Origin of the sequence: Microvirga arabica (genome assembly GCF_016811235.1) — a bacterium.
Taxonomy (GTDB): domain Bacteria; phylum Pseudomonadota; class Alphaproteobacteria; order Rhizobiales; family Beijerinckiaceae; genus Microvirga; species Microvirga arabica.
Map to the genome: position 1 here is coordinate 1 of NZ_JAFBID010000022.1, position 56,796 is coordinate 56,796.

54 protein-coding genes are annotated in these 56,796 nt (G+C 61.8%); 36 read left to right on the plus strand and 18 right to left on the minus strand.

The window, feature by feature from the left end; genetic code table 11:
- Positions 1-232: 232 nt before the first annotated feature.
- The 6 genes from JQC81_RS13195 to JQC81_RS13220 form a co-directional block, all read right to left on the minus strand.
- Entirely contained in the window at positions 233-979 is a 747-nt protein-coding gene (locus tag JQC81_RS13195) for an NADH dehydrogenase ubiquinone Fe-S protein 4 (RefSeq protein ID WP_203272272.1), read from the minus strand.
- Between the two features lie 12 nt (positions 980-991).
- The gene (locus JQC81_RS13200) at positions 992-1,324 is read right to left on the minus strand and encodes a hypothetical protein (RefSeq protein WP_203272273.1); all 333 of its coding nucleotides are present in this window, start codon (positions 1,322-1,324) and stop codon (positions 992-994) included.
- A gap of 15 nt (positions 1,325-1,339) precedes the next feature.
- Positions 1,340-1,726 (minus strand): hypothetical protein, encoded by a 387-nt coding sequence (locus tag JQC81_RS13205; RefSeq protein ID WP_203272274.1) that lies wholly within the window; start codon positions 1,724-1,726, stop codon positions 1,340-1,342.
- Positions 1,723-2,115: a hypothetical protein gene (locus JQC81_RS13210; RefSeq protein WP_203272275.1), complete on the minus strand. Its 393-nt coding sequence runs from the start codon at positions 2,113-2,115 to the stop codon at positions 1,723-1,725. Before JQC81_RS13210 ends, JQC81_RS13205 begins: the two co-directional genes overlap by 4 nt.
- 74 nt (positions 2,116-2,189) lie before the next feature.
- A complete protein-coding gene (locus JQC81_RS13215; protein WP_203272276.1) occupies positions 2,190-2,714 on the minus strand; it encodes an Hsp20/alpha crystallin family protein in 525 nt (174 codons plus the stop codon).
- Positions 2,715-2,810: 96 nt separating this feature from the next.
- On the minus strand, positions 2,811-3,305 hold the full coding sequence (locus tag JQC81_RS13220) for an Hsp20 family protein (RefSeq protein WP_203272277.1): 495 nt from the start codon (positions 3,303-3,305) through the stop codon (positions 2,811-2,813).
- Between the two features lie 419 nt (positions 3,306-3,724).
- Between JQC81_RS13220 and ftsH the strand changes: the two genes are divergently transcribed.
- Positions 3,725-5,629 (plus strand): ATP-dependent zinc metalloprotease FtsH, encoded by a 1,905-nt coding sequence (gene ftsH / locus JQC81_RS13225; RefSeq protein ID WP_203272278.1) that lies wholly within the window; start codon positions 3,725-3,727, stop codon positions 5,627-5,629.
- Positions 5,630-6,615: 986 nt separating this feature from the next.
- Here ftsH and JQC81_RS13230 read toward each other — a convergent pair.
- From JQC81_RS13230 to JQC81_RS13245, 4 genes are read right to left on the minus strand one after another with little or no spacing between them, the layout of a single operon-like run.
- Positions 6,616-7,692, minus strand: coding sequence for an AbrB family protein (locus JQC81_RS13230; protein ID WP_203272279.1), 1,077 nt, complete (start codon positions 7,690-7,692; stop codon positions 6,616-6,618).
- Between the two features lie 44 nt (positions 7,693-7,736).
- Complete coding sequence (locus tag JQC81_RS13235; protein ID WP_203272280.1) at positions 7,737-9,158, minus strand: MmgE/PrpD family protein; 1,422 nt, start codon at positions 9,156-9,158, stop codon at positions 7,737-7,739.
- A gap of 37 nt (positions 9,159-9,195) precedes the next feature.
- Positions 9,196-10,098 (minus strand): methylisocitrate lyase, encoded by a 903-nt coding sequence (gene prpB / locus JQC81_RS13240; RefSeq protein WP_203272281.1) that lies wholly within the window; start codon positions 10,096-10,098, stop codon positions 9,196-9,198.
- Between the two features lie 2 nt (positions 10,099-10,100).
- Positions 10,101-10,847, minus strand: coding sequence for a GntR family transcriptional regulator (locus JQC81_RS13245; RefSeq protein ID WP_203272282.1), 747 nt, complete (start codon positions 10,845-10,847; stop codon positions 10,101-10,103).
- A gap of 249 nt (positions 10,848-11,096) precedes the next feature.
- On the opposite strand from JQC81_RS13245, the gene JQC81_RS13250 reads away from it, so the two are divergent.
- The 7 genes from JQC81_RS13250 (at position 11,097) to JQC81_RS13280 (ending at position 20,824) form a co-directional block, all read left to right on the plus strand.
- Positions 11,097-12,494 carry an MmgE/PrpD family protein gene (locus JQC81_RS13250; protein WP_203272283.1) on the plus strand — a complete coding sequence of 466 codons (1,398 nt, stop codon included), beginning with the start codon at positions 11,097-11,099 and terminating at the stop codon, positions 12,492-12,494.
- A 43-nt stretch (positions 12,495-12,537) separates the two neighbouring features.
- Positions 12,538-14,079, plus strand: a complete 1,542-nt coding sequence (gene tcuA / locus JQC81_RS13255) for an FAD-dependent tricarballylate dehydrogenase TcuA (protein WP_203272284.1) — start codon at positions 12,538-12,540, stop codon at positions 14,077-14,079.
- Positions 14,080-14,174: 95 nt separating this feature from the next.
- Positions 14,175-15,281, plus strand: a complete 1,107-nt coding sequence (locus JQC81_RS13260; RefSeq protein ID WP_203272285.1) for a Bug family tripartite tricarboxylate transporter substrate binding protein — start codon at positions 14,175-14,177, stop codon at positions 15,279-15,281.
- A 134-nt stretch (positions 15,282-15,415) separates the two neighbouring features.
- Complete coding sequence (locus JQC81_RS13265; protein WP_203272286.1) at positions 15,416-17,407, plus strand: tripartite tricarboxylate transporter permease; 1,992 nt, start codon at positions 15,416-15,418, stop codon at positions 17,405-17,407.
- Positions 17,408-17,432: 25 nt separating this feature from the next.
- On the plus strand, positions 17,433-18,518 hold the full coding sequence (locus JQC81_RS13270) for an ornithine cyclodeaminase family protein (RefSeq protein WP_203272287.1): 1,086 nt from the start codon (positions 17,433-17,435) through the stop codon (positions 18,516-18,518).
- A 12-nt stretch (positions 18,519-18,530) separates the two neighbouring features.
- Entirely contained in the window at positions 18,531-19,451 is a 921-nt protein-coding gene (locus JQC81_RS13275; protein ID WP_203272288.1) for an isocitrate lyase/PEP mutase family protein, read from the plus strand.
- Positions 19,451-20,824: an MmgE/PrpD family protein gene (locus JQC81_RS13280; protein WP_203272289.1), complete on the plus strand. Its 1,374-nt coding sequence runs from the start codon at positions 19,451-19,453 to the stop codon at positions 20,822-20,824. The genes JQC81_RS13275 and JQC81_RS13280 overlap by 1 nt, the downstream gene beginning before the upstream one ends.
- Before the next feature lie 555 nt (positions 20,825-21,379).
- On the opposite strand, the gene JQC81_RS13285 is transcribed toward JQC81_RS13280, so the two are convergent.
- Genes JQC81_RS13285 through JQC81_RS13295 form a run of 3 tightly spaced genes read right to left on the minus strand, consistent with a single transcriptional unit; the run spans position 21,380 to position 23,679 of the window.
- Positions 21,380-22,042: a hydrolase gene (locus tag JQC81_RS13285; protein WP_203272290.1), complete on the minus strand. Its 663-nt coding sequence runs from the start codon at positions 22,040-22,042 to the stop codon at positions 21,380-21,382.
- Positions 22,043-22,100: 58 nt separating this feature from the next.
- Positions 22,101-22,730: an NADPH-dependent F420 reductase gene (locus JQC81_RS13290; RefSeq protein WP_281400271.1), complete on the minus strand. Its 630-nt coding sequence runs from the start codon at positions 22,728-22,730 to the stop codon at positions 22,101-22,103.
- Positions 22,731-22,764: 34 nt separating this feature from the next.
- Positions 22,765-23,679 (minus strand): pirin family protein, encoded by a 915-nt coding sequence (locus tag JQC81_RS13295; RefSeq protein WP_203272292.1) that lies wholly within the window; start codon positions 23,677-23,679, stop codon positions 22,765-22,767.
- 106 nt (positions 23,680-23,785) lie between these two features.
- On the opposite strand from JQC81_RS13295, the gene JQC81_RS13300 reads away from it, so the two are divergent.
- Positions 23,786-24,763 carry a LysR family transcriptional regulator gene (locus tag JQC81_RS13300; protein ID WP_203272293.1) on the plus strand — a complete coding sequence of 326 codons (978 nt, stop codon included), beginning with the start codon at positions 23,786-23,788 and terminating at the stop codon, positions 24,761-24,763.
- Positions 24,764-24,807: 44 nt separating this feature from the next.
- Here the strand turns inward: JQC81_RS13300 and JQC81_RS13305 are convergent, their stop codons facing one another.
- Positions 24,808-25,242, minus strand: a complete 435-nt coding sequence (locus JQC81_RS13305) for a DoxX family protein (protein ID WP_203272294.1) — start codon at positions 25,240-25,242, stop codon at positions 24,808-24,810.
- Between the two features lie 265 nt (positions 25,243-25,507).
- A complete protein-coding gene (locus tag JQC81_RS13310) occupies positions 25,508-26,407 on the minus strand; it encodes a LysR family transcriptional regulator (protein WP_203272295.1) in 900 nt (299 codons plus the stop codon).
- A gap of 134 nt (positions 26,408-26,541) precedes the next feature.
- On the opposite strand from JQC81_RS13310, the gene JQC81_RS13315 reads away from it, so the two are divergent.
- Both JQC81_RS13315 and JQC81_RS13320 read left to right on the plus strand, forming a co-directional pair.
- Positions 26,542-27,270 (plus strand): SDR family oxidoreductase, encoded by a 729-nt coding sequence (locus tag JQC81_RS13315; protein ID WP_203272296.1) that lies wholly within the window; start codon positions 26,542-26,544, stop codon positions 27,268-27,270.
- 15 nt (positions 27,271-27,285) lie between these two features.
- Positions 27,286-27,654, plus strand: coding sequence for an Atu4866 domain-containing protein (locus tag JQC81_RS13320; RefSeq protein WP_203272297.1), 369 nt, complete (start codon positions 27,286-27,288; stop codon positions 27,652-27,654).
- A gap of 213 nt (positions 27,655-27,867) precedes the next feature.
- Here the strand turns inward: JQC81_RS13320 and JQC81_RS13325 are convergent, their stop codons facing one another.
- Positions 27,868-28,878, minus strand: a complete 1,011-nt coding sequence (locus JQC81_RS13325; RefSeq protein WP_203272298.1) for a LacI family DNA-binding transcriptional regulator — start codon at positions 28,876-28,878, stop codon at positions 27,868-27,870.
- 370 nt (positions 28,879-29,248) lie between these two features.
- On the opposite strand from JQC81_RS13325, the gene JQC81_RS13330 reads away from it, so the two are divergent.
- From JQC81_RS13330 to JQC81_RS13445, 24 genes are all read left to right on the plus strand, one after another.
- Complete coding sequence (locus tag JQC81_RS13330) at positions 29,249-30,529, plus strand: ABC transporter substrate-binding protein (RefSeq protein WP_203272299.1); 1,281 nt, start codon at positions 29,249-29,251, stop codon at positions 30,527-30,529.
- 59 nt (positions 30,530-30,588) lie between these two features.
- Positions 30,589-31,626, plus strand: a complete 1,038-nt coding sequence (locus JQC81_RS13335) for a carbohydrate ABC transporter permease (protein WP_203272300.1) — start codon at positions 30,589-30,591, stop codon at positions 31,624-31,626.
- A 7-nt stretch (positions 31,627-31,633) separates the two neighbouring features.
- A complete protein-coding gene (locus JQC81_RS13340) occupies positions 31,634-32,683 on the plus strand; it encodes a carbohydrate ABC transporter permease (RefSeq protein WP_203272301.1) in 1,050 nt (349 codons plus the stop codon).
- 13 nt (positions 32,684-32,696) lie between these two features.
- Positions 32,697-33,776 carry an ABC transporter ATP-binding protein gene (locus tag JQC81_RS13345; RefSeq protein ID WP_376772404.1) on the plus strand — a complete coding sequence of 360 codons (1,080 nt, stop codon included), beginning with the start codon at positions 32,697-32,699 and terminating at the stop codon, positions 33,774-33,776.
- Positions 33,777-33,797: 21 nt separating this feature from the next.
- The gene (locus JQC81_RS13350; RefSeq protein ID WP_203272303.1) at positions 33,798-36,176 is read left to right on the plus strand and encodes a glycoside hydrolase family 31 protein; all 2,379 of its coding nucleotides are present in this window, start codon (positions 33,798-33,800) and stop codon (positions 36,174-36,176) included.
- A 43-nt stretch (positions 36,177-36,219) separates the two neighbouring features.
- Positions 36,220-37,425: a mannonate dehydratase gene (gene uxuA / locus JQC81_RS13355; protein WP_203272304.1), complete on the plus strand. Its 1,206-nt coding sequence runs from the start codon at positions 36,220-36,222 to the stop codon at positions 37,423-37,425.
- Positions 37,426-37,769: 344 nt separating this feature from the next.
- Positions 37,770-38,744: an ABC transporter substrate-binding protein gene (locus tag JQC81_RS13360; protein ID WP_203272305.1), complete on the plus strand. Its 975-nt coding sequence runs from the start codon at positions 37,770-37,772 to the stop codon at positions 38,742-38,744.
- A gap of 8 nt (positions 38,745-38,752) precedes the next feature.
- Positions 38,753-39,514: an ABC transporter permease gene (locus tag JQC81_RS13365; RefSeq protein ID WP_246520398.1), complete on the plus strand. Its 762-nt coding sequence runs from the start codon at positions 38,753-38,755 to the stop codon at positions 39,512-39,514.
- A gap of 59 nt (positions 39,515-39,573) precedes the next feature.
- Positions 39,574-40,158 (plus strand): ABC transporter ATP-binding protein, encoded by a 585-nt coding sequence (locus tag JQC81_RS13370; RefSeq protein WP_203272306.1) that lies wholly within the window; start codon positions 39,574-39,576, stop codon positions 40,156-40,158.
- Positions 40,155-41,327 carry a lanthanide ABC transporter ABC transporter substrate-binding protein PedA1 gene (gene pedA1 / locus JQC81_RS13375; protein WP_203272307.1) on the plus strand — a complete coding sequence of 391 codons (1,173 nt, stop codon included), beginning with the start codon at positions 40,155-40,157 and terminating at the stop codon, positions 41,325-41,327. The genes JQC81_RS13370 and pedA1 overlap by 4 nt, the downstream gene beginning before the upstream one ends.
- Positions 41,315-42,274 carry a PQQ-dependent catabolism-associated beta-propeller protein gene (locus JQC81_RS13380; RefSeq protein WP_203272308.1) on the plus strand — a complete coding sequence of 320 codons (960 nt, stop codon included), beginning with the start codon at positions 41,315-41,317 and terminating at the stop codon, positions 42,272-42,274. Before pedA1 ends, JQC81_RS13380 begins: the two co-directional genes overlap by 13 nt.
- Positions 42,271-42,987 (plus strand): lanthanide ABC transporter ATP-binding protein PedB/LutE, encoded by a 717-nt coding sequence (gene pedB, locus JQC81_RS13385; protein ID WP_203272309.1) that lies wholly within the window; start codon positions 42,271-42,273, stop codon positions 42,985-42,987. Before JQC81_RS13380 ends, pedB begins: the two co-directional genes overlap by 4 nt.
- Positions 42,984-43,787, plus strand: a complete 804-nt coding sequence (gene pedC / locus JQC81_RS13390; protein WP_203272310.1) for a lanthanide ABC transporter permease protein PedC — start codon at positions 42,984-42,986, stop codon at positions 43,785-43,787. The genes pedB and pedC overlap by 4 nt, the downstream gene beginning before the upstream one ends.
- A gap of 73 nt (positions 43,788-43,860) precedes the next feature.
- A complete protein-coding gene (locus JQC81_RS13395) occupies positions 43,861-44,028 on the plus strand; it encodes a hypothetical protein (protein ID WP_203272311.1) in 168 nt (55 codons plus the stop codon).
- A gap of 109 nt (positions 44,029-44,137) precedes the next feature.
- Positions 44,138-45,946: a methanol/ethanol family PQQ-dependent dehydrogenase gene (locus JQC81_RS13400; protein WP_203272312.1), complete on the plus strand. Its 1,809-nt coding sequence runs from the start codon at positions 44,138-44,140 to the stop codon at positions 45,944-45,946.
- A 22-nt stretch (positions 45,947-45,968) separates the two neighbouring features.
- Positions 45,969-46,751 carry a substrate-binding domain-containing protein gene (locus tag JQC81_RS13405; protein WP_246520399.1) on the plus strand — a complete coding sequence of 261 codons (783 nt, stop codon included), beginning with the start codon at positions 45,969-45,971 and terminating at the stop codon, positions 46,749-46,751.
- Complete coding sequence (locus JQC81_RS13410) at positions 46,748-47,308, plus strand: c-type cytochrome (protein WP_160884966.1); 561 nt, start codon at positions 46,748-46,750, stop codon at positions 47,306-47,308. Before JQC81_RS13405 ends, JQC81_RS13410 begins: the two co-directional genes overlap by 4 nt.
- Before the next feature lie 7 nt (positions 47,309-47,315).
- Positions 47,316-48,320 (plus strand): cytochrome c oxidase subunit II, encoded by a 1,005-nt coding sequence (gene coxB / locus JQC81_RS13415; RefSeq protein ID WP_203272313.1) that lies wholly within the window; start codon positions 47,316-47,318, stop codon positions 48,318-48,320.
- 122 nt (positions 48,321-48,442) lie between these two features.
- On the plus strand, positions 48,443-50,329 hold the full coding sequence (gene ctaD, locus JQC81_RS13420; protein ID WP_246520409.1) for a cytochrome c oxidase subunit I: 1,887 nt from the start codon (positions 48,443-48,445) through the stop codon (positions 50,327-50,329).
- Positions 50,326-50,970 (plus strand): cytochrome c oxidase subunit 3, encoded by a 645-nt coding sequence (locus JQC81_RS13425; RefSeq protein ID WP_160884968.1) that lies wholly within the window; start codon positions 50,326-50,328, stop codon positions 50,968-50,970. Before ctaD ends, JQC81_RS13425 begins: the two co-directional genes overlap by 4 nt.
- Before the next feature lie 4 nt (positions 50,971-50,974).
- Complete coding sequence (locus JQC81_RS13430; RefSeq protein WP_203272314.1) at positions 50,975-51,325, plus strand: hypothetical protein; 351 nt, start codon at positions 50,975-50,977, stop codon at positions 51,323-51,325.
- Positions 51,322-52,233, plus strand: a complete 912-nt coding sequence (locus JQC81_RS13435; RefSeq protein ID WP_203272315.1) for a cytochrome c oxidase assembly protein — start codon at positions 51,322-51,324, stop codon at positions 52,231-52,233. Before JQC81_RS13430 ends, JQC81_RS13435 begins: the two co-directional genes overlap by 4 nt.
- Entirely contained in the window at positions 52,214-52,801 is a 588-nt protein-coding gene (locus JQC81_RS13440) for a c-type cytochrome (protein WP_246520400.1), read from the plus strand. The genes JQC81_RS13435 and JQC81_RS13440 overlap by 20 nt, the downstream gene beginning before the upstream one ends.
- 571 nt (positions 52,802-53,372) lie before the next feature.
- The gene (locus tag JQC81_RS13445; protein ID WP_203272316.1) at positions 53,373-53,630 is read left to right on the plus strand and encodes a DUF2934 domain-containing protein; all 258 of its coding nucleotides are present in this window, start codon (positions 53,373-53,375) and stop codon (positions 53,628-53,630) included.
- A gap of 12 nt (positions 53,631-53,642) precedes the next feature.
- Here JQC81_RS13445 and JQC81_RS13450 read toward each other — a convergent pair whose 3' ends face one another.
- Together JQC81_RS13450 and JQC81_RS13455 are read right to left on the minus strand one after the other, a co-directional pair.
- A complete protein-coding gene (locus JQC81_RS13450; protein ID WP_203272346.1) occupies positions 53,643-54,362 on the minus strand; it encodes a Crp/Fnr family transcriptional regulator in 720 nt (239 codons plus the stop codon).
- Positions 54,363-54,524: 162 nt separating this feature from the next.
- Positions 54,525-56,081, minus strand: a complete 1,557-nt coding sequence (locus tag JQC81_RS13455; RefSeq protein WP_203272317.1) for a sensor histidine kinase — start codon at positions 56,079-56,081, stop codon at positions 54,525-54,527.
- Positions 56,082-56,403: 322 nt separating this feature from the next.
- On the opposite strand from JQC81_RS13455, the gene JQC81_RS13460 reads away from it, so the two are divergent.
- Positions 56,404-56,787, plus strand: coding sequence for a response regulator (locus JQC81_RS13460; RefSeq protein WP_203272318.1), 384 nt, complete (start codon positions 56,404-56,406; stop codon positions 56,785-56,787).
- Positions 56,788-56,796 lie beyond the last annotated feature (9 nt).

Below are 56,796 nucleotides of genomic sequence, written 5' to 3' on the forward strand. Positions count from 1 at the left end.
AGAGACGAAGCTTGCTCGGGACCGGACAGCTCTGATCGGGCACCATGTGGAACGACCGCTCCTGGCACATTTGCGAAGTAGGCCGAATGTCTGCTCCAGCAAGGAACAGCGGACGTTCCCGGAGGGCAGAGGAACTTGTTGCCCGACCTAGAAAGTACAGCAGTGCATCATCGGCGAGGAAAGGAGGTCGGTTAATCCGGATCATGCCGATGTTTATGCCTTCGCCATCTCCTCATGCCGCCAAGGCATTCTCCTGGACTTCATAGCGAACCACAAACGCTGCCGGTGCCGCCGGATGAGGGCGCCAGTCATGGCCGAGACAGACCAAGGCAGTCCTGACTTCATCCAGGCGGGAGGGCGGTCCGTCAGCCATGCCCTCAGCGGCGGCGAGGTCGACGAGGTACTCGTCCCAGGCCCAGCGCCAGAGGATTTCGCGCTTGCAATCAAGTGAGAGCAAGGAATGGCGCACAACATGATCCGGTTCTGCGAACACCGCTGCCGGATGGACCAGCGCCTTCTCCAGATCAGGCATGCTCGACAGGTCGCAGCGCCCGTAGGCCGTCTGTAACGAGGTGAGCCAGATGATGGCCCCGACCTCTTGCTCGATGGAGGAGGGGCTGTCGTTCGTTTCACCACCGACGATGTCTTGCTGCCGAGAGGTTTCTCGCAACGGCTCGTTCTGAATGCGGTAGGACAGGCCCTGCCGCTCCGCATAACTCAGAGCCTCATCCAACGTATCGAACGTCAATTCGACTTGGGTCGCGAGCGTGTCGTCGCCACCGGTCCAGCCCATCAGCGGCTCAATCACAGGGGGTGAGCGGCGCTCAAATCGCAGCACCCATTGTTTTGTGTGTGCCCGGCCTGAAGTCGTGACCGCCCGCCCACGCCGGGCAATGCGCGCCTCGGCACCCGCGAGCCATGGCGGGCACACCGGCTGCGGCGGGTTGTTGTGTCCAATCCCTGCAAACTGTTCGTTCATTGCAGTCCTCTCCTATGACCCATTCCAAAGAAAGAGCGCGAGCCCTGCTGCTAGCGACAGCATCGCTTCATCCCAGGCCGTCAGATGATGAGGATTGTAAAAGGCTTCCCGGCGGATCAGCGCCAACCCAGCCGATGCCATGCCCGCCCCAACCAGCAGGACCGCAAAGGCACCTTGGAGGTGCTCGACAGGTGCGAGCGCCGCAAAGCACAGGCAGAGCGCGACTGCGGCCAGCCAGCGCGAGACCACCTCGCGATTGATCTCCTCCGGCGGACGGCGATCCTGATCCGCAGGCTTGAACCAGGATCCACCTGGCCACCAGTCATTCGGATCGAAGACAGCCATTGCAGCCTCCAGCTCTCAGGTGATCCGCGACAGGCTCGGGGTCAGCCAGCGAACCCCCGCCTTCCGCGTGCGGCGTGGCGGTTCGGGCCGCTCACAGGCCTGTTCGGCTGCCTCAGGATCGAGGGACCGAAGTGCATCGAGCACGGCATCGACGGGCACGGTGCAGCCACGCAATCCGGGGCAGTGCCGCAGCCCAGGCGCCGACACAACTGCCCAGGCGTCGGACGCCCAGGAGGCCAGGACAGCCCGTTTCGCCTCCCGGCTCAGATCAGGCGCCGTGACAACGTCGTGCGGATGCGCAAACACCTGGCTTGCCTTAGTAAGGACCTCCCAAGGCGAAGGACTCGGCGGGAGCAGCTCAGGACGCAAACCGGTTGGGTAATCAGCAGCCTGTGGGGTCATGACAGCACCTCCCGACCTTCCGAGTGGTGTGCAAGACGACGCTTGCCGCGCCTGGAGCGGATCAGCGCCACAGCGGAAGTGTACTCGGCAGCGGCGGCGCTATCGAAGGTGGCGAGCGCCTCCACCACGGCATCGATGCGCGACCGGATCCCTAACTCGGGCGCAAGCCGGGACGTGACCTGCTCGGCCACAAGCTCGTCGCGAGCCCAGGAGAGAAGGATCGTGCGCTTCTCCTGGTGCGTGAACCCTGGATGCTTCGCCACCTCGCGCGGGTGATCGAAAACGGTCACGGGATCGACCAGCGCCTCGACAAACGAAGGGGCGGATTGGCTCTCATCTCGGAGACGAGCCACTGGGCGCTCAAGGGTGTGCTGGGTTGCAATCTCCATACTGACCTCCCTCAGGTGAGCGAAGGTGTCTCCGGGCAGCCACGGAGGGCCTGCCCGGAGCCACGGCGTGATGATCAGTGCTTGCTGTCCTTGGCCTTGCCGCTGATGGCGATGCGCTTCATCTTGGCTTCCGCCTTGGATGACTTCGGCAAGGTGACGGTCAGGACGCCATTCTCGAACGAAGCCTCGGCCCGGTCATCTTCCACCTCGAACGGCAGCGGAATACGACGCTCGAAGCGGCCGTAGTAGCGCTCGCTGAAGTGACGCTCCTTGTCGTCAATCTCAGCCTTCTTCTCGCCGCGGATGATAAGGATATCGTCGCTGACGCTGACCTCAACATCCTTCTCGTCCATGCCCGGCAACTCCGCCGCAATCCGGATGTCCTTGTCCGTCTCGACCACTTCCACACTTGGCCACGCTGGTATCTGGTTGAAGACGGATGGCATGGTGCTGTCAAAGCGGCTGAACACGTCATCGAACAGCCGGTTCATCTCACGGTGAAGCGTGAGGAACGGACTGACCTCCTCACCGCGGTAAGCACCGGGCACCGAAGAGGACCGCTCATTGCGGCCCCAGGGAATGAGATCACGCATGTTCATCGATACCTCCTGTCTGCTCGGCTGGAGCGGAGGCACGCAACCATCTCTGGTGCTGAGGAATCCTCGGCACCACCGTGCCTCCGCACGTCCTTGGCGTTAGGCGGCTTTGCTGGTCTTGGCCTCGTGCTCGATCTGCTTGGCGTTGTCCTGCGCCAGAGCCTTGGGCTGGCTGCCGGTTGAGATCTCAATGCGGCGAGGCTTGAGCTCCTCAGGCACCTCGCGCACGAGCTCGATCATCAGCAGGCCGTTCTCCAGGCTTGCCCCCTTCACCTTCACATGATCGGCAAGGCTGAAGGTCTGCTTGAAGGCGCGGGTCGCGATGCCGCGATGCAGGATCTGCGTCCCCTCAGACTCGGAATGCTTGTTGCCGGTCACGAGCAAGGTGCTCTCGTGCTGGGTGAGCTCGATCTCGTCAGGGGAGAAGCCCGCCACCGCCATGGTGATCCGGTACTGGTCGTCGCCTGCCTTTTCGATGTTGTAGGGCGGCCAGTTGGTCATCGGCTCCACCCGGCCCATCTGGTCGAGCATGTCGAACAGGCGGTCGAAGCCGACCGTGGAGCGATACAGGGGGGAAATGTCGAAAGTTCTCATAGCCACATCCTCTTGAGAGCAACATGGATCCGAGAGCGCCGGACACCGCCGGCGCCCGTGTGCCAAGCTCATTTAAGCCTTGGCACCCTTCGAGTTAGGAACGAGATTTTGCCTCGTCAAGACCCTTCCGAGCGCTCTTGATCGCACTGTTCGAGGGCCCAATTGGCAGAGGGTTTCCAAGGCAGCGCAACAAGGCGCCACCAGGATTGAGCGACTGGCGCGCGGGGAGACGCGGGCCCCGTGAGCCTTGCAGATGATGCATCGCTGATGGCCGTCTTGAACCTTGGGGCCGTGCAGGCGGCAGTGACCGAGACGCGTGGCGCCACCGCCGCGGTTCTGATCGAACCAGGACTGCCACCTCACGTTGATCCAGTCTGAGGGCTTGAGCCCGGTGGGTGAGTTGCTGCGGAGAGACCCCGATGGACAAGAGCAAACAGTTCAACACCTGGTACTGGGTCGCGGCGTTCCTTGGCATACTGCTGATCCAATATTTCTTCAGCGCAGCCCAGCAGATCGCGCCCATTCCCTATAGCCAGTTCCAGGAGCTGCTCCGGAACGGAAAGGTCGCCGAGATCGGGATCTCCGAAAACTTCATCCAGGGCCGGCTGAAGGAGCCGCTGCCGAGTGGCCAAACCCGCTTTGCGACCACGCGCGTCGATCCGGCCTTCGCGCAGGAGCTGCAGCCGTACGGCGTCACCTACACGGGCCAGATCGAAAGCACGTTGCTCCGGGACATCCTCTCCTGGGTCCTGCCCATCCTCGTGTTCTTTGGGATCTGGGCATTCGTCATGCGCCGGATGGCTGGGGCAGGTGGCCTCGGCGGAGGCCTGATGCAGATCGGCAAGAGTAAGGCCAAGGTCTATGTCGAGGCGGATACGGGTGTGCGCTTCGAGGACGTGGCTGGTGTTGATGAAGCCAAGGACGAGCTGCGGGAGGTCGTCGAGTTCCTCAGAAACCCAGAACAGTACGGCCGCCTCGGCGGGCGCATGCCGAAAGGTGTGCTCTTGGTCGGCCCGCCCGGCACCGGCAAGACGCTGCTCGCCAAGGCGGTGGCCGGTGAGGCCAAGGTACCGTTCTTCTCCATCTCGGGCTCCGAGTTCGTCGAGATGTTCGTCGGCGTCGGCGCGGCGCGCGTGCGCGACCTCTTCCAGCAGGCTCGCGAGAAAGCACCGGCCATCATCTTCATCGACGAGCTTGATGCCCTTGGCCGTGCCCGCGGCATGGGCGGCTTGGCCGGAGGCCACGACGAGAAGGAGCAGACCCTGAACCAGCTCCTCGTCGAACTCGATGGCTTCGACTCCCGCACTGGCCTGGTGCTCCTCGCAGCCACCAACCGGCCCGAGATCCTGGATCCGGCCCTGCTGCGCGCCGGGCGCTTCGACCGGCAGGTGCTGGTGGACCGGCCCGACAAGAAGGGCCGCGTCCAGATCCTGCAGGTGCACATGCGCAAGGCGAAGCTGGGACCAGAGGTCGACCCTGAGAAGGTGGCAGCGCTCACCCCCGGCTTCACGGGTGCGGATCTGGCCAACCTCGTGAACGAGGCCGCCCTGCTTGCGACCCGGCGCGGAGCAGACGCTGTGACGATGGCGGACTTCAACAACGCCATCGAGCGCATCGTCGCGGAGCTGGAGAAACGCAACCGGCTCCTGAACCCGAAGGAGCGCGAAGTGGTGGCGTACCATGAGATGGGGCATGCGCTCGTTGCCTTGGCACTCCCCGGCGTCGATCCGGTGCACAAGGTGTCGATCATCCCGCGAGGGGTGGGGGCGCTGGGCTACACGATCCAGCGGCCGACCGAGGACCGTTTCCTGATGATCCGCGAGGAGCTTGAGAACAAGATGGCGGTGCTGCTGGGCGGGCGCGCCGCCGAGCTGATCGTCTTCAATCATCTCTCCACCGGCGCGTCGGATGATCTGGTGCGCGTGACCGACATCGCCCGCTCGATGGTGACCCGCTACGGCATGTCGGAAAAGCTCGGGAACGTGGCGCTGGAAAAGGACAGCCGTTCGTTCCTGAGCCCGAACCCGCTCGCCAACGGTGCCCAGGAGCGTGCGTACTCGGACGAGACGGCGTCCGCGATTGACGACGAGGTGCGAGCCATTGTGGACCGGGTGTTCGGGCGGACGGTCGCGCTCCTGCGGGAGAGGCGGGATGTCCTGGAGCGGACCTCCCGGCGCCTGCTGGAAAAGGAAACCCTCGACGAGGCCGAACTTCAGCAGCTTGCAGGCGCATCGCCGTCCCAGCGCCCAGCTTCAGTCGTCGAGATCGACCGGGACCAGCGGGTACGGGGTGGACGCATCGCTTCGGAATCCGACCACACATGACCGTGGCAGAGAGCGACAGGAAGGCACCAGCAGGCTGCGGGCGCACCCGCGGCGGGCTCGTACACCTCCATCAATTCGGACCGCTAGGAGGCCTGCGAGATCATGCCTGACATCATGCCTCTGTTTCAAAGACTTGTGTGGCCGCTTCGTCGTGCTGCCGCCACGTCTTCTCCCAGGTAGAACCACCGACCCTCAGCAATTGCTGTGCGAAGGTCCGTTCATGGCACATCCCGGAAGTACGTCGAATTTCCGCAAAGGCGCGGTTAGCGGACTAACCACATCACAAGCAGAGAGGTGGAACCGTGCTTCGATGTTGGGGCCAAATCCGAGACTTCGGAACTTTCTGCAGTAATCTCAGTGGCTTATCAGAAGCTTATGGCGGAGAGGGGGGATGATATGAGCCGCAAAACGAGCTGCTGGCCATGTAGGCAGTCCGCTAGATAAACCTGCAGCCTGAGATCAAAAAGGGCTTCGCTCGATCATCCAATTTGGACTGCCATGGAGCGTCCATGAAATGCAATGCCAACCATGGCTGAATGAACCAGCACACAAGAGCGTTCAGAGCTACTATTCAAACCAAAGGCTAGGGAAACGCTGTTGCATCTCGCGCTTGGCTTTGCGGGATTCGATAATGAGGGTGCGAAAAGCGCGTAGAGCGTTAGCAAGAATCATAGCTGGTTCTTTGATTAAGGTTTGATGACGTACCAAAGGTTATGGTTCGTAGCGCCTGCAAAAGGGGATCGGCCTCTGAGAAGAGCCGCCCAATGCAAGCTTGATAGGTGTATAAACTTATTTGGTGCGCCGCAGTATATAGGTCAGCACACGTGACCTATGCTCTTGGTGCATGGAGAGGGCACATAGCAAGCTTGACCCAAAGAGTTGCAGCGCCGAGCGCCAGCATCCCTAGGAGGACTAGAGCCTTGCCTCTCGTCCGAGATAGCTGAACCGCAAGGCGTCGCGGATAGAGTAAGCTCTCTTGAGCGCAGTTAGCGCCGCCCTCTGCCTACCCTGTCCGCGATCTTTTCCAGGGCGTCAAAAAGATGGATCCGGTTAAACGCGCTCCAAAACCGAGAAGTGAAGCCATTGACCAAAAACGCACGGACGACATGGAATGCCGTCACAAGCCCGACGGATAAATGAAGGGTTTGCGCCGTGATGGCCATCTCAGCGAGACCACCGGGAGAGGCTCCCAGCGCAGCACTGGCGAGGTCCAAGCCGGTAACGATCGAAAGTAGCACGGCGTAGCCGAACAGGCATGCGGCAAGAACAAGAACAAACAGGGCGCTAGTGGCGAAGAGGCGCGGCAGACGAACGACGATCTCGCGCCTGAAGCGTGCACCGATGGAAATCCCAATCAAAAATTGCCCGAACCAGTAGAGTGGAGGCGGGATTTTGCCAGTGAGCAGCCCCGTGGCGGCTGTGGCACCGGCGCCGACGAGAGCGCCTATCATCCATGGATTGTTGAGCCGCAAAAGCCGGGCCACCCCGACGCCCGCGATCCCCAGAGCCAGGGCGGTGAACGTGTGAAAGGCACTCAGCGACTGCTGGAGAGCAGTGTCGAGCGCGGTGCCGTGGATGTCGAGGCTTACGATCAAAGGCGGGAGAATGCACACGAGCAGCGCAACGCGCAGCGCCTGCGACACGGCAATCGGTTCGCTCTGGGCGCCGGCGGCCGCCCCGAGGTTCGCCATCTCGGACAAGCCGCCCGGCATCATGGCGTAGAATGCGGTCTTGCGGTCGAGCCCACCCATCCTGGCGAAGGGCACCGAAACGATTGCAGCGAGAAAGATCGCAATGATGGCCGTGGCTACCATTATGGGAAGCCAAAGGCTGATCGTCACGAGGACCGGTGCAGTCACATTGAGGCCGATGCTGGTGCCAATGGTGACCTGGCCGAAGCGTCGCCAAGCAACAGGGGTAAAGGTCGGTAGGCCGGCAATGGCAGCCAGTGCCGTCGCCAGCAGCGGGCCAAGGATCCAGGCGAGGGGAACCTGGGCAACATGAGCCGCGGCGCCCGCAGCCGCCGCCAGAGCGTAGCCAATGAACGCTCCGGCGGGCGGCACGCTGACGAGCGCTCTCTTGAGGAACGCTCGTGCCCTTGTCGTCCTCACGAGGCGGCGCGGCTGAGGGAAGGCGCTGTCGACAGAAGCTCGACGAGGCGGGTCGCGCTGTCCAAGTGCTCCATCCGAAGAACTGCCTCGACGAGTTCACTCTGCTGGCTCTCCGGCAGCACATGCCGCGTCAGCTTCCGGAACTTCGACACGATATCGGCTTCCGAGGCAAAGGACTGCTCGCTGCCCCGCGGCGCCTCACGGGTTTCCCGCTCGACGCTGCCGTCGCGCAGATGCACCTCGACATGAACCTTGTGGCGGAACTTGGAGCCGAGCGCCGTGATCTCGGGGTCGTGACGCACCTCGACACGCCGGGACAGGGTGATCCGTTCGGGATTGGTCACGCAGGCTTCATCGAACTGCTCCACGAACACATCCCCTTCGAGGAGCAGGGTCGCGACGCAGAACGGCAGGTTGAGCTGCGCTGACGTAAGGCCTTCGGGTCGGTACGGCCAGCCCACATGATCGGCGGTGACCTGCGAGCCGTAGACCACGATACGGTCGAGGTCGTCGAGGCTGAACGGGCGCCGCTCCTGAATGGCCCGGATCGCATCGAGGGTGGTGTGATTACTGCCCACGCAGGAATAGAATTTGAGCGAGATGCGCATTGTCTCGAATCGGTCACCGAGATCCTTATCCAGCTCCTCGAGCTTGAAGCGGTCTTGCGAGCGCGAGAGGGTCGTGCAGAAGCCGCCGTAAGGGGCCTCGAAGACGTCCACGATTCCGGTGAAGCCATTGCGCGCCAACAGGGCCCCGTAGAGGCCGCTTTGCGAGGAGCGCCCCGCGTGCATGCGTTTCACCATGGCGCCGTATTGCGCCGCCATGAGGCCGGCGGCCTGAGTGCCCGCGATGCCGAGGGCATGAACGGTTTGCTCGTCGGACAGCCGCAACGCCCGGGCAGCGCCGGCCGCCGCGGAGAAGACCCCGACCGTGGCTCCGGAATGCCAGCCTTGTCCGATATGTTCCTGCCCCATGCAGATGCCGACCCGGGGGCCGATCTCGTAGCCCGCCACTGCGGCCGCCACGAGGTCGCGGCCGGTGAGGTTGGACTTGGGGCCAATAGTCGCCAGCAGGGCGGGCAGGGTCACGGCACCAACATGCAGGACGCCCTGGCGGTGGACGTCGTCGAGCTCGAAGCCCTGGATTTGGGTGCCGTTCACGAGAGCGGCGTGCGGGGCAGACAGGCTCTCGGCCGTTCCCCAGACGGGAACCGTGCGTGTCGCGTCCGTCTCTGCCAGAGTCGCCCGCAAGATCCGTGTCCAGGGGAGATCGGCGCCATAAAGGCCGCAGCCGAGCGAATCGAGAATAAGAAGCTTGATCCGCTCCCGCACCTCGTGGGGAATCCGGTCATAGGTCAGCGATGAGACGAATGCGGCAATGGCACGGGTGTGCCGATTGTCCGATGCATGAGCAGCCATCGGGCGTGTCCTTCCTCGTTCGGGCGTGGTTGTCTGGTTAGGTCGGCAGGACCGTCTGCGCGATCTGTGCGTCCAGCTTCTCGTAGTCGAAATAGCCGATGCGGTCGTAGAGCTCGGCCCGTGTCATCATATCGGGCAGGGCTTCGGCGGCGCTGCCGCGGGCCGAGAGCGAACCGTAGAAGCGCTCCATGGCCCGCGCGGCGATCCGGAGGGCCGAGACCGGGTAAATGACCAATTCGTAGCCCAGCGTCTCCCACTCCGAGAGCGGGATCTGGGGGGTACGTCCGAACTCCGTCATATTGGCGAGCAGGGGAGCACGCACCTCGGCGCGCACGCGCCGGATATCCTCGATGGTGGTGAGCGCTTCCACGAAGATGATGTCGGCCCCTGCCTCCACATACCTGTTGGCGCGGCTGATGGCTTCGTCGAGTGAAACGGACGCAGCGTCCGTGCGGGCGCAGATGGCCATCCTGTCCGCGGCGCGACGGGCGGCGGAAACCTTGCGGCACATGTCGTCGGCGGAGATGAGACGCTTGTCGTTGAGATGCCCGCACTTCTTCGGAAAATGTTGATCCTCGATCTGGATACAGGCAACGCCGACAGACTCGAGTTCTCGGATCGCGCGCATGACGTTCAGCGCTTCGCCGAAGCCCGTATCGCAATCGACGATCACCGGCAATCCAGAGGCCCGCACCACCGTGCGCGCCGCGCGCCAGACGTCGTCCAGGGTGAGCAGCCCAAGATCCGGCAGCGCCATTGAGGCCGAAAGAGCAGCCCCGGAAAGATACAGCGCCTTGAAGCCGGCCTGGGCGGCAAGGGCGGCGGATATCCCGTCCCAGGCCCCGGCCACGGCGACGGATCCTTGTTGAGACCCGAGCGCCCTCAGGTCCAGATTCGGGCGTCCTGCTGCATCTGCTCCGTCAAGCCATTTCGCTGTCATAGTTACCTCGATTTGAGCCGGTTGTTCTTGCTGGCGTTGGTTTGCATCGCCGACAAAAGGTTGTCCCTCGATGCACGAATGTGCTGGGCCATGAGCAGAGAAGCGAAGTCTGCATTGCCGGCCACGATTGCTTCAGCGATCCAACGATGCTCTTGAAGCGCCCGGTGACCGCGTCCGGGGCTGGAACCGTGCTGATTGCGCAGGAGCGAGAACATGTCGCGAAGCTCGTCGCCACAGATCCGCCAGATCACGGCGTTCCGGGCTCCCTTCAAGATCAGCAGGTGAAAGTCCCAGTCGGAGCCGCCGCGCGGATAGCTGGTGGAACTGGCCTCCGTCATCCTAGCTTCATGCTCGTCGAGGGTAGCAATGAGGGTTTCGCGCTCATCGTCCGTCATGTGGTGCGCCGCGAGACCCGCCGCCCGCGCCTCGAGCGCTTCGCGAACCTCGTACAGCTGCGCGACGTCACCGATGTCTAGGGAGACGACCCTGGCGCCGGCATTCGGCTCGTAGATGGCTAGTCCGGAGGAGGTCAGGCGCCGGATGGCCTCGCGGACGGGGCCGCGGCTGATGCCGAGATGCTGGGAGATTTCGAGCTCGTTAAGTCTACTCCCGGGCCCCAAGACCCCATCGGCCAGCTGCGTTCGGATGTAGGCGTAGGCCCGGTCGGCAAGAAGTCCGCCATCTTTGGAGAGGACGCCTTTCTCCCCAAGATTGATGACACCATTTGAGCGATTGTCGACAATAGTCATGAGAAAAAGTCCTGGTCTCAGGTCATTAGGCACGCTTTCACAAGTAATGACCACTTGTAAGTGCCAGATTGCCCCGAAAGACGATCCACCTCGACCATAATCCAGATTTTTGGTGTAGACAATCCAGAAAACAGGTGTCTACAATCGGTGAAACTCAGGGGTGCTGCTGGGGTATGGACGGTTTCGTGAGGCTGTCCGGGTTCTTGGCTTCAGGACCTTGTCGTCACGCGATCCGCAGAGGTTGGTCGGATGTTGTTGGTTCAACTCGCAGAGCGTGCATTGCAGATCCGGATCGACAGGGTTCCGGACGAGGCGGTCCGCACGGCTCAAGAGGCGATTCTCGATACCGTCGGCGTCACCCTGGCCGGATCCCGGACCGATTGCGTCGCAGCGGTTCGTGCTGCCGTCGCAGAGATGTCCAGCGGGCCGTCAACACTCTTCGGTGACAGGGCCCGTGCCTCGGCCCTCGATGCGGCGATGATCAACGGCACGGCTTCGCATGCCCTCGATTTCGACGATTGCAGCAACACGATGGGCGGGCACCCTTCGGCGCCGATCCTCCCCGCCCTGTGGGCTCTGGCCGAGCGGCAGGGTAGTTCAGGCCGGGACCTGCTCGAGGCCTATGTCACAGGCTTCGAAGTGGAAACGAAGCTGGGTCGTGCGGTGAATTTCCACCATTACGAAAAGGGCTGGCACCCAACCTCGACCCTCGGCACCTTCGGTGCCGCGGCCGCCTGCGGGCGTCTGTTGCGGCTCGATGCGGAGCACCTAGCCCGGGCCCTCGCCATCGCCGCATCCATGGCGTCGGGCATCAAGGCCAATTTCGGCACCATGACAAAGCCGTTTCATGTTGGGCACTGCGCTCGCAGCGGATTGCTGGCCGCGCTTCTGGCCCGCGAGGGTCTGACGGCGAATGCGGGGGCGCTGGAGGACCCGCAGGGCTTCTTCAATGTCTACAATGGTCCTGGCACTTTCGATGCCGATCGTCTTCTGGCCGATTTTGCTGAACCCCTTGACCTCATCGAGCCTGGGGTCGCGTTCAAGCGGCATCCCTGCTGCGCGAGCACTCACCCTGCGCTCGACGCGCTTCTCAAGATCATGAGCGAGAACCGCATCGCGGCGCAGGATGTTGCGGCGATCCGCTCGTGGACTCATCCACGCCGGTTGCGGCACACAAACCGTCCTGATCCAAAGTCCGGCCTCGATGGAAAGTTCAGCGTTCAATACGTGCTGGCCCGTGCTGCTCTCGAAGGGGCAGTGCGCCTCGACCATTTCAGCGACGCGGCCGTGCACGATTCCCAGGTGCGAGCGTTTATGAGCCGTATCGAGGCGCAGCCCCATCCCGACGCCGTTATGGAGACGAGCGAGCATTTCTTCGCGCAGGTGCGCGTCACGACCAGGGACGGCTCCGTGTTCGAAGCCTATGTGGACAGGCCGCTCGGTCGTGACAGGAAGCATCCTCTTCCGCTCGGCGCGCTCGAAACAAAGTTCCGTGACTGTGCGAGCCTCGTCCTGGTGCCCGCGGCGACGGACGCCATTGCCGATGCCATCCTTGATCTCAGATCGGTCGGCGATGTGCGGCCTATCGGCGTCTTGATGCGCGACGGACTTCGCCAGGACGAGCGCCAGAAAACCATTTTGGGATGAGCGCCGAACATCGCCGCGCGAAACAAAGATTTCAGGAGAGGACATGACCCAGCAGGAAGCCATCAACACCGAAGATTTGCTCCGGTCGCGCTATGATGTCGTCGTGGTCGGCGGCGGCAACGCAGCGCTCTGCGCAGCGATCTCTGCGCATGAAAACGGTGCTCGGGTGCTGGTGCTCGAAGCGGCTCCGTACGAGGAGCGGGGTGGCAATTCGCACTACACGGGCGGCGCCTTCCGCTTCGCCTATCGGGGTGTCGAGGATCTCATGCAGATTGCACCCGGCATGTCGAAAGAGGAACTCGAGAATGTCGACTTCGGCTCCTATTCCGAGGAGCAGTTCCTCGAGGACATGTTCGAGCTCACCGAATATCGCACTGATCCGGAGCTTTGCGAGCTCCTCGTGCGTTCGAGCTTCGAAACGGCAAAATGGATCGCGTCGCAAGGCGTGAAGCTGCAGCCCGGCCTGGGCAGGCAGGCCTACAAGGTCGACGGCAAGTTCAAGTTCTGGGGCGGCCTTGCTCTGCACATCTGGGGCGGGGGTGAGGAACTGCTCAAGGCGCTTTATGCCAATGCCGCGCGGCGCGGGATCTCAATGGCCTATGAAACGCCAGCCCTCGATCTTCTCCAGGAGGACGGCCGTGTGGTGGGCGTCAAGGCCCGTTCGCAGGGCCGTCCCATCGAGATCCGGGCCGGTGCCGTCATCCTGGCCTGCGGGGGGTTCGAGTCGAACCCCGAGATGCGCGCGCGCTACCTGGGGCCCGGCTGGGACGCCGCCAAAGTGCGCGGCACCCGCTTCAACATGGGCGAAGGTCTGATGATGGCGTTACGCGCCGGCGCGCGTCCCCACGGCAACTGGTCGGGCTGCCATTCGGTGGCGTGGGATGTAAATGCCCCGCCCTTCGGCGATCTCACGATCGGTGATCAGTTCCAGAAGCACAATTATCCCTTCGGCATCGTCGTGAATGCACGCGGCGAGCGGTTTATCGACGAGGGCGCGAACTTCCACAGCCACACCTACGCCAAGTACGGCGGGGAGATCATGAAGCAGCCCGGCATGTATGCCTGGCAGGTCTTCGACGACAAGGTCACGCACCTTCTGCGCAGCGAGTACCGCATCCGGCGCGTCACAAAAGCCGAGGCACAGACGCTCGAGGAATTGGCGGGCAAACTCACGGGGGTCGATCCTGATGCGTTCCTGCGCACCGTTCACGCCTTCAATGCCGCCTGCCGCACCGACATCCCCTTCAATCCAAACGTTCGCGACGGACGCTCCACGGAAGGACTGGGGATCAACAAGACGAACTGGGCCAATCCACTCGATAAGCCGCCCTTCCATGCCTACCATGTGACGACGGGCGTCACCTTCACCTTCGGCGGGCTGAAGGTGACGGAGAATGCCGAGGTCGAAGGTCTGTATGGCGGGACGGTGCCGGGTCTCTATGCGGCGGGCGAGATGGTCGGGGGACTGTTCTACCAGAACTACGCCAGCGGCACCGGGCTCATGTCGGGCGCCACCTTCGGGCGGTTTGCCGGGGCACACGCGGCTCAGCACGCGGCGGGTGGAGCACTGAAACAGGCCAGCTGACAACAGCCATGAACCGGGCCAACCGGTCGGACGAGAGGTGCCGAGAGACTGTCGGAGCAGACAGCGCGGCGCGAAACACAGGAGAGGAAATAACCATGCAAAACCAAAAGAGCCTTCGATTGGGAGCGCTGCTCGGAGCCATTGCTGCGCTCGGAACCGTGACGCTGGCGGCACCAGCGGCCTCCGCCCAGGACTTTGCCGGCAAGCGCATCACGATGATCATTCCCTACCAGGAGGGGAGCGGGTCGACCATTCACGGCCGCCTGTTTGCGATGGCCCTGGAAAAGACCCTGCCGGGCCAGCCTACGATCGTCATCCGCAACATCGACGGGGGTGGATCGGTCCGCGGCATCAACCAGTTTCACAAGGATGCCAAGCCTGACGGGTTGACGATCGCGGCGATTGCGACAGGAACCTTCTTCCAGTACATCCTGAAAGACAAAGCCGTTGCCTATCCGCTGCCGGAGTTCAAGCCGTTCCTGACCTCTCCCTTCGGGCTCCTCGCTTATGCGCGAAACGACTTGGGCCTGGGCAAGGATCCGGTTGAGAACATCAAGAAGCTGATTGCTAATCCGCCGGTCTATGGCGGCTCCGGCCCGACCTCGTCCGACCTTCCGGCTCTCCTGAGTTTCGACCTTCTCGGCATCAAGCAGAAAGGCGTCTATGGCCTCAGCAATGCGGAATCCCGGGCCGGATTTGAACGGGGCGAGTTCAATCTGAAGTATGACAACGCCGCGTCCTGGAACGAGGAAGTGAAGCCCCTCGTCGATGACGGTGTTGCAACTCCGATCTTCACCTTCGGCTTTGAACAGGAGGACGGTAAGATCGTGCGCGATCCCATGCTGCCGGATGTGCCGACCTTCCTGGAACTCTACGAAAAGATCCATGGCAAGCCGCTCTCCGGCATCGAGTACGAAGTCTGGAAGGCTTTGTTCAATGTGCGCGTGATGGGTTCAAAAATGCTCGTCCTGCCCCAGGGAACGCCGAAGGAGATCGTCGATGTCTATACGAAGGCCACCGAGGCTGCCCTGAAGACGGATGTGCTTCAGAGCCCCCAGGCAAAGCTCGTGCTGAGCGTCTACCCGCAAAGCACGGGCGCTGCCTCCGAAGCGATCTTCAAGGGCGGGCTGAGCATGACGGAAGAGCAGCAGAAGTGGCTCAGAGAGTGGCTGCGCACCCGTCACAGCATCACTGTGAACTAAACAGCGAACTTTAGGAGCCGGCCGCGCCTTTAGATAGAGGCCGGCTCCTTTGCCCGCGACAGCTCAAGCGTCCTGATCGCCGGACGCTGTGTGAATCTGGCTGCTGCCCTTCAGCTCGACTTTGGACACCGCGAATGGATTTCTCTGTCCTTCAGCATGCCGGACCTGCCCTGGTTCAACTCCTGACCGGCCCGCACCTGCTTTTTCTCCTGCTGGGTGTTGGTCTCGGGATGATCGTCGGCATTCTTCCCGGAATCGGCGGACTATCCGGGATGGCGTTGATCCTGCCGTTCATCTTCGGCATGGATCCAGGCCCGGCACTGGCCATGATGGTCGGGCTGACCTCAGTTACGGCCACATCGGACACCTTCAGCTCGGTGCTGATCGGTGTACCGGGAGGCGCGGGCACCGCAGCCACCGTGCTCGATGGATTTCCTATGACGCAGCGGGGCGAGGGCGCCCGTGCGCTCAGCGCGGCCTTTGCGGCGTCTTTGGTGGGCGGCCTCATCGGCGCTTTTGTCCTCACCTTCGCGTTCGTCGCCGCTCGCCCGATCCTCCTGGCCATCGGCTTTGGCGAGCAGCTGATGCTGGTGATTCTCTCCTTGACCCTCGTTGGCATGTTGACGGGCGCCAATGTCGTGAAGGGGCTGGCCTCGTGCGCACTGGGGTTGCTGATCGGCACCATCGGATCATCCCAGGCAACCGCTGAGTACCGGTTCACCTTCGATACAATCTATCTTTCCGACGGAGTGCCGCTTGTCATCATTGCCCTTGGGGCATTCGCTCTGCCGGAGATTGTTGACGTTCTGCGCCAGCACCATGCCATCGCCCAGAAGGAACTCGTTGGATCCGGCTGGCTTGCTGGGATCAGGGATGTCCTGAGGAACTTCGGCCTCGTTGTTCGCTGTTCCGCGTTGGGGGCCCTTACCGGCATCTTGCCTGGTCTCGGCGGCGGCGTCGTTGGCTGGATCTCGTACGGCCACACCGTGCAATCCTCGCGCGACCGCAGTCAGTTCGGCAAGGGCGACGTGCGCGGGGTCATCGGGCCTGAGTCCGCCAACAACGCTAAGGATGGCGCGGACCTGATACCGACCTTGTTCTTCGGCATTCCGGGGTCGGGCACGATGGCGCTGTTTCTGGGGGGCCTTGTCGTCATTGGTGTCACCCCAGGCCGGACGATGGTGACGAACCAGGCCGACCTGATCTACCTCATCATCTGGTCCCTTGCGCTGGCCAACGTGCTCGCCACCGGCGTCAGCATGGCCTTGGCCCGCCCGATTGCGTCCCTCACGGCGATCAAGTTCACACTCATCGCTCCGTTTATCATCGTTATGGTCTTCATGTCTGCTTACCAGGCCAAGACGGACTGGGGCGATCTAATCGCCCTGCTGGTTGTCGGCGTGGTCGGCATGTACATGAGGCGGTTCGGGTGGTCGCGGGCGGCACTGCTAATTGGTCTGGTGTTGTCCCAGCGCCTCGAGTCCTCGCTCTACCGAACCGTCCAGATCTACGGCCTCGACATCTTTCTGCGACCGATCGCTATTGTCATTCTCATTCTGGCCGTGATCTCGATCGGCTTCGCGATCCGCACCAAATCGCGCACGTCGAGCGAGGACCGCGAGATCTCCATTGCATCCAGAAAGAACATCTGGCCGCAGGTGGCCTTTGTGGCGCTTCTTCTGGGTTTCGTGATCGCCATCGCCATCGATGCAAGCCAGCTGAAGTTCCTCGCGAGCGTCTTCCCCCTGAGCGTCGCTGCCATCGCGGTGGCCCTTCTCACGATCACGGCCGTCAGGATGGTGCGGAGAAGCAAGGCGCCCGGTCTGCTGTTCGATGCCGATGCCGAACTCGCAGCCAGTGAGACCGGAGCCAAGGCGACGTTCTATCTTGTTGGCCTTCTGGCCGCATTGCCAGCGCTGGCGGCCATTGTAGGGTTCTACCTTGCCGCCCCTATCTACGTGTTCTTCTTTCTGCGCATCTTGGCTCAGGCCTCGATACGCTTCAGCCTGGCGCTCGCCCTCGGCCTTGCGGTCTTTCTCGCCATCATCAATCTGGTGCTGGAAGCCCAGTTTGCACCCGGGCTCCTCCAGCAGTTCATCTCACTGCCACGGCCTTTCGGCTCATGACCCTGCTTGACCGCGATTACCTTCGATGACGCTCCTTCTCGATAACCATGAGCTGGCCTCCCTGATCTCCCCAGCGGAGTTCGTCAATGCCTTGGACAAGGCCTATCGGGCGTTCGCACACGGGGCGGGGATATGCCCGCCTCGGATTGACGTGCAATCGGGTGCGGCGGGGATTGATGGCAATTACCAACTCGGGCTCGCCGTCGGCATGTCGGGCGACTACGCGGCCCTCCGGATCAAGTCGGACGTCGTATTCCAGCAGCTCGTCGAGGGGCGCTCCCGCAAGAACAAGTATTGCGTGGAGCCGGGAACTTACATGGGCCTCATTCTGCTCTTTGATCGAAGCAATGGCGCGCTTCTCGCCATCATGCATGACGGCTTGCTGCAAAAGATGCGCGTTGGCGCGGATTCCGCGCTCGGCGTGCGGTACATGGCGAGGGAGGATGCTAGCGCTTTGGGCATTCTCGGCGCAGGCGGCATGGCCCGCGCGCACGTCGCGGCCATCGCCACAGTCCGCCCGATCTCCCACGTGAAGGTTTATAGCCCGACGCAGACGAACCGCGAGGCATTCGCGAGGGAGATCGTCGACACGTACGAACTGGACGCATGTGCCGTGGACGATCCGAAAGCAGTCTTCGCCGAGGCTGACATCGTGTCGTCCTGCGCCAGCGCGATCGGGCCCGTAATTTTTGGCCGGGATCTTGAACCGGGCATGCATCTGACCTGCATCGGGGGAACCCTTGATTCGAAAGCCAGCGCAAGGGTGGACATCGCGCTCCGGTTTGGCCTTGCTCCAGCTCCAGCGGAAGCGCCGGAATTCCGGATCGAGGACGAGTGCCTGACCTTTGCTGAGGCTGGTGTGAAGGCTTCCCATGGCGGTACTCGCCGCTACGCGGATGTCCCCCCGGAGCGCCGCATCAGCTTCGCTGATCTCCTCGCAGGCCCGTCGCGAGGGCGGACGGCACCTGAGCAGATCACATTCTCCGAACGCGGGAACATTCATGGCGTTCAGTTCTCCGCCGTAGCGGGGCTGCTCTATGAGCGTGCGCAGGCGGCACAGGTCGGGCGCCACCTGCCTTCCGAGATGTTTCTGCAGTCAGTAAGAAATTGAAAGGCCATTCCGATGAAGAAGAGCATCCGCGCGCTCCTACGGGAGCACCCGATTTTGGTGTCTCCCGGCGTGTACGATGGCTACAGTGCACGGCTCGCGGAGCGAGCGGGCTTCTCCCTTCTGTCGACAACGGGCGCTGGCCTCGTGAATTCGAGGCTGGGGCTGCCAGACGTCGGCATCTTCTCGTTCAGGGACAATGTCGAAGCGTGCCGTGCCATTGTCAGCGCGACAACATTGCCCGTCTCGGCAGACGCCGAGACCGGATATGGTAACGCCGCGACGGTCCACTACGTTGTTAAGGCTTTCGAGGAGGCGGGGGTCTCTGCAATCAGCATCGAAGATCAGCTTGCCCCTAAGCGCTGCGGACATGTGGCCGGCAAGGAGGTGATCTCCACCGAGGAAATGGTTGGAAAGATCAGGTCGGCCGTTGCAGCCCGCTCAAGCGACGACTTCATGATCATCGCCCGGACGGATGCCATTGCCGTTGAGGGGATCGATGGGGCCGTCGAGCGTGCGAAGGCGTATGAAGCTGCAGGCGCAGATGCGATCTTTCCTGATGCTGTCCGTGGACAGGACGATATCGAAAAGATCATCGGTGCGGTGAGGATTCCCGTGCGCATCAACATGGGTTTCGGTATTCGCACCCGCTCGACCACGCCACTAATGTCAATCCAATCCCTGAGGGCGCTTGGCGTTCGCTGGGTTAGCCTCTCGCGCATGCTTCCAGCTGCCGCAATCCACGGCATGCAGCAGGCGCTGGAGGTCATGCGGCAGGCCATGGAGCAGGAGGCGATCGTGGAGAGGCCCGATCTCGTGGCCGACATGAGCACGATCACCGACCTGATGGGCTATGCGGAGTACCTGGAGATCGAGCGCCGGTATCTGCCGGAAGCACAGATCGGGCGGAAGTATCAGAAGGACGGGGCTCACTGATGGGCGCCGATGCACCTGCGCAGCAGCCATCCGCTGCTGAAATCCTAGCGACGTACGTGGCTGGCATTCGGCCGGCGGACCTGACGCCCCCTGTGACACGGGTGGCGAGGCTCTGCCTGATCGATGCGGTTGCCTGCGCGATCCATGGCAGCCGCCTGCCGTGGTCGCGGGTGCTCGCAGATTATGTCGGGTCCGTAGCAGGCGAGGGGCCTTGCAGCCTCCCGGCCGCGTTGGGCAGGGGATTGCCCGCGCCCCAGGCCGCTCTCTGCCTGGGTGCCTTCGCACATGCCTTCGAACTCGATTGCCTGCGCAAGCCTGGCGCGGGCGTTCATCCGGGCGCGACGGTTGCGCTTCCGGCCCTGATGGTTGGTCAGAGCCTCGGCAGCTCTGGTCGCGAGGTGTTGGCCGCCATCATTGCCGGCTCCGAGGTGATGTTCCGCATCGGGAATGCCACCCTTCATACGCCTGAGAGCTTAGGGTTCCACGCCCCAGGAATCACCGGCCCCTTTGGGGCCGCGGCGGCGGCGGGGCGACTTCTGGGGCTCAGCGCTGATCAGCTTGCCAATGCGTTCGGCCTCGCGGGCTCCTTTGCCGGCGGTCTTCTGAGCTTCGCCAAGGCGCGCGAAGGAGGCATGGTGAAACGGCTCCACCTGGGGCGTGCCGCGGAAGCCGGCGTTATGGCGGCTCTCTTAGCCCGCAACGGCTTTGAAGCGCCGAAGCCCATTTTGGAGGGGCGCTTCGGGGTGCTCGACGCCTTCTGTGAGCATTCGGATGCGACCCTCCTGACAAAAGGTCTGGGGAAGGACTATGAAATCGAGCGCCTGTGCATCAAGCGCTATGCCTGCCACGTCACGGCGCAGGCGCCGGTCCAACTGCTTCGTGAGGTGATGACCGAGTACGGCCTCGAGGGCGATGCCATCGAGGGGCTGACGCTGACAGTATCGGACAAGGTCCTGACTCATCACTCCGAACAGCGCCCCGCAGACCTGATGCTGGCACAGTACTCGGTCCCGTTCTCGGTTGCCACAGCCGCCTACCGCGACCTCGAAGACCCGGCCTCCTTCTCGGACGAGATTCTTCAAGACAAAGCGATCCTTAGTCTGTCCGAGCGGATTGAGCTCAGGGCCGGGCGGCCTAAAGGCTGGGGTGTGGGGCTTGCACTCCGCCTTCGCGATCGTCGCGAGATTTCGAGGGAGGCCGACAGCTTCCTTGGATGCCCAGACCATCCATTCTCCGACGCCGACATCGAGCGCAAGTTCACCCGTCTGACGGCGCAGGAGGACGCACCGCGTATGAAAGCTCTATTGGCAGCACTCAATGATTTTGAGGCGATCGCGGACTGTTCAGTTGGTCTTAGACAGGTAAGCGGCTGAGGCGACAATTGCGGCTTATGGTGCGATGATCGCTGTTAGGGCCCACGTTAGGGCCAGTCGAGTCGCCAAGTAAAATAACCAAATCTTATTAGTGCTTTAATTAAGACAAATGGCGGAGAGGGGGAGACTCTCCGGGATCCTCTCAGAACCCGTGACTTTACAAGGGCTTAACGCAGACCTGTGCCCGCCCTGTGTAGCACCCCTGTGGGGCCCAGGACAACGGGCATTGCGCATCGCCTACATCGCATCGGTGGTAGTCGGAAGGTCTAATCATCTCCGCCCCGGACGCGGACAGCCCTAGCGGGGAGCTGCGTTACTCCGATCAGGTCTAATGCCCCTCATGTCCCAGATGGGATGATCAGCGGACCTCCAGGGATCCTCGCTGTACTTCGCCCTTTAACCCATTCCGGACATCGGCGCCAATCCATTAGAACAAGACGCTGTAGTCGGGAAGCAAACCGCATCCTTGTGCCGGTGTCCTTCGAGCGGAGACCGGAATCTCCGAGCTCCGCTCAGTGCCTAAACGCTTCGTGAGCTGTCTTCGCTGTCGGGAGGTCAGACGCCAGAGCCGGGTCTTCCGGCGAGAAGCTGGAGTTCCCAAGCCAGATTGGTGGCGCTGGCGCCGCCGTGCTCGAGCAGGATCTCTGCCACCTTGCCGGCTGTTTCCTCGCGAGCCCAATCCCGTTGAAGCTCCGCCATGAACACACTGGCGGTGAGCGGAATGGCACCGGCCTGGATCATCCGCTGAATTCCCATCTCGTGGGCCTCCATGCTGGTTCCGCCGGAGGCGTCGGTGACGAAATATACCTCGTAGCCTTCGCCAAGAGCGTGAATGACCGGAAAGGCGAGGCAGATCTCGGTCCACAAGGCTGCAATCACGATCTTCCTGCGGCCCGTGCTCTCCACCCACCGGACGCAGCTTTCGTCTTCCCAGGTGTTGATCGTTGTCCGGTCGATGGGCTTCTGTTCGGGAAAGACATCCTGAAGCGGCTTGATGAGATTTCCGCCGCGGCCTTTGAGGACCGTGGTCAGCAATGTGGGCACGTTGAATGCCTTGGCGGCCTTTGCGAGCATCACGACGTTGTTGATCATGAGGGCAGCATCGATGTTCTTGACGCCGCTCACCTGGAACGGCTGATGGTCGATGAGCATCAGGGCGCAGGTGTCCGGCGTCAGCATCGCGTCGAGGCCGACTCTGACAGGTTTTGACGTAATCATTGGAGCATCCTTTCAAGGGAGGTTATGCGGGAGGGTTGTCAGCAGGCGGGAGACGATGTCACCCGTGCTTCGTCATGTTCTGGGCGACCAGCGGTGCGCCGAACTGCTGGAGCAGCCCGCCCTGATTCAGCTCGCCCAACGTGATCGGCGCGAAACCAAGGCGCTCGATCAGTCTGGCGATATCAGCGCTGGCGCTGGCGTCATTGCCCGAGACGAACAGAACGCGGCGACCGCCATCCTGCGCCGGCTCACTGGCCAGCACGGCTGCCGGCAGGGTGTTGAATGCTTTGACCACCCGTGCTCCGGGAACCATCTCGGCGACGATGGCCGTCGAGGGACGGCCTCCAAGATCCTTGGGTGTGAAAGCCGGGAAGTCGATGGCGTTCGTCGCGTCGACGACGATCCGGCCGTTCCATTGGGCAGAGCCCTGAACAGCGTCACCGACGGTCGTGAAGGGCACGGCGAGGATCACGACATCTGCTTTCATGGCGTCCGGCACAGTTGCCGGCGTCACATGAGGTCCGAGCTCTGCCACCAGGCCTGCGAGGGATTCCGGCCCCCGGCTGTTGGCGATCAGAACGTCGATGTTGCTACGGGCGAACTGGCGGGCGACAGCGCTACCAATCGCGCCCGAGCCGATGATGGCATAGGTCATGGCACAGAGATCCTTCTGGAGGTTGGGAGGCAGTGAACTTTTCAGGACAGAGCGTGACGCGTATGTGTCACTTCAGCCGGAAAGGCGGGGTGTCAGGCAGGGGGATGAACTCGGTCTCGCCGGGAACGCCGGGGAACTGACGGTCGCGCCAATCCTGCGCAGCCTGCTCGATGCGCTCGCGGCGGCTCGACACGAAGTTCCAGTAGATGTAGCGCTTCTCAGGCAGCGGCTCACCGCCGAGCAGCATCAGGCGAGCGGCATCGACGGCACGCAGCACGATCTCCGCACCGGGCTTGAACACGACGAGCCGGTCCTTGCCGAAGCTCCCGGTCTGCCCGGCAACTTCGATCTCTCCGCTGATGACGTAAACCGCGCGTTCGATATGCTCCGCATCAATGCGCAGGCGCGCTCCATTGTCCAGAGACACATCGGCGTTGAACAGATCGGAGTAGGTGCGCGTCGGTGCGGTGCGCCCATGCAAGGAACCGGCGATCAATCTGAGGTTTATGCCCTCTCCCTCCATCTGGGGAAGTTCGCTGGCGTTGGCGTGCTGGAAGCCTGGAGAAGTCTCTTCCTGGTTTGTGGGCAACGCCACCCAGCTCTGGAAGCCGAACACCGTCCCGCCGCTGGCACGTGTTGTGTCGCTGCTCCGCTCAGAATGCACGATACCGCGTCCCGCCGTCATGACGTTGACTTCACCAGGGCGGATCGGTTGCACATAGCCCTCGCTGTCGCGGTGCAGAATCTCGCCATTGATGAGGTAGGTCAGGGTTGCAAGCCCGATGTGAGGGTGTGGACGCGTGTCGAGACCTTCACCCGCCTGAAAAGCAACGGGGCCGAAGCTGTCGAGAAAGATGAACGGTCCGACCATGCGGCGATGCATAGACGGCAATGCGCGGCGCACCTGAAAGCCATCGCCGAGATCGCGAACGGCCGGCAGAACAATCTGTTCGACTTCGGCAGCATAGGACTGAACTGTCATGGCATTGTCCTTTCCAGCAGTGGCACGCTATGTGAGGACATTGAAGGCGATTTCCCGTATCCCGAAAACTGGCATAATATGAACCGTAACGTTCGAGGAAATTGGTATGCCGTCCAGTCCAGGGGTCCCGACGCTTGATCAGCTGCGGATCTTTCTCACCATCGTGGATGTGGGCAGTTTTGCCGGTGCGGCCCGCAAGCTGGGTCGGGCGACATCTGTCATCAGCTACTCGATCGCCAACCTGGAGGCGCAGCTCGGGGTGTCGCTCTTCGACCGGGAATCCACCCGCAAGCCTCAGCTGACCGAAGCCGGCCGGATGGTCTTGGCCGAAGCTAGGACCGTCTCCAATGGAGTTGATGGGCTACGCGCCAAGGTCAGAGGGCTGCTGCAGGGCTTGGAGGCGGAGATCCACCTCGTGCTCGACGTGATGCTGCCGGCTTGGCGCGTGGTCGATGCCCTCAAGGAGTTCCGGGCCGAGTTTCCGACGGTTCATCTGCGGTTGAACGTTGAGGCGCTCGGAGCCGTGACCCAGATGGTTCTCAACCGTTCCGCCTCGATCGGAGTGGGTCTGCCGCTCGATGCGGAAATCGCCGGGATCGAGCGGATCGGCGTGGGCGGCGTCGAGCTGGTGCCTGTGGCGGCGCCCAATCATCCGCTGGCCCGTGCGGGTCAGAATGCCCCTGGCGCAGGGCGTGACCACATCCAGCTTGTGCTGACGGACCGCTCGCCCTTCACGCAGGGCCAGGATATGGCCGTTGTGGCAACACAGACGTGGCGTCTGGCGGATCTTGGCTCCAAGCACATGCTGCTGAGAGAGGGCATTGGCTGGGGCAACATGCCGGAGCCGATGGTGCGCGAGGACCTGGCTGCTGGCCGGCTCGTCCACCTTGATATGCCCGACTGCCGCGGCGGATCCTACCGGCTGCAGGCGATCTATCGAACGGATACGCCGCCTGGCCCTGCCGGTTCATGGCTGATCAAGCGCTTTCAGGAGCAAGCCGAGAGCCCGACTGCAAGGGACGATGAAAATGCTGCCCGCTCCCTTGCGGACGGCAGACCGCAAACGATAAAGGCCGCGGAGTGAGCGCGGCCTTTCGTTTTGACGTCGATTGATCTGAAGGCAAGTCGTTAGCGGCGGGCATCCAGGCTGAAGCGGCCTGCACCGAAGGCCACGACCTGAAGCAATCCGCCGACCATGGCGATGTTCTTGAAGAAGTGGATGAACTGGTTCTGATCCGCGAGATTGCCGTGGAACGCGAGCGCCGTCGCAAGAGTGAAGCCTGCGAGCCCTGCCGCAACGAGCCGCGTGCGATAACCGGCAATCAGTGCAAGGCCGCCCAGGACCTCAACAATGACCGCAAGAGCGAACCCGAGAGGCGCCAGCGGCAGGCCTGCGGATTCGATATAGCCGATCGTTGCGGCCGGGGCGGCAATTTTTGAGGCGCCTGAGATGACGAAGATGGCGCTCAGGAGTACTCGGCCCGCGAGAGAAGCAGCATCAGCAAGGGCGAAAGCTGAACGGCGCTGAGTGTGGGTGTGAGGGACGGCTGCTGAGTTTGACATGACGATAATTCCTTCTGAAAGGGCGCGGTTTGTGCAAGGCGCCGTGGACAGAAGGAAAGATGCCATCATGCAGCATAGCGGAAAAGACGAATAAAGTGGATCAATATGTTCGAAAAAATCGAACATTATCGATGCAGGATGAAAGCTCAGGCTAGCTATTTCTGGCACGTTAAGGAGGTAACGCGTTGGTCTGCTTGCTGACCTTGAGCAAGCATTTGTGAAAACATGAGGCTCCATGTCTGGCTCACCTCATGCCATCGGCAGTTTAGGGATCCCGGCGTTTTTGTCTCAAGTAGTCGATGAGGACACGGAGCTTGAGCGGTACATTCCTGCGAGTCGGATAGTAGAGGTAGAAGCCGGAGAACGGCGGGCAGAACTCTTCCAGAAGCGGCACGAGTTCAGCTCGGGCAATATAGGGACGGAAAGTCTCTTCCATCCCGAAGGTGAGGCCTGCTCCGGCGCAAGCAAGACGGATCATCACCCTCATGTCGTTGGTGGTCACGCGAGAGTTCACGTCGACAGTAAAGTCACGCCCGTTTTCGGTGAACTCCCATCGGTAGGGGGCGACCTGCGGGTTTGGTCGCCATCCTATGCAGCGATGCTTTGGCAGATCCTGGGGATGCGCAGGCGCACCATGCCGCGCCAGATAGTCAGGGGAAGCCACAACCGTCTGGCGCTGCTCATTCGATACCGGAATGGCGATCATGTCCTGCTCGATTACTTCACCGAGACGCACGCCGGCATCGAAGCCCTCGGCCACAATGTCGGATTCCTCGTCCGTGACAGTGATGTCGAGGCGGATGTCGGGGTATGTCGCAAGGAAGGCCGCCAGCAGCGGGCCGTCCAGGAATCTCTCGGCAATGGAGGAGACTGTTATGCGCAGCATGCCGCTGGGCTGTGCGCGCATCTCGCCGACGGCTTCCATGGCAGTGCTGACATCGTCGAGCGCAGGGCGCACCGCCTGATAGAGCCGCTCTCCGGCCTCGGTGAGATGAACGCTGCGGGTCGTGCGCTGAACCAGCGCCACACCCATCCGCTCCTCAAGGCGTCTGATGGCTTGGCTGACGGCCGAGCGCGTCACCCCCAGGCGTTCGCTGGCGGCCCGGAAGCTGCGCGCTTCTGCGACGGTGACGAAAACGGTGATGCCGGCCAGATCGGTATTCATTGATGACAAAATCTTACCAGCGCATTCATGATTGGCAAGTCGATTGCGCAGATCAGTCGAACTACCTTTCGTCCATGAGCTCGGGACCGCCGCATCAAAGGCCCGGGCACAGGTTTGGGTGAAAGGAGAAATCCATGTCCGAGATGAAGGTTGTTTTGATCACCGGCGCCTCCAGCGGAATCGGTGAGGCGGTGGCTCTGGAGCTGTCCAAAGCCGGGCACACCGTCATCGTAGGCGCACGCCGGACCGACCGTCTGCAAGACCTCGTCAGCCGGATCGAGGCATCCGGCGGCGTCGCGCGGGCCCACCAGCTCGATGTGACGTCACGAGATGACTTCGCGCGCGTCGCGTCTGACACGCTCGAGGAGTTCGGCCGCATCGACGTGATTGTTAACAACGCGGGTGTCATGCCGCTTTCGCCCCTCAGCGCTCTCAAAGTGAGCGAGTGGGACCAGATGGTGGATGTGAACATCAAGGGCGTTCTGAACGGCATTGCGGTTGTGCTGCCTGTCATGGAGACCCAAGGCTCCGGTCACATCATCAATGTCGCATCCATCGGTGCGCATCGGGTCTCGCCGACGGCTGCGGTCTACTGCGCGACGAAATACGCTGTCTGGGCGATCTCGGACGGTCTTCGGCAAGAGACGGATCGATTGCGGGTCACGGTGATCTCGCCTGGCGTGGTCACGAGCGAACTCGCCGAGACGATCTCGGACGAGAGCACCCGGGAGGCTATGAGGGAGTTCCGCAGGACTGCGATCCACCCGGACGCCATCGGCCGAGCGATCCGCTATGCGATCGAGCAGCCCCCGGAGGTGGACGTGAGCGAGATCATCGTTCGCCCGACTGCGAGTCCTCACTGAGGAAAGGAGCATGTGATGCCAAGGAGCGCACTCCCTCTCGTCCTTGCCGCCGCAATGGTCACCGCGCCATGGGCACTCGGGCAGCCTGCGAGCACCAATCAACCCCCAGTCAAGAAAGCAACAGAGATGGCAGGTCACCCCTATATCGGCATGTGGGTCACGAGTGATGGCCACATCCGCCAGGAGCTTCTCCCGAACGGTCGTTATGATGAGGCGCGGGGAACCCGCATGAGCGCCTATCGGGGCCGCTACGAGATCCGCGGCACCAAAATCGACTACTGGGACGATACGGGCTTCACGGCCGACGGTGAGTTCATCGATGGCGTACTCCACCATGGCGGAATGCTGTTCTACAGAGAAGGGCAGGCAGAGCGACGTCCTTGATCCTCAAGACGATCCCTGGCGAGGTCATGTGCTCCTCGACAGGGGTCCAGTGTCCGGTCATGGCGCACCTGAGACCTAAGGCCATGGGCAGCAACCCTCAGGAAACCAGACGTTCCGAAGGGTCCGGAAATATCAGTACCTGACCCATTTCTGACGTTGAACTTGTTCATCAAGGACGTGATGCGGGTGTGCGGTTTATCGGAACGAACAGCGCTAGCGGACAATCAACTCGTGGGGCAGGAGTTGTTCGGAGCCCTGTTCCCCAGCCCATAAGACCTGCAATTGCTCCACAACTCTGGCGCCAAAATCCGCGTACGGGATGCGGACGGAGGTCAGCCAGGGGGCGATCCAGGCGTTGAGTGTGTTGTCGTCAACGCCGACAATGCTGCATTCTTTTGGAACCTGAACGTGTGCTTCGGATGCGAGGCGGTAAGCCCCATACGCCATAAGATCGCTCGGACAGAACAGGGCTGGAGGCCATGGACGCTTCTTTACGAGGTTCTGAGCCGCTGCATATCCGACCTCCAGATGCGAAAGGCCTGGTGCCTCAGCCTGCCTGAGTGCGCTCGTGGGCATTCCAAGATCCTCAAGCCGGGCCATGAAGCCGCCGACGCGGTCGCGCGTTGCCGATGAACCTTGCGAGGGGTAGATGACGGCAATCTCCCTGAATCCGCCCGACCACAAATGGTCTGCTGCATCCATGCCCGCGCGCCAGTTATCGATGCCGACGAAGGACCCCCTTGTGTCAGGATTGCGACGACCGACGAATACGATGGGGTCTCCGCGGGCTACTGCGGCAGATAAACCCTCGCTCCGGACCGCATTGACGACCACGTAACCCTGAACCACCTGTGACCGCATTGCGTTCAGGTATTCATCCTGAAGATCCGCGCGGTCATGGGTATCGCACAGGATCATCACGTAACCGGCCGTACGCAGCGCCGTCTCGACTGAGGCTGCGATCGCCGCCATGGCAGGATTGTCGAGGTTCGGCGAGAGCATCGCGACAATCTTGCTTTCCCGCCTGCGCAGGGTGCGACCGACGTGGTTGGGCCGATAGCCCAGAGCCGAAACTAATTGCTGTACCCGTTCGACGGTTTCGGGAGAGGCCCGTCGTACCTCGCCATTCACAATACGCGATACGGTTGCGATGGATACGCCAGCCTGAGCGGCAACTGTCGCCAGAGAAACCGGCTCCTGCCTGATACGTCGTTGTTTCGTCATGACATCTTGTTCGTCAATTTTACCGGTCCTGTCGAGCCTCGTGAATGCTCTGGCGAAGGCCTAGTCTAAAGGATGATAGACAGGTTAGGCAAACGTTTGCCAAATGCTACCCTACACACTAACCTTCTTGAGGTGATTGGTCTGAGATCAGCGTGAAAAGGCCTCCTAGCCCAGGTGGGGAGTGCTGAAACACCCGGGCAGCGGCCCTGGTCCTTCGCATCATGAGGGACTTGGCTGTGCCTCTTCGTGCCTCCAAACGGAGGATAGTGCTGGCCTGTCAGCCAGCTCTCAACGAGGTCTGAAGCCCTCGTGGCGCCACAGATCCGAGCAAGTCTCGACTTTCGAGCGAGAAGACAAAACGGAGGAAACGATGAAGACGACTAAGATGCTCCTGGGCTGCGCATTGTTCGCTGTCAGCTTGGGAATGAGCCAAGCCTATGCGCAGACAACCCTTCGGATGACCTGGTACTCGGATGGCAACGAGGGCGAAGTCATGTCGGATCTGCTGCGCCGGTTCGAGGAGCAGAACAAGGACATCAAGGTCGTCCTTGATCAGGTTCCCTTCAAAGCGATCAATGAGAACCTGCCGGTCCAGCTTGCAGCCGGGCAGGGCCCTGACCTTGCGCGTGTCGCAGATCTCGGCGGCGTGGCCCGCTACATGCTCGACCTTCGCCCTCATCTGAAGGATCCAGCCTATTTTGAAGCCAATTTCGGCCCCTTCCTCGAATGGATGCGTGTGCCGGGCGATACATCGTCCATACCCGGCTTCATGACTCAGCTCACTCTGACGGGGCCTTTCGTCAACAAGACGCTGTTCGAACAGGCGAATGTCCCAATGCCCGGACCCAAGGCAACTTGGGAGGAATGGGCGAAGGCGGCCAAGGATGTTGCTGCAAAGGTGCAGGCCCCGTTCCCGATCGCCATTGACCGGTCCGGCCACCGGTTTTTGAGCCTCGCAATTACGCAGGGCGCGAAGCTGTTTAACGAAAAGGGCGAACCCGCCGTTGTGGACGAAGGATTCAGGCGGGGAGCGCAGCTCGTTTTCGACTGGCACAAGAACGGCGTGATGTCGAAGGAGCTCTGGGGCTCGGTGGCAGGCACCGCCTACCGGGGGGCGAATGACGAGTTCAAGAACGCGCAGGTCGTGATGTACGAGTCTGGCTCCTGGCAGATCGGGCAGTTCGACAAGACGATCGGCGATGCATTCGACTGGGTGGCAGTTCCAACCCCCTGCGGGCCCGCCAACTGCTCTGGCATGCCGGGCGGCGCTGCGCTCGTGGCCATCAAGACCACCCAGCATCCAAAAGAAGTCGCTCTCCTCATGGAATATCTCGCCAGCGACCAAGTTGCGGCAGAATTCTATGAACGCTCACTCTTCGTGCCAGGCCACTTGGGCATCGCCAAGAAAGGTCTTGAGTACAAGAGCGCCTCGCCCCAAGGAAAGGCAGCGCTGAAAGTCTTTAACGAGGGCGTGTCGCAGCTCTCTCCGGTTGCCAACAAGCTTCAGGGCTATGTCCACAACCGTGTGATCTTCAACGCGGTGATCAGCCGGCTTGGCCAAGCCATCGCCGGAGAGGCCTCACTGGACGAGGCCTACCAGCGCATCGAGTCGGATGTGCAGCAGCAGATTGCCGAGCGCACCAAGAAGTAAGCCCGAAACCTGCCCCGGGTGGTCCCGCCCGGGGCATTCTCTCTCTGGCTGAAGACACCATGACCCTCACGTCAAAGACTTCGCCGGTGGCATCGCCGGCTCCGGTAGGTGGTCTCGCCCAATCGCGCGGGACGAACCCTGTTCTGAAACTAGTCTCCCGGATCATCGATTGGCCAATGGCGGGCCTGCAGCGCCTCATTGGCGAAAGGCGGATGCCTTACATCTTCCTGCTGCCGAACCTTGTGTTCTTCGGCCTATTCGTGTTCGTGCCGATCGCAATCAACTTCGTCTATTCGGTCACCGGCGGTCCTGCACTGTTTCCATCTGAGCGCCCTTACGTTGGGGCTGACCAGTACGCTTACCTGTTCGAGTGCGGGTCCTATGTGGATCCGAACAGCTGCCGTGAGGACCATTTCTGGCGCGGCGTCTACAACACGCTCTTCTTCTCCCTGTTTCAGGTTCTTGCCATGGTGGGGCTGTCGCTCCTGACTGCCGTCGTGCTCAACATGAAGATCCGCGGTCGCGGCTTCTTTCGGGCAGTTTATTTCTTTCCCGTCCTGCTGTCGCCGGTTGTGGTGGCGCTGATCTGGAAGTGGATTTTGCAGCGCGACGGTCTTTTGAACGCCGCCATCACAGGCTTCGGCGGTGACAGAATCCTCTTTCTCGCTGAGCCCGGCTGGGCCATGTTCTGGGCCATCTTCGTATCGGTCTGGGCCCATATGGGATTCTACACCCTCATCCTCCTGGCGGGCCTCCAAGCCATTCCGGCGGATATCTACGAGGCCGCCGAGATGGATGCGACGCCCCGGTGGCGCGTATTCTGGCGTCTCACCCTGCCACTGCTCTGGCCCAACCTGATCGTTGTGATCGTGCTGTCCCTGATCCGCGCCGTGCAAACCTTTGATGAGGTGTTCGTGCTCACCGGAGGCGGACCGGGCACATCCACCCTCATGGTCGTGCAGTACATTTACGAGACGGCATTCTCGAACCAGGTTCAGAATTTCGGTCTCGCGGCGGCGGCCTCCGTCGTGCTCGGCATCGTGCTCTTCGCCCTGACGTTGGCGCAGCTCGCCTTCACGCAACGCAAGTCCTCGTGAGGCCGTCATGAACATTGCTCGTCTCGCTACAGCCCGCCGCAATCCCAAAGGTTGGCATTGGACTGACATTGCAGCCTACACGTACCTGGTGCTCGGCGTGCTCCTAATGTTCGGCCCGGTGCTGTGGCTGGTTTTGTCCTCATTCAAGACACAGGCTAGCCTCCTCGAGTTTCCGCCCTCCCTTCTGCCGATGTCGCAGAAGGAAGTGACCGTGCCTGGCTACCCGCAGCCGCTGCCTCTGTTCACGGTGACTATGGAGGACGGGACCACGCGCGAGCTCGCACAGGTCCGCCGCGTCGGCATCCAAGCCCAGATGATCGATCCGGCCAACCCGGGCCAGCAGCTCAGGGTGCCCATCGACAAGCGGGTACCCGTGCGCCAGTTCGCACTCGCCACGGAAAACTACACCGAACCGCTGGAGCGCTTTGCCTTCCCGCAGTTCCTCGCGAATTCCGTTTTTGTGACGGTGGTCGCGACACTGATCACGCTTCTGATCAACTCCATGGCGGCCTATGCCCTTTCAATCTATGAGTTCAAGGGCAAGAATGCCGCCATGCTGATGGTGATTGGCACGTTGATGATCCCAATCACCATCATCCTGGTGCCGGTTTATCTGGTGGTGACCAAGCTCGGACTTGTTAATTCACTCTGGGCCGTGATCTTGCCGGGAGCAGCGACACCGACAGGCGTATTCCTCCTGCGTCAGTACATGCTGACCTTGCCGCGCGATCTCATCGAAGCGGCTCGCATGGACAAGGCATCGGAGTGGCAGATCTATTGGCGCATCGTGATGCCCCTGACCCTGCCGGCACTCGCCGTGCTAACCATCTTCTCGATCATGTGGCGCTGGAACGAGTTCCTGTGGCCGCTTGCCGTCCTGACAAAGACCGAGTCCTACACGCTGCAGATCGGCCTCAACGCTTTCCAGGGCGAGTTGCAGACGCAGTGGCAGTATCTCCTGGCGATGACCGTGATGACCCTGACCCCGGTCGCGATCGTGTTCGTGTTCCTGCAACGCTTCATCACCACCGGTATTGCCAATACCGGGATGAAATAACTGGACTGATTGAATCATGGCAGAGCTGAAGCTCATCGACATCAAGAAATCCTACGGCGCCGCCACGATCATTCACGGAGTCGATCTGGCGATCGAGGACGGCGAATTTGTAGTGTTCGTTGGCCCTTCCGGCTGCGGGAAGTCCACGCTTTTGCGCATCATCGCCGGTCTGGAGCAGGTGAGTGGCGGCGAAATCCGGATCGATGGGCAGAGCGTCACGAACGTTCCGGCCTCGGACCGCGGGCTTGCGATGGTGTTCCAGTCCTATGCGCTCTACCCGCACATGAGCGTCTACAAGAACATGGCTTTCGCTTTGGAGAACATGAGTCTGAGCCGATCCGAGATCGATCAGCGCGTCCGCCGGGCGGCCCAGATGCTTCAGCTGACCGACTATCTCGACCGCAAACCAAAAGCTCTCTCGGGCGGGCAGCGCCAGCGCGTCGCGATCGGCCGTGCGATCGTACGCGATCCCAAGATCTTCCTGTTTGACGAGCCGCTGTCCAACCTTGATGCCGAGCTGCGCGTCGCAACCCGCAAAGAGCTTGCGGCTCTCCATGCGGAGATCGGCGGCACCATGATCTACGTCACGCACGATCAAGTCGAGGCCATGACCCTGGCCGACCGCATCGTGGTGCTGCGAGCCGGACGCATCGAGCAGGTTGGAACGCCACTCGAAGTCTACAACCATCCGGCTAATCTCTTCGTGGCAGGCTTCATCGGTTCGCCCCGCATGAACCTGCTACCGGCGCGGGTAGCGGCTTCCGGACAGGTCACCATTGGAAATGACACGCGAACAATTCCTTTGCCCTCGACCGGTCAGACAGCCTCAGGGGCCAGCATAACGCTGGGCGCGCGCCCGGAGCACATTGATGTCGTAGACGAGACCCAGGCGGATCTTTTCATCACGGTCAACTTGGTGGAGCAGCTTGGGGGAGAAACCTATCTGTACGGATCGGCTCCCGGTCTCCCAGAGCTGACCGTGCGCCAGGATGGACAGGTCAGATACGACCGGAACCAAAAGGTTGGACTTCGTCTCAAGCGCGAGGCGCTTCACCTTTTCGACGCGGGCGGACAAGCAATCCGCATCCGTTGATACTGCTGAGGAGACAATTCGATGAAAGCGTTGACGGAGGGTCGCTATCGCGGCCGCGACGGAATTTGGGCCGTGTTCGATCTCGGCCGGAACGCGGAACTGCGTGTCGGCATCCTGGAGCAGGATATCGGCCGCGTCGTCATGAGGCGCGACGGCGGATATCGGCTGGACCGCGGCTGGACCATCGCGCCGGGAGGGCTCGAGCCATCCTTCGAGGGACGCTTGCGCGACTCCACAGAGGGGTTCAGCTGCCCTGAGGCCTCTGTCTCGGAGCAGGAAGGCAGGATCCAGCTGGAGGCTGCAGGCCTGACTGCTGTCATCACCCTCTCGCCTTTCGGCGTTGCTTGGCATCGCAAAGGCGAGGATCGGTCATTCCTGCAGGATCGGCCCACACAGGCGTACTTCCTGTCGCACAAGACTGGAGCGCTGCAGCATGTTATGGCCCGAGACGAGCAGGAGCGTCATTACGGCGTCGGGGACAAGGCGGGCCCTCTCGATCATACCGGCCGCCGCTTCAAGATCGATGCAGTGGATCCCTGCGGCTTCGATGCGGAGCTGAGCGATCCGCTCTACAAGATGATTCCGTTCTTTATCGTGGATGGACCCACAGGCGCGCACGGGGTCTTCTATGACAACCTCGCCGTCGGCGAGATGGATCTGGGCTGCACGATCGACAATTATCACGGCCCGTTCCGGTCCTACAGCGCACAGGACGGTGATCTCGATTTCTATGTGATGGCGGGACCCTCCGTCCCCGATGTGGTGCGCCGCTTCTCTTGGCTGACCGGCGGCCAGGCCTTCGCCCCGAAATGGTCCTTTGGGTATGGCACCACGTCCATGACCATCGCGGACGCGCCCGACGCCGATGCGAGGATCACCGACTACATCGAGAAGTGCCGGCATCATCGCATTCCCTGCGACAGCTTCCATTTCGGCTCTGGCTACACATCCATCGGGCATCGACGCTATGCCTTCAACTGGAACCGCGACAAGTTTCCGGATCCTGCCGCCACCATGGCGCGCCTGAAGGAAGCCGGCATGCAGCCGGTGACGAATCTCAAGCCGTGCCTCCTCGATGATCACCCGCGCCTGAAGGAGGCGATGGAGCGGGACATCCTCGTCAAGGATGGTGAAACCGGCGAGCCTGCTGTTGCGCAGTTCTGGGACGGTTTGGGTTTCCATGTTGACTTCACGAACCCGGGTGGTCGCGACTGGTGGCGGAACGGAATTCAGACCGCTCTGCTCGACTATGGCGTTGTCACGATCTGGAACGACAACAACGAATATGAGATCTGGGACGAGGATGCTCTGTGCCATGGTGATGGCCGTCCGTTCCCACAATCCCTGGCGCGCGCCGCGCAGCCGCTTCTCATGACGAAGTTGTCCTACGAGGCGCAGGCGGCTCACGCGCCTGGCAAACGGCCCTACGCAATCACCCGCGGGGGATCGGCAGGCCTTTGGCGTTATGCGCAGACCTGGTCAGGCGACAACGAGACCGCCTGGAAGACCCTGCGGTTTAACCTGTCTCAGGGGCTGAACATGAGCCTGTCCGGCATGTTCAACATTGGGCACGATGTCGGTGGGTTCCACGGACCCAGCCCGGATGCGGAACTGTTCAGTCGCTTCGTGGAGTTCTGCGCCCTCTGGCCGCGTTTTGTGATGAATTCCTGGAAGGACAACGGCATTGTCAACCTTCCCTGGATGCACGAGAGCATCATCCCGCAGGTTCGCGACACGATCACGCTGCGCTACCGACTGATGCCTTATCTTTACACGCAGATGTGGCGTGCTTCGCGTGACAATGAGCCGGTCGTGCGGCCCCTGTTCTATGAATTTCCGAACGATGATTCTGCCCTGATTGTCGAGGACAGCTTCATGCTCGGCCCGGACCTTCTCGTGGCTCCCGTCCTAGAGCAGGGGAAGATGGAACGGCAGGTTTATCTGCCGGAGCATGAGGGCGGCTGGTTTTCTTTCCATGATGGGCGTCACTTCGATGGAGGACAGACCATCACGGTTGCGGCTCCCCTTGGCCGACTGCCTGTTTTCGCCCGGTGCGGAGCCATGATCCCTGTCACGGGGCAGACCAGCGGAATTGACCCGCGCACTGATACGCAGCGCGAGTTAATCGTGTTCGGGGCCCCCCAGAATGATTCAGAAGGCTACCTCTACGAGGACGATGGCGACACGACGGACTGGCGAGGCGCGGGCCGGCTGGAACTCCACGTCCAGCTTCGCCCAAGCCAGAAGAACTGCGTGCTCTCCGTCGATACCAAGGGCTCGTATGGACCTGCCTTCGAGCAGATTGTGGTTCGGCCTGTCGGCATTGCGGGTGAGATCCAGATTCGGGGCTCCCAGGGCGCGGTGAAGATCGTGCAGGGAGCGCCGGCCTTCCCGCAGTGAGGATTCCGGCGCTGATTGACAGCTGACAGGTAGGATTTGACCAATGAGACAGGCTTGGAGGTGGTTCGGACCGAACGATCCGGTCACGCTGGATACGGTCCGCCAGGCGGGAGCGACGGATATCGTGTCTGCGCTCCATCACATGCCGCCAGGTGAGGCGTGGACGCTTCGCGATGTCGAGCGTCACCGCGACCTCATCGAGATTACGCCGCCGGGCCGCTCGCCTCTGAAATGGTCGGTAATCGAGAGCATTCCGGTTGCGGACGACATCAAGCGGCACGGCGCTCGCGCAAAGCAATCCATTGCGACCTGGATCGCAAGCCTTGAGGCCGCAGCCCAGGCTGGGTTGAAAATCATCTGCTACAACTTCATGCCTGTGGTGGACTGGACCCGCACGGATCTCGACTGGCCGCTGCCGACCGGAGGCACGGCGCTCCGCTTCGAGCAGGATGCCTTTGCCGCCTTCGATCTCTATGTCCTCAAGCGTCCCGACGCCGAGGCTTCCTATGATCTAGAGGCGAGGGAGCGTGCGAAGGCGGTGGCGGATGCATTGGATGAGGCTGCGGTCGAACGCCTGACGAGGACGATCGCGGCAGGCCTTCCAGGAGCCACGACCGATGCTCTGAGTCTCGATACTTTCCGCGACAGACTCGCGGCCTATCGCGGTATTGATGCGGAGAGACTGCGCGGGCACTTGATCGAGTTTCTGGAGCAGGTCGTTCCGGTTGCGGACAAGCTGGGCGTCAAGCTCACCCTTCATCCGGACGACCCGCCGCGACCCCTGTTTGGCCTCCCGCGCATCGCCTCCACAGGGGAGGATTATGCGGCACTGTTTTCAGCGGTCCCGTCTCCGGCGAACGGGATGTGCTTCTGCACTGGGAGCCTCGGGGTGCGAGCTGATAACGATCTGCCGGCGATGGCCCGCCGTTTCGCCTCTCGCATCCATTTCGCTCATCTTCGGGCCACGCGGCGGGAGGCTGACGGGTTTAGCTTTTATGAGGCGGATCATCTTGAGGGTGACGTCGACATGGTGGCCGTTCTGGACGTCCTCCTCCGAGAGGACCGCCAGCGCCCTGAGAGCGAGAAAATTCCATTCCGCCCTGATCACGGCCATCGCATCCTCGACGATCTCGCATCGGATCGCCGGATCAACCCGGGCTACACCGCCATTGGCCGCCTCAAAGGCCTTGCAGAGCTGCGCGGTGTGATGAAGGCCCTAGATCATCGCCACGCTGGCGATGCATGGTGATCCAAGGCGCAGGCCTTCACGATGCATCTTCATGCTGTCGTGGCAAGAGAACGACATGATGATCATCAACTTGGTAGGCGAAAGTCTTGGAGACCTCTTGAGCACCAAATTTAAGTGCGGAAGGTCTCCTATTGGCACGTTCCGGAACAAGGTTTGATGTCTGCTCAAGGATCAATACCGGACGTTCCCGAATACTCAGTGACCTTCCTGGCTTGACCCAGAGGTGACATTGAAGCTTCCATTGCATCAATGAGACACCCGGAACTCGGCAGCGGGAACAAAGAGAGCGGAACAACGAGTAAGCTTGGCCGTTGACACGGGCCATTGCTTGCCAGGGTTTGGCCATGCTTCTGAAAGTCGCCTATTTTATTCTGGCCTTGATCGCCTTTGGACCTGCAACGGCTCAAGAGGATCAAGCTATCAGGATCGGTCTGCTCAGATTCGGGACTGTCGCTTGGGAGATCGATACCATCCGGCATCATGGATTGGGCCGCAGGCATGGCATCGCGGTCACTCCGGTCGAGTTTGCCTCCAACGAGGCGGCCAAGGTAGCTTTGCAGACAGGCGCGGTGGACATGATCGTCACCGATTGGCCCTGGGTCGCTCGGCAGAGAGGCGAGGGAGCAGCCTTCAGCTTCATGCCCTATTCAAAGGCTGTGGGCACGTTGATGATCCCGCACGCCTCGGCCATCCGGAACCTCGCGGATCTGAAGGGGAGGAGGATCGGGGTTGCCGGCGGCCCGCTCGACAAGAGTTGGCTGCTTCTCCGAGCCCATGCCCAGAAGGAACTGGGTGTCGATCTGGCAGAGGTTGCCGAGCCCGTCTTTGGGGCTCCGCCGCTCCTGAACGAGGAGCTGGCCCGCGGGCGCATTGATGCCGTTCTCACCTACTGGCACTACGCCGCTCGTCTTGAAGCGAATGGCGCCAAATCACTCCTGACTGTTGCGGATATGATCCGCCGTCTCGGCATCAATGGTGATGTGCCGATGCTCGGCTATGCTTTCCGGGAGGAATGGGCTGAGGACAAGGGCGCTTCCCTCCAAGGCTTCATCGCGGCCTCTCGGGAGGCAAAGGCGCTGCTTGCGGGCTCGAAGGAGGAGTGGATCCGCCTCGCGCCTCAGATCGGAAGCGACGACCCGGCGGTGCTCGGTGCAATCCAGGCGGGCTTCCGTGCAGGCATTCCGGATCGGTGGTCCGCGCCCGAGCGGCAGGCGGCAGGAAATCTTTATGCTATCCTGGTCGAGATCGGAGGGGACAAGCTTGTCGGCCGAGCGAAAATCCTCGATGCGAAAACCTTCTGGCCTCCCGTGTCCTATTGAGGCTGCCGATGCGTGCGGCTGATGTTGCAGGAAGGGAGATGTGGCAGGGGATCGCCTCCGTGCTGCTGTTCCTCTGCCTGTGGCAGGTTGGTTCAGGATGGGCCGAGAGCCGTCTGTTCCCGGGGCCGCTCACCGTCTTCCAGAGCCTGATGCAGGAGGCTCTGCATGGGCCTTTAATTGATCATCTGGGCATCACCCTGATACGGGTCAGCATCAGCTTCATTATTGCCATGGCCATTGGTTCGGTCCTCGGTATTGCGCTTGGTCGCCTACCCTGGCTCGACCGGTGGCTTAGCCCATGGCTCGTCATTCTTCTCAACGTGCCGGCGCTGGTCGTCATCATCCTGACCTATGTCTGGCTTGGCTTGGTGGAAATGGCGCTTCTCGTGGCGGTCGCCGTCAACAAGGTTCCCAATGTGGCTGTCACGCTCCGCGAAGGGGCAAGAGCGCTCGAAAGGGATTATGCAGAGGTCGCGCAGATCTATCGCTTCGGACCTTGGCGGACACTGCGAGAGGTAATCATCCCGCAACTGGCGCCCTATCTTCTGGCAGCCGCGCGCAACGGCCTTGCGCTCATTTGGAAGATCGTTCTCGTGGTGGAGCTTCTTGGAAGATCCGATGGCGTCGGGTTTCAGTTGCAGAGCTATTTCCAGCTCTTCGATGTGCCGCGGGTCATGGCGTATGCGGCGGCTTTCGTTCTCTGCGTGTTGGTCATCGAAGTTGTGCTGTTCGCGCCGCTTGAGCGCTGGGCAGGTCGGTGGCGACGATGACGATGCGAGTCTCAATCAAGCGGAAGGGCAATCAAGCACAAGGAGGAGCTCCGGCTCGCGTGCTGTTCGAGAACCTGTCCTTTGAGCTAGCCGACGGAGAGGTCTGCGCCATCGTTGGCCCATCGGGCGTTGGCAAATCCAGTCTTCTGCAAATCGTGGCCGGGCTGGACCGTGATTTCGAAGGAGTGATCACGGACCTGCCGCAGCCTGTCGGATACCTTTTCCAATCACCTCGTCTTCTGCCGTGGCGGACAGCGCGGCAGAACCTGGAGCTGGTGCTCCCGGAGCAGCCCGGGACAGCAGGGGAGTGGTTGGCGCAGGTGGGTCTTGCCGGGGCGGAGGACGTCTATCCTCAGCGTCTCTCATTGGGCATGGCGCGCCGGGTGGCTCTTGCCCGTGCGCTGGCGGTCCAGCCCAAACTTCTCCTGCTGGATGAGCCGTTCTCCTCTCTGGATGAAGAGACTTCGCGGGACATGCAGAACCTCGTGGCGACGCATGTGAAGAAGCTGCGTCCGACGACGCTGTTCGTCACCCATCACTGGCACGAAGCTGCCGCGCTCGCCCAGAGGGTGATCACTCTCGACGGCTCCCCGGCACGAATCGTCGATGACCAGCCCATTCGACAGGCAAAGGCGGCTGAATGAGAGCTTTGCTGGTCCTTCTCTCACTGCTCTTGGCCGTCCCTGCCTTAGCCGACGACACAGCGATCAGGGTTGCGATCATCACGCAGGAGCGCGATCCCATCCTGCCCGTCTCGCCGCTTGATCGGGAGATCCCGGACGAGGGGTTGTCGGGTGCCCGCCTCGGGGTAGCCGACAATGCGACCACCGGTAAGTTCACGAAGCAGCGCTTCGTGCTGGTGGAACGTACCATCTCTAAAGATGGCAACCCCGCGGACATGGTCCGCGCGCTTGCGGCTGAAGGCATCCGGTTCGTGGTCACTGATCTGGACGCGCCGGCCCTGCTCGCTGCGGGGTCGGATAAGAAGGCCCACGAGATGCTGATCATCAATGCGCGTGCGCCCGATGACGAACTGCGCAACGAATCCTGCCGGGCGAATGTCCTGCACACCGTTCCAAGCCGCGCCATGCTGGCGGATGCCTTGGCGCAGTACCTTATGGCGAAGCGCTGGCGACGGTGGTTTCTGGTGACGGGAAGCCGCCCCGGGGATAAGTTGCTGGCTGAAGCCTATCGTCGGGCCGCAAAGCGGTTCGGCGCCCAGATCGTGGCGGAGAAGGACTGGACATTCAAGCCGGGTCACGCCCGCACCGACACGGGCCATGTGACACTGCAGAGCGAAATTCCGGTCCTGACTCAGGTTGCGGATCACGACGTGCTCGTCATTGCCGACGAGGCAAACGAGTTCGGCGATTACCTGCCCGGACGTACGGCGCTGCCCCGCCCCGTGGCAGGGACGCATGGACTGATCACAGCAGCGTGGAGCGCCGTATCGGAGCAGTGGGGCGCCACGCAGTTGCAGGCCCGTTTCGATAAGCTGGCTGGCCGCCGGATGGGTGCAGTCGACTATGCCGCCTGGGCTGCCGTGCGGGCCATCGGAGAGGCCGCGATCCGTTCGCGCAGCAGCGATCCTTCCGCGATCATGGCCTACTTGAGAGGTCCGGACTTTATACTCTCAGGCTTTAAGGGGCAGGGGCAAAGCTTCCGCCCGTGGGACGGACAGATGCGCCAGCCAATCTTGATTGCAGGACCACGCCTCCTCGTCTCCGTCTCGCCGCAGGCAGGGTATCTGCATCGCGGCTCTGAACTCGATACCTTAGGCACTGATCGTGAGGAGAGCCGATGCAGGTTTTAATCCTTGCTGCACTTTTTGCGTTCGCATCGCATGCCGCTTTGGCTGAGACGGTCTATGTCTCAAATGAGCAAGATAATACCGTATCGGTTATCGACGGCGCGACATCGAAGCTGATCGACACGATCCCGGTCGGACGGCGGCCGCGTGGCATCGGCCTCAGCGCAGACAAGCAGAAGCTCTATGTAGCTGTCGGAGATGACAACCGCATCGACGTGGTGGACCTGAAGACCCGGAAGATGGAGGACCCGCTGCCGTCCGGAGAGGATCCGGAACTCTTTGTCCTCCATCCCGACGGGCGCCGCCTCTTCGTGGCGAACGAGAACGACAATCTCGTCTCCGTTCTCGATATTCCCGAGCGGCGCATCGTGACCGAGGTCGAGGTAGGCGTTGAGCCGGAAGGCATGGGCGTGAGCCCCGATGGGCGCTTCGTGGTCAATACCTCCGAGACCACGAGCATGCTGCATGTGATCGATGCCGAGACGCTCGAACTCGTCGACAATGTGCTGGTGGGCACCCGTCCCCGGGTGGCGCAGGTATCTGCCGACAGCAAGCAGATCTGGGTTTCGTCCGAACTGCGGGGGACGGTGGAGGTCTTCGATGCCGAGACACGCGAGCCCTTGGCGACAATCGCTTTCGAGGTGCCCGGCGTGCCGCGCGAGTTGATCCAGGCGGTTGGCATTCAACTGGCTGCAGATGGAGCACGGGCCTATGTGGCATTAGGGCCTGCCAACCGGGTGGCCGAAGTCGATGCCAAGACCTACAAGGTGCTGCGCACCTATCTCGTCGGCCAGCGGGTCTGGCATATCGCGCTCTCGCCGGACGGCAAGCGCCTGTACACCGCCAATGGCAATTCGAGCGATGTCTCGGTGATAGATCTCCAGAACCGGGAAGTGGTGAAGACCATCGGCGTCGGGCGCTCTCCCTGGGGACTGGTCGTGGCGCCATGACAGCTCTCGTCATCGAGAACCTGAGCCATGGCTTCGGGGCACGTCAGGCGCTGTCCCATGTAAACCTGTCGGTGAAGCCAGGATCCTTCACGGTTCTCCTCGGACCCAACGGTGCGGGAAAGACGACTCTCGTCTCCCTCGTGACAGGACTCTACAACGCGCGGCAGGGTGACATCCGCATCTTCGGTCACTCGATCCGCCGCAATCCCTTGCCCGCTTTGGCCAATCTCAGCGTCGTCTTCCAGATGCCGACCCTCGATCTCGATCTGAGCGTCGAGCAGAACATGGCCTATCACGGTTCCCTGCACGGCCTGTCCCGTCGAGAGGCCAATGAGCGCGCAGGTGAGGAACTGGATCGGCTCGGCGTCGGTGACCGGAGGCGGGACAAGGTACGATCCCTCTCGGGTGGGATGCGCAGGCGTGTGGAAATCGCCCGGGCGCTTCTGCATCGGCCGAAGTTCCTGATCGTCGACGAGGCGACCGCCGGTCTCGATGTTGCCGGACGGCAGCTGCTTCTCAAGCATGTACGGTCTCTATGCAGCGAGGGCTTGAGCGTGCTTTGGGCCACCCACATGCTGGAGGAGGTGGATCCTGCCGATCACCTCTTCGTGCTGCACAAGGGACAGGTGCGCTGGGCAGGGCAGGCAAGGGAGCTCGCCTCCGGCCGAACCCTGGAGGCGGCATTCCTGAACCTTACAGGCCATGCATCATGAAGATGCGCTACGCCATGCGCGCGCTTGCCGGCATCTTGCGTCGGGAAATGCTGCGTTTTATCGGACAGCAGGGGCGGTTCGCTGCAGCCATCGTGCGGCCGCTCGTGTGGCTCGGCATCTTCGCCGTCGGATTCCGCTCGGTGCTAGGTCTATCGATCATCCCGCCCTACGAGACCTACATCCTTTACGAGGTCTATATCGTCCCAGGCCTAGTCGGGATGATGCTGCTGTTCCATGGTATGCAGAATTCCCTCTCCATGGTCTACGACCGGGAGATGGGATCGATGCGGGTGCTCCTGACCGCACCCCTGCCGCGATGGTGGCTGTTGGGAGCCCGGCTTCTCGCCAACACCGTCACGGTGCTGCCCATCGTCTACGTGTTCCTGCTGCTCGCCCGATTCTGGGATGTCCGGCCGCCCGCTTTCGGCTATGGAGCAGTCCTGCCGGCGCTCATCCTTTCCGGGCTTATGCTCGGAGCTTTCGGGCTCGCCCTCTCATCCTTCATCCGCCAGCTCGAAAACTTTGCGGGCGTGATGAACTTCGTGATCTTTCCTATGTTCTTCGCCTCGACGGCACTCTATCCGCTCTGGCGACTTGATGAGGTCAGTCCGACACTGGCAGCTATAGCCTGGGCCAATCCGTTCTCCCATGCAGTCGAGCTGATCCGCTTCGCGCTGTATCTCCAGTTCGAGCCGATGGCCTTTGCGATTTGTGCTCTGGCCTCGGCCGTTTTTTTCGGGTTCGCGGTCTGGGGCTATGATCCCGGTCAGGGGTTCTGGGCTAGGCGGGCACCCGAATGATCTTTGCCGACCGAGGAACATGGGCACCCGTTCTCAGTTGGCTCGTAGGGACAACCATTTTCGGCAGTCAGCCATGGCAGGGCCACCCAGCAGCTCGTTGCGAAAGGATTTCCGCATATTCCGCGATCCAGGATTTCTGGTCACGCTGGTCCTGATCGGGCTTCTGGCTGCCGTAGGAATCTATATTCTTATCCATGCCTCCAATGAATACGGCATCCCGATCCGGGAGTACTGGCGCTGATCCGGTTCCCACAGACTGCAATCACAACTTCGGGAACATTGTTAAAGCTCAGCTGTTGGAGTCGAGCCGCAGCTGACGCGGTATACCCTCGCGTTCGGGAGAACTCATCTTGGGTGGAGCCCGCCTTGCCCTTGGCCTGACCCTCTCGCTGATCCTTCAGCCCGCTCTTCCGATCTTTGCTCAGCCGACACCACCTCAGCCTGCCGCACCCCCCTTTGTCACCGGGCCTGAAGATGGCCAGTGGGTGATCCCGCAGAAGAACTTTGCCAATACCCGCTATAGCGATCTGTCCGAGATCAACACCGAGACCGTGAAGAACCTCCAGGTCGCCTTCACCTTCTCGACGGGCGTGAACCGGGGGCAGGAATCGGCGCCGCTCGTTGTCGGCAGCACGATGTACGTGCTCTCGCCCTATCCGAACATCCTCTACGCCCTGGACCTGACCCAGCCCGGCGCCCCGATGAAGTGGCAGTACAACCCGAAGCCGGCCGCGGCTGCACAAGGGGTGGCGTGCTGCGATGTGGTTAACCGCGGCCCCACCTTCGCGAATGGACGGATCTACTTCACAACGCTCGACGCTCATGTGGTTGCGGTGAATGCGGACACCGGCGAGGAGGTTTGGAAGACCAAGCTCGGCGACATCAATCGGGGCGAGACCATGACGATGGCGCCCCTTATCGTCAGGGACAAGGTATTTGTCGGCATTTCGGGCGGCGAATACGGAGTCAGGGGTTGGATTGAAGCGCTCAACGCTGAGGACGGCAAGAGCGTCTGGAAGGCCTACAACACCGGGCCCGATCAGGACGTGAAGATCGGCCCTACTTTCAAGCCGTTTTACGACAGCGACAAGGGCAAGGATCTGGGCGTCACCACTTGGCCGGCGGATGCCTGGCAGCAGGGTGGCGGCACGGTCTGGGGTTGGCTGTCCTATGATCCCGACCTGAACCTGCTCTATCACGGCACCGGCAATCCGGGTCCTTGGAACCCCAATCAGCGCCCCGGCGACAACAAATGGACTGCCGGCATCTTCGCCCGTGATGCGGATACAGGCGAGGCGCGGTGGTTCTACCAGACCTCTCCCCACGATCTTCACGACTGGGACAATGTCAACGAGATGATCCTGCTCGACATGGAGTGGGATGGGCAGCCCAGGAAGGTGATGGTGCATCCGGGGCGCACGGGTTTCGTCTACGTGATCGACCGTACCAACGGAGAGGTGCTCTCCGCGAAGCCCTTCCACGCGCTGACCTCGGTGACAGGCGTCGATCTCAAGACAGGTCGGCTTCAGACCAATCCTGAAAAGGAACCCGTGAACAATCGCGTGATCCGCGACATCTGCCCGACCGCGCCCGGTGCGAAGGATTGGAACCCGAGCGCCTTCTCGCACAAGACCGGCCTTCTTTATATCCCCCACATGAACATGTGCATGGACTGGGAGAGCGTGGAGCCGAACTACATCGCCGGAACGCCCTATATCGGCGCCGAGGTGCGGATGATGCCGGGCCCGGGCGGCCATATGGGTGAGTTCACCGCTTGGGACATCAGGGAGGGCAAGGAACTCTGGACCATCAACGAGCGCTTTCCTCTCTGGAGCGGCGCGCTTGCGACCGCAGGCGACGTCGTCTTCTACGGCACCATGGATGGCTGGTTCAAAGCCGTTCACGCCCGCTCGGGCGAGGTGTTGTGGCAGTTCAAGGTTGATTCCGGCATCATCGGCCAGCCGACCACCTATCGCGGCCCTGACGGCAAGCAGTACGTCGCCATTCTTTCGGGCGTTGGCGGCTGGGCGGGCTCTATTGTTTCTGCCGATCTCGACCCGCGCGACGGCACGGCCGCCAAGGGCTTCGTCAATGCCATGCGGGAGCTGAAGAACGTCACCACCAAGGGAGGAACGCTCTATGTGTTCAAGCTTCCTTAAGTGGATTGTTCTCGCAGGCTCTATGCTGCTCGTCGGTGCTGTCCAAGCCCGCGAGCTTCGCGTCTGCGCCGATCCCAACAACCTGCCGTTTTCCAACGAAGCTGGGGAAGGGTTCGAGAACAAGCTCGCTTCGCTGATAGCGGAGGAACTCGGCGCTGAGGTTCGCTATACTTGGTGGGCGCAGCGCCGCGGTTTTCTGCGCAACACCCTCAAGGCCGAAGCCTGCGATCTGGTGACGGGTCTGCCCGCTAATCTTGAAGGCGTGCGTACGACGGCGCCTTATTACCGCTCGTCCTATGTCTTCGTGACCAGGACCGGCGGTCCTGAAGTTCAGTCCCTCAACGACCCGGTTCTCCGTCAGGCGAAGATCGGCGTTCACCTTATCGGCGACGATGGCTCGAACACGCCTCCAGCCCATGCGCTCTCCCGCCGTGGCATCATCGAGAACGTGCGCGGCTACATGATCTATGGCGACTACAACGATCCGAATCCGCCGGCCCGGATTATCGAGTCGCTGGCGAAAGGCGAGATTGACGTGGCCATCGTCTGGGGGCCTCTCGCCGGCTACTTTGCCCAGCGTGAGGGCGTGCCGCTCAAGGTGACACCCGTCCGGCCGATCTTTGACGGGCCGCAGCTACCGATGGTGTTCGATATTTCCATGGCCGTGCGCAAGGAGGATGAGGCTATGCGCCAGGAGGTGGATGCGGCACTCGCCCGGCGGCGCGGGGACGTGGATGCCATCCTTGCGGCCTTCGGCGTTCCTCGTCTCGACAACAACCTGAAGCGAGCGGGACGCGTGCCATGAGACAGCTTCTGATCCTGTCTCTGTCCGTGCTAGCCCTTGCCGCCTGTGAGCGGGAAGATCGTGAATACCGTGCCAATCCCGTCACCTCTGAGACAGAGGAAAAGATTGCGCTATCGCCCCTGTCTGCAGGCCCTAGCGGGCCGACGGAGCAGCGGTCGGGCCTGGGCCAGCAATACGAGGAAAACGCCTATCACATTGCTCAGGGCAAGAGGCTCTACATCTGGTTCAACTGCAACGGCTGTCACGCCCATGGCGGCGGTGATTCCGGGCCGCCGCTTTTGGACGACCGTTGGATCTATGGCGGGCAGATCGAGAACATCGTGCAGACGATCCGGGAGGGCCGCCCGAACGGCATGCCGTCCTTTCGGGGCAAGGTGCCGGATGACCAGATCTGGCAAATCGCGGCGTATGTCCGTTCCATGGGACGAAACGTGCCGAAACCGGCAGCGCCTGGCCGCAACGACGACATGCACCCTGGCCCTGCTGAGCAGCGCAGGCCACCGGGCGAAGTGATGGATGGCGGTCAGATCCCGCCCGCTGCGCAGATGCCACAGTGAGGTGCGGATGAGAAGGATCGCACCTGCTCTCCTGCTCCTGTGCCTGCCTCTCGGAGGATGTCAGCATTGGCAGTCGGTTCTCAATGCCCGGGGACCTGCGGCAAGCACGCTCGCCCACATGTTCTGGATCTTCGTCTCAGTGCTTGCCACAGTGTGGGTCCTGACCATGATCGCTCTTCTCCTGGCGTTGCGCAGGAGACGCCCCGAGGATGCGGACCCGCTCGCGACGAACCCCACAACCGAGCGGCGCATGACCATCACGATTTCCGTTGCCATCGGTCTGACGCTCCTGACAGTCATTTCCTTGACCGGATTGAGCTACGCAGCCCAGAAGGTGCTGTTTGCTCATAAGGATGGAGCTCTGACGCTGCTGGTCACGGGGCAGCAATGGTGGTGGAAGATCACGTACGAGGATTCCCAGCCGAACCGGGTCTTCACCACCGCGAACGAGATCCACATCCCGGTGGGCGAGCCGGTGCTGATCAAGCTCGAATCCTCCGACGTGATCCACTCCTTCTGGGTCCCGAGCCTCACCGGCAAGATGGATGCCATCACCGGCCGGCAGAACCAGATCCAGATTCAGGCTGACCGCCCGGGTATCTATCGCGGGCAATGCGCCGAGTATTGCGGGCTCCAGCATGCCCATATGGGCCTCATTGTCGTTGCCGAGAGCAAGGAGGACTTTGAGCGCTGGCGTGAGCAGCAGATATCCTCGGCCATTCCTCCTGGTGACGAGGAGCGCCAGCGGGGCATGGAGATTTTCATGTCAAAACCCTGCATCATGTGCCACCAGATCCGCGGCACGGATGCGGGCGGCAAGATCGCGCCCGACCTCACCCATGTGGGCAGCCGCCGCTATATCGCGGCCGGAACCCTGGAGACGACCCGAGGCAACATCGCCGCGTGGATCGTCGATCCGCATGGCGTCAAGCCCGGCGTGAACATGCCGACAATCCAGCTCGAACCCGATGAGGTTCAACCTCTTGCAAGCTATCTGGAGGGGTTGAAGTGACCCGGGCCCTCACGTCCCATGAATTCGATGCCGTTCCCGAGGTCACCCGATTGGCCACCGGCGAGCGCGGCGGCCTACCGGGCGTTCAGAGCGAGGCGGATGCCCCGCCGAGCCCGGATGAACTGCGTGACGATCAGGTGGATGGGCCGGAGCTCTCAGCACGTCTTGCCAAGACCTGGGGGACCGAGAAGGGCCTGATCGGCGCACTCTCGACAGTCGATCACAAGATCATCGGCCGACGCTACATCATCACGGCCATCATTTTCCTCTTTCTCGGCGGCCTGTCGGCGGTGGCCATGCGCCTGCAACTGGCTCAGCCCGAGAGCAAGCTGATCAGCCCGGATCTCTACAATCAGCTCTTCACCATGCATGGCACGACGATGATGTTCCTCTTCGGCGTGCCCATCGGCGAGGCGTTTGCGGTCTATCTCGTGCCGCTCATGGTCGGGGCTCGCAACATCGCGTTTCCGCGCCTGAATGCCTTCTCCTATTATGTCTATCTGTTCGGCGGCATCATGATCTGGGTCGCCTTTATGTTGAACATCGGGCCCGATACAGGCTGGTTCTCCTACGTGCCCCTCGCCGGGCCGGAGTTCTCGCCGGGCAAACGTGTCGACTTCTGGGCGCAGATGATCACCTTCACGGAGGTGGCCGGCATCGCGGTCGCGATCTCGGTGATCGTCACCGTTTTCAAGATGCGCGCTCCTGGGATGACGCTCGACCGGATCCCGCTCTTCGTCTGGGCCGAACTGGTCAACTCCTTCGTGATTGTCTTTGCTCTGCCGGCCGTCGTCACCGCGTCTGCCATGCTGATCCTGGACAGGCTGGTAGGCACTCACTTCTTCAATCCGGCGGAAGGCGGGGATGCGCTGCTTTACCAGCACCTGTTCTGGTTCTTCGGCCACCCGGAAGTCTACATCATCTTCCTGCCTGCTACTGGATGGGTGTCCGCAATCGTGGTCACCTTCGCAAGGCGCCAAGCCTTTGGCTACATCGCCCTCGTGCTCTCTCTCATCGCAACCGGCTTCCTGTCGTTCGGGCTTTGGGTGCATCACATGTTCACCACGGGCCTGCCGCAGTTGGGCGCCAGCTTCTTCACTGCGTCGAGTATGCTCATCGCGATCCCGAACGGCATTCAGATCTTCTGCTGGATCGCGACGCTTTGGGACGGGCGGCCCGTTTTCCGCACACCGCTTCTCTTCGTGATCGGATTCTTCTTCATCTTCGTTGCGGGTGGCCTCTCGGGCATTATGCTCGCCTCCGTGCCCCTTGATACTCAGGTGCACGACACGTTCTTCGTCGTTGCCCATTTCCATTATGTGCTCATCGGCGGCAACGTGTTCCCGCTTCTCGGCGCAATCTATTATTGGTTCCCGAAATTTACCGGTCGTATGATGAGCGAGCGGTTGGGCAAGTGGCATTTCTGGCTCGCCTTCATTGGGTTCAACGTGACGTTCTTCCCCATGCACATCACGGGCCTCATGGGCATGCCCCGGCGGGTCTACACCTATCTGCCGGAAATGGGCTGGGGAAATCTCAACCTGATCTCGACCATTGGTGCGGTCCTGTTCTTCGCCAGCTTCGTCCTCTTCCTCTACAATATCATCTCAAGCGCCCGTCGCGGCCCCGTCGCGGAGCCCAATCCCTGGAATGCCGGAACCCTCGAATGGGCAGCGGCATCCCCGCCGCTGCCGCAAAACTTTGATCGCGTCCCCGTCGTCACGAACCGGGAGCCGCTCTGGGCCAACCGTGACAGCCTGCCCGTGGTGGCGGGGCTGAGCGTCGAGAACCGGGAGCAGATCGTCTCCACGATCACCCATGGACGGGCAGACCTTCGCGAGTCCTCGCCTGAGCCGTCGATCTGGCCCTTCCTGACGGCGGTGGCGACAACAATCACCTTCGTTGGGTCGATCTTCACGCCTTGGGCCGTGGTCTGGGGCAGCATCCCGCTGGCTTTGGCCCTGATGGGTTGGTTCTGGCCGAAGACCAGCACGGAGGACGAGCGATGACGGCAGGGTCCCCTGATCCTCAGGTACCATCAGGTCTGCTTCCGCACCGGATCGTGCTGAACGCCCGGCAGATGCCGAGCTATTCCTACGGACCGCGCAGCCCTATCTGGTGGGGCACCCTAGGGTTCTGCGCCGTTGAGGGCATGGGCTTCGTTCTGGCCGTCGGCGCTTACTTCTATCTCGTCTTCGTCAATGGCACCTGGCCGCTCAGCGCACCGGCTCCGGACCTCTTCTGGTCGAGCCTGCATACGGTTCTCATGCTGGGCAGCCTCTATCCCAATTACCTCGCCAAGCGGAACGGCGAGCGGGAAGACCTCAGGAAGGTTCGCCGGGATCTCGTCATCATGAGTTTGATCGGCGTCGCTCTCCTGGGATTACGCACGATGGAGCTTGGGACCACGCACGTGAAGTGGGACCACAATGCTTATGGCTCCATCGTCTGGCTGCTCCTCGGGCTTCATACCGCGCATCTCCTGACCGACGTTGTCGACACCATCGTTCTTGCTGTCCTCATGTTCACGCGGCACGGCCACGGCAAGCGCTTCTCGGACGTGGGTGACAATGCGTTCTATTGGTACTTCGTCGTGGCCTCCTGGCTGCCGATCTACGTGATCATCTATTGGTTCCCGAGGTGGTGGTGAGATCATGGCGGCATGGCTCACAAGAGGCGTTCCATCTGCCGGTATCTACGCCGGGCCTGTCGCCTGGCTTATCGACACGCAATTCAACTACGCCGCCGTACCATGGGTCTGCGCCCATCAGGTGCCGCTCGTCCCCATCTTTGCTCTCATCATGGCAGCCTTAAGCCTCTTCGGCGGCTTTCTCTCTTGGCGCGGCTACGCCACCGCTCCACTGACGCCCCCGCCGGACTCGACAGGGGCTGGTCGGCCGCACCGTTTCATGGCGCTGATCGGCATCGCCATTGCGGCCCTGTTCACAATCATCATCCTGCTTCACGGCATGGCGGGCCTCGTTTTCCATGGGTGCGAGCGATGAGGGCGGCAATCCTTCTCGCACTCCTTGCCGCCAGTGAGGCGCAGGCTCATTCAGGCCATGTGCACTGGTTCGAAATCGGCACCACATGGACTTGGGATCCCTGGGTCGTCCTTCCTCTCGCGCTTTCTGGGGGCCTCTACCTGACGGGTCTTGCAAGGCTTTGGCGCCGGGCCGGGATCGGACGCGGCGTCAAGCTCTGGCAGGCGACCTGTTTCGCTTGCGGATGGGGGCTTCTCGTCTTCGCCCTGGTCACACCCCTTCACTGGCTCGGTGAGCGCCTGTTCGTCGCGCATATGATCGAGCATGAAATCCTCATGGCTCTGGCCGCCCCGCTCCTCGTCGTGGGCCGCCCCGTCGCCATGCTCTGGGCTCTCTCGGCGGCCATGCGACGCCGGGCCGGTGGCATCGGGCAGACACCCGCTGTCGCACGATCCTGGAATTGGCTCACTTATCCCCCCGTCGCAACCTTGGTGCACGGAGGCGCGCTCTGGATCTGGCACGCTCCCGCGTTCTATGAGGCAGCCCTGGCCGATCCCTGGATCCATTGGCTCCAGCATCTCAGCTTCTTCGTCACGGCTCTTCTGTTCTGGCGTGCTCTATTGCAGGGGCGCGAAGGGGAACGGGCTTATGGCGCGGCCATCTTTTACCTGTTCGTCACCTCGCTCCATACGGGCTTTCTGGGCATCTTGCTCGCCTTCTTTCGGCGGCCCATCTATCCGACCCAGACATCCCAGGCAGCCGAGTGGGGGCTGACGCCCCTGGAAGACCAGCAGCTTGCCGGCCTCTTCATGTGGATCCCGGCGGGACTCGTCTACGCCGGGGCGGCTCTCATTCTCGCGGGGCTCTGGATTGCCAGCTCAAGCTCCTCGCGGTTCAGGGGAGGGCATCATGCCACTGCAGCGCGGTAGAGCTCTTGTTCCCGTAGCCGCCGTGCTGCTTTTGCGCTTGACCGGCATCGTCTTGGGTATGAGAAGCGGGGGGCATGCGCATGCTGGCCAGTCCAGGCCGGTCCCCCGGCGCGACTTCGATCCCCGGGCGCACGTGGCAGGTATTCGTATGCTTGGGCCAATCCGGCTGCGACGGAGATCGGTCGCCATCGCACTTGCTTTCGTCCTGCTTCTGGGGGCGGGGATCTATGCCGGCTATCAATTCAAGTTCATTCAGGACGCGCGAGCCCGCGCCGTTGCGCTGACCGCCGGCGATCCGGATTTCGGCCGAGAACTCATGCAACGCTATGGCTGTGCCGGCTGCCATACCATTCCTGGCGTTCCGCGGGCTCAGGGCAAGGTTGGCCCCACTCTCCAGGGTTTTGCAGCTCGCGTCTATATTGGTGGCGTCGCCACCAATTCTCCGGAGACCTTGATCCAGTGGATCGAGAACCCTCGTTCGATTGATCCGAAGACCGCTATGCCGATTACAGGCATCTCCCGTGCTGAGGCCCGGCATGTCGCAGCCTATCTCTACACGCTGCGTTGACATCATCAGCAAATGCCGCCGGGGCACCTCTGAGCCTGATTTGACGAGGTCGCCATATCGAAAGAGGATCATCTGCGGCATTGGTCCTGGGAAATGGACACCCACGATAGCCCATCTGGTAGCATCCTGCGTCAGAGCACGGAGTGAGGCGACCAAATGTCTCCTTCAGGCGTGAGGTCGACCTGAGCCGGAATTCCCTATTAGTGGGATCAGCGGACCTTCGTTGCGACCTGTGCTATAACTGAAATTGACCCGAAGCTGCCCTTCTGGCGCACCCTAACCTTTTGTGATCCTGTGCAGCACAAAAAAGCTCCCTCGTCGGTGGTCGCCGAGGAGGGAGCAGGATCAGGAGCTGACTTCAGATCTCAGGAGGAAGATGCCTTGCGGCACACTCCAACGTACTCTGCTGAAGACTTGCGCCCATCACCTGGGTTAAACGTGGCCGCAAGGAACACGCTTATTCTTTGGAATTCGAGTTCGCGGTTCGGTTATGCGGGCGAGATTGTTGCCGCTGGTCTGGAAGCGGCCCAAGGTGAAGTTGATCAAGCCAAGTACCGCCAGGAGACAAGCCATGGACAATCGCGAAGAGGAAATCCGGGTCAGAGCTTATCAGATCTGGGAGCGTGAGGGGCGCAGCGGTAGCCCGGAGGATCACTGGCTTGAGGCAGAGCGCGAGCTCAAGACCGAGGGGGCACCAACTGAGGCTCCGCAGGATCGCTCAGAGGCAACGGTCGAGGAAGCGCCTCCGGTTGAGGCCATTGAGGCTCTCGAAGCAGCCAGCAATGGCCCTGCAAAGCGCAAGCGGTCTCCTCGGTCATCTAAAGGCTGAACATCGCTCCTGTTAGCGTGGCTCGACTTCCAAGCTCAGGAAGGTTGGATCGAACTCGGCGAGCTCTTGCAGACGCTCCCAGTCGTCGATGACCAGCGTTTCACCGCGCCAGGTAATCAAACCTTCCTTGCGCAGATCCTGGACGACCCGGTTCACGTGAACGGTCGAGAGCCCAAGGGTGTCTCCCAGTTCCGCCTGGGTCAGGGGAAGCTTGAAGCTGTCATCCTCCGTCAGTCCGACAGCCCGCAGGCGCAGGAACATCTCGCAGAGCAGGTGAGCGGTGTGCTCCAGGGCCGAGCGCCGCCCCATGGCCACAATCCACTGACGGTGAATCGCGGCATCAACGGCAATGTTCACCCCAAGCAGCCGGGTCAGATGGGGGTGGTTTTCAGAGATCTCACGGAGGGTCTCGTGGGGGACAAAGCCAACCGAGCAGGGCGTGATCGCCAGGACGGCATGGTCCATCTTCTTCACCAGGAAGCTGTGCAGATCGACGAAGTCGCCGGGCACATGAAGGCCCGTGATCTGACGCTTGCCGTTTCTGAGAAGGCTGTAGCGCGCAGCAAAGCCCTCCAGCAGAACAGTGCTCTCGGTGGGGCGTTCCCCCTCCCGGATGATGTCCTCACCTTTGTTCACCACTCGTGGCCTGACGAGGGCACCCTCCAGGAACCATTTTTCCTCATCGGAGAGGCGATCAAAGTTCTCAAGTTTGCGGATCAGGCGGTTGTGCAGGATGGACCTCCTCTAGGGCAACTTCGACCGCTCTCCCGGCGGTGTGTTCACTCCTGACTGGGAGCATAGCAAAGCTGGTGCAAGAGGGCCATGCAAGGCTCAGTTAATAACCCTGCGCAGGCTGAAACCCTGACTATCAATGACGACAATGCTGCGCAGAAGTCATGATCGTCGCACCGGCTGCGCATCCTCCAGGACAAGGTCCCCGGTTGCAGGAAGGCTGATGGTGCAGTGCAGCCCATCTGGCGTGAACTCCAGGTTCGCTTCACCGCCAAGGTCATAGGCGAGGATCCGCTCGATCAGCTCCGTCCCGAAGCCGCGCCGCTTTGGCTTCTCGCCGGAAAGCTTCACTCCCGTCTCGGTCCAGCGGAGCACAAGACGGGGCTGCTCCGGCGTCTCCTCAATGGTCCATTCTACCGCTATGCGGCCCTGCTCAGCGGAGAGAGCGCCATACTTCACTGCGTTGGTCGCCAGCTCGTGGATCGCAAGCGCCACCGTCTCGGCCGCTTTCGCTTGGAGGCGGACATTTGGGCCCTTGATGTGCCTGACCTGCTCGCCTTCCTGAGCCCCGACCGACAGGAGTGTATCCGCGACCAGCGTGGTCAGGTCGAGGCCCGCAGCGGGGGTTCTTGTGACCGCTGCCTGCACCCGGGCAAAGGCATCGATGCGTCCCTCCAGGTGCATGGCGTAATCTTCCACGCTCTCGCTGGTCTGTGCCGTCCGGCGGGCGATGGAGCGCACCACCGCCAGCGTGTTCCTCACCCGATGCTGGAGTTCGGCCAGGAGCAGCTTGGCCTGGCGCTCGCTCTCGCGCAGCCGCTCCTCCGCCTGTATGCGCTCGGTGACATCCTGTCCGATCTTGAGAAAGCCTCGAAGCTCACCATTGCTATCGTGAAGAGCCCTGACGCTCCCCTCGATGAAGACCCGCGAGCCATCCTTGTGCAGATGCCAGCGCACGTTGGGAGCAGAGCGCTCCTTCCGCGCCGTCTCTATCTCTTTCCGGTCCTCGCCTGCTTCCCGATCTTCGGGCGTAAACAGGATCGCGGAATACTGGCCCTTGATCTCGTCCGCCGTCCACCCGAACACGGCTTGAGCACCGGGCGTCCATTCGGTGATCCGATCCTCCGCGTCGGTCAGGACGATTGCGTAGTCGAGGGTATTCTCGACAATGAGCCGGAAGCTCTCCTCTTGGCGGTGCAGCGTCCGCACCTTGTGCAGACGGTCGATTACCGGCCCGAGTAGGGTGGCGTAGGTGCGAAGGAACTCGGTGTCCTCCTCACTGAAGGTTCGTCGCTTGGTGGCATCCACCTGCAACAGCCCAAAGGCTTGCCCGCCAGGCACGAAGATCGGCACGTTCGCCAACGCGACCACGCCCGCCTCCTTCATGAAGTCGGGAACTTCGAAGCGCTCCTCCTTGGCAATGTCCTGCGTGATGACGGGCTTGCCCTCGTTGATCGAATACGTCTCGGAGGAGCGCTCGCTCATCGGCAGCCGCAGGTGTCCGACGATATCGGGCTTCCAGCCGACGCCAGCCCGCACGAACAGGCACTGGCCGTCCTCCTGGATCTCCAGGATCTTGGCCCGGCCAGTCCCAAGCGCCTCGCCCACAAGGCGGCAGGCTTCGGTGAGGACCGCGTCAAGGTCACCGCTGCGTAGCGCGAACTCGCCGAAATCGGCCAGCACCTTCTGGCGCCGCATCATCTGCTCGCTGTCGACCATCACATCTCCCTACCGGTGGCATCTGCCGAGGGGCAGCGGGTCCCCTGACATTGCCTGTGCCCCGTTGCTTGTCCTGGATGCCCACACAAACGCCCAAGCAGCCGGAAAGTCACCGGAGCCGGCGATCAGACCTCATCGCCATCGAGGTGGCGGCCCTCGGGGTTGAGATGCAGGTGGTTGGGTGACCATGGTGACGCGTCTGAGCGCCTCCAGATTCAGGCTGGTGACGGGCTCGCGCATGAGGGCCTGGAACAGCGCTCCTTAACCTGTGTTGGTGTGGAGCCGCAGGAACCGTCCCGGCGAGGGCATCGGAGGAAAGAGCATGACCAGCACGGCAGAGACAGGGGCCTTGACTTATCGCCGGGTGCTCATCGTCGAGGATGAGTACTTCCTGGCGGATGACATGGCCCAGTCTCTCCGGAAGTTCGGGGCGGACGTGGTAGGACCGGTCCGCTCGACGGACGAGGCCCTGGCGCTTCTGGCGGAGGAGCCTGTGGATGCGGCTGTGCTGGACATCAACCTGAAAGGCCAGATGGTCTACCCTGTTGCCGATGCGCTGCGGGAGCAGGGCGTGCCCTTCATCTTCGCCACCGGCTATGACAAAGCCGCCGTGCCGGAGGCCTACAGGGATGTTCCGCGCTGGGAGAAGCCCTTCCGCCCGGAGGACCTCGCCAAGGCGTTGCCAGGTCTCGTGCAGAAATCATGAGGTTCATAC

Coding starts and splice junctions, on each gene's coding strand:
- JQC81_RS13260 (WP_203272285.1), top strand. CDS start 14,175: ATGCAAAACCAAAAGAGCCTTCGATTGGGAGCGCTGCTCGGAGCCATT.
- JQC81_RS13410 (WP_160884966.1), top strand. CDS start 46,748: ATGAGACAGCTTCTGATCCTGTCTCTGTCCGTGCTAGCCCTTGCCGCC.
- pedA1 (WP_203272307.1), top strand. CDS start 40,155: ATGAGAGCTTTGCTGGTCCTTCTCTCACTGCTCTTGGCCGTCCCTGCC.
- pedC (WP_203272310.1), top strand. CDS start 42,984: ATGAAGATGCGCTACGCCATGCGCGCGCTTGCCGGCATCTTGCGTCGG.
- JQC81_RS13270 (WP_203272287.1), top strand. CDS start 17,433: ATGACGCTCCTTCTCGATAACCATGAGCTGGCCTCCCTGATCTCCCCA.
- JQC81_RS13285 (WP_203272290.1), bottom strand. CDS start 22,042: ATGATTACGTCAAAACCTGTCAGAGTCGGCCTCGACGCGATGCTGACG.
- JQC81_RS13250 (WP_203272283.1), top strand. CDS start 11,097: ATGTTGTTGGTTCAACTCGCAGAGCGTGCATTGCAGATCCGGATCGAC.
- JQC81_RS13455 (WP_203272317.1), bottom strand. CDS start 56,081: ATGGTCGACAGCGAGCAGATGATGCGGCGCCAGAAGGTGCTGGCCGAT.
- JQC81_RS13435 (WP_203272315.1), top strand. CDS start 51,322: ATGAGGGCGGCAATCCTTCTCGCACTCCTTGCCGCCAGTGAGGCGCAG.
- JQC81_RS13305 (WP_203272294.1), bottom strand. CDS start 25,242: ATGTCAAACTCAGCAGCCGTCCCTCACACCCACACTCAGCGCCGTTCA.
- JQC81_RS13245 (WP_203272282.1), bottom strand. CDS start 10,847: ATGACTATTGTCGACAATCGCTCAAATGGTGTCATCAATCTTGGGGAG.
- JQC81_RS13205 (WP_203272274.1), bottom strand. CDS start 1,726: ATGACCCCACAGGCTGCTGATTACCCAACCGGTTTGCGTCCTGAGCTG.
- JQC81_RS13235 (WP_203272280.1), bottom strand. CDS start 9,158: ATGGCTGCTCATGCATCGGACAATCGGCACACCCGTGCCATTGCCGCA.
- JQC81_RS13395 (WP_203272311.1), top strand. CDS start 43,861: ATGGCAGGGCCACCCAGCAGCTCGTTGCGAAAGGATTTCCGCATATTC.
- JQC81_RS13360 (WP_203272305.1), top strand. CDS start 37,770: ATGCTTCTGAAAGTCGCCTATTTTATTCTGGCCTTGATCGCCTTTGGA.
- JQC81_RS13300 (WP_203272293.1), top strand. CDS start 23,786: ATGCCGTCCAGTCCAGGGGTCCCGACGCTTGATCAGCTGCGGATCTTT.
- JQC81_RS13330 (WP_203272299.1), top strand. CDS start 29,249: ATGAAGACGACTAAGATGCTCCTGGGCTGCGCATTGTTCGCTGTCAGC.
- JQC81_RS13325 (WP_203272298.1), bottom strand. CDS start 28,878: ATGACGAAACAACGACGTATCAGGCAGGAGCCGGTTTCTCTGGCGACA.
- JQC81_RS13215 (WP_203272276.1), bottom strand. CDS start 2,714: ATGAACATGCGTGATCTCATTCCCTGGGGCCGCAATGAGCGGTCCTCT.
- JQC81_RS13350 (WP_203272303.1), top strand. CDS start 33,798: ATGAAAGCGTTGACGGAGGGTCGCTATCGCGGCCGCGACGGAATTTGG.
- JQC81_RS13405 (WP_246520399.1), top strand. CDS start 45,969: ATGCTGCTCGTCGGTGCTGTCCAAGCCCGCGAGCTTCGCGTCTGCGCC.
- JQC81_RS13315 (WP_203272296.1), top strand. CDS start 26,542: ATGTCCGAGATGAAGGTTGTTTTGATCACCGGCGCCTCCAGCGGAATC.
- JQC81_RS13295 (WP_203272292.1), bottom strand. CDS start 23,679: ATGACAGTTCAGTCCTATGCTGCCGAAGTCGAACAGATTGTTCTGCCG.
- JQC81_RS13310 (WP_203272295.1), bottom strand. CDS start 26,407: ATGAATACCGATCTGGCCGGCATCACCGTTTTCGTCACCGTCGCAGAA.
- JQC81_RS13430 (WP_203272314.1), top strand. CDS start 50,975: ATGGCGGCATGGCTCACAAGAGGCGTTCCATCTGCCGGTATCTACGCC.
- JQC81_RS13195 (WP_203272272.1), bottom strand. CDS start 979: ATGAACGAACAGTTTGCAGGGATTGGACACAACAACCCGCCGCAGCCG.
- JQC81_RS13220 (WP_203272277.1), bottom strand. CDS start 3,305: ATGAGAACTTTCGACATTTCCCCCCTGTATCGCTCCACGGTCGGCTTC.
- JQC81_RS13320 (WP_203272297.1), top strand. CDS start 27,286: ATGCCAAGGAGCGCACTCCCTCTCGTCCTTGCCGCCGCAATGGTCACC.
- uxuA (WP_203272304.1), top strand. CDS start 36,220: ATGAGACAGGCTTGGAGGTGGTTCGGACCGAACGATCCGGTCACGCTG.
- JQC81_RS13280 (WP_203272289.1), top strand. CDS start 19,451: ATGGGCGCCGATGCACCTGCGCAGCAGCCATCCGCTGCTGAAATCCTA.
- JQC81_RS13445 (WP_203272316.1), top strand. CDS start 53,373: ATGGACAATCGCGAAGAGGAAATCCGGGTCAGAGCTTATCAGATCTGG.
- JQC81_RS13210 (WP_203272275.1), bottom strand. CDS start 2,115: ATGGAGATTGCAACCCAGCACACCCTTGAGCGCCCAGTGGCTCGTCTC.
- JQC81_RS13440 (WP_246520400.1), top strand. CDS start 52,214: ATGCCACTGCAGCGCGGTAGAGCTCTTGTTCCCGTAGCCGCCGTGCTG.
- JQC81_RS13340 (WP_203272301.1), top strand. CDS start 31,634: ATGAACATTGCTCGTCTCGCTACAGCCCGCCGCAATCCCAAAGGTTGG.
- JQC81_RS13275 (WP_203272288.1), top strand. CDS start 18,531: ATGAAGAAGAGCATCCGCGCGCTCCTACGGGAGCACCCGATTTTGGTG.
- JQC81_RS13460 (WP_203272318.1), top strand. CDS start 56,404: ATGACCAGCACGGCAGAGACAGGGGCCTTGACTTATCGCCGGGTGCTC.
- JQC81_RS13265 (WP_203272286.1), top strand. CDS start 15,416: ATGGATTTCTCTGTCCTTCAGCATGCCGGACCTGCCCTGGTTCAACTC.
- prpB (WP_203272281.1), bottom strand. CDS start 10,098: ATGACAGCGAAATGGCTTGACGGAGCAGATGCAGCAGGACGCCCGAAT.
- tcuA (WP_203272284.1), top strand. CDS start 12,538: ATGACCCAGCAGGAAGCCATCAACACCGAAGATTTGCTCCGGTCGCGC.
- pedB (WP_203272309.1), top strand. CDS start 42,271: ATGACAGCTCTCGTCATCGAGAACCTGAGCCATGGCTTCGGGGCACGT.
- coxB (WP_203272313.1), top strand. CDS start 47,316: ATGAGAAGGATCGCACCTGCTCTCCTGCTCCTGTGCCTGCCTCTCGGA.
- JQC81_RS13380 (WP_203272308.1), top strand. CDS start 41,315: ATGCAGGTTTTAATCCTTGCTGCACTTTTTGCGTTCGCATCGCATGCC.
- JQC81_RS13335 (WP_203272300.1), top strand. CDS start 30,589: ATGACCCTCACGTCAAAGACTTCGCCGGTGGCATCGCCGGCTCCGGTA.
- JQC81_RS13200 (WP_203272273.1), bottom strand. CDS start 1,324: ATGGCTGTCTTCGATCCGAATGACTGGTGGCCAGGTGGATCCTGGTTC.
- ftsH (WP_203272278.1), top strand. CDS start 3,725: ATGGACAAGAGCAAACAGTTCAACACCTGGTACTGGGTCGCGGCGTTC.
- JQC81_RS13365 (WP_246520398.1), top strand. CDS start 38,753: ATGCGTGCGGCTGATGTTGCAGGAAGGGAGATGTGGCAGGGGATCGCC.
- JQC81_RS13425 (WP_160884968.1), top strand. CDS start 50,326: ATGACGGCAGGGTCCCCTGATCCTCAGGTACCATCAGGTCTGCTTCCG.